The 54,465-nt window shown below is 65.1% G+C and carries 58 protein-coding genes, 1 tRNA gene and 2 pseudogenes (2 of these 61 cut by a window edge); 49 read left to right on the top strand and 12 right to left on the bottom strand.

What is annotated here, in order from left to right; all coding sequences use genetic code 11:
- The 3 genes from accC to aroQ form a co-directional block, all read right to left on the bottom strand.
- Nucleotides 1-1,118: the 5' portion of an acetyl-CoA carboxylase biotin carboxylase subunit gene (gene accC / locus VF617_RS14040; RefSeq protein WP_331015511.1), read on the bottom strand. It extends 244 nt beyond the left edge of the window; the window shows 1,118 of its 1,362 coding nt (coding positions 1-1,118); the start codon lies at nt 1,116-1,118; its stop codon lies beyond the left edge, outside the window.
- Nucleotides 1,119-1,242: 124 nt separating this feature from the next.
- Nucleotides 1,243-1,725: an acetyl-CoA carboxylase biotin carboxyl carrier protein gene (accB, locus tag VF617_RS14035; protein ID WP_331015510.1), complete on the bottom strand. Its 483-nt coding sequence runs from the start codon at nt 1,723-1,725 to the stop codon at nt 1,243-1,245.
- 33 nt (nt 1,726-1,758) lie between these two features.
- Complete coding sequence (aroQ, locus tag VF617_RS14030; protein WP_331015509.1) at nt 1,759-2,193, bottom strand: type II 3-dehydroquinate dehydratase; 435 nt, start codon at nt 2,191-2,193, stop codon at nt 1,759-1,761.
- Nucleotides 2,194-2,275: 82 nt separating this feature from the next.
- Here aroQ and thiS point away from each other — a divergent pair.
- The 3 genes and pseudogenes from thiS to VF617_RS14015 form a co-directional block, all read left to right on the top strand.
- Nucleotides 2,276-2,491 (top strand): annotated as a pseudogene (gene thiS / locus VF617_RS14025) (sulfur carrier protein ThiS); the annotation flags it as partial.
- 147 nt (nt 2,492-2,638) lie between these two features.
- A pseudogene (locus VF617_RS14020) lies at nt 2,639-3,409 on the top strand (thiazole synthase); the annotation flags it as partial.
- A gap of 102 nt (nt 3,410-3,511) precedes the next feature.
- Nucleotides 3,512-3,688, top strand: coding sequence for a hypothetical protein (locus VF617_RS14015; RefSeq protein ID WP_331015508.1), 177 nt, complete (start codon nt 3,512-3,514; stop codon nt 3,686-3,688).
- Nucleotides 3,689-3,732: 44 nt separating this feature from the next.
- Here VF617_RS14015 and VF617_RS14010 read toward each other — a convergent pair whose 3' ends face one another.
- A complete protein-coding gene (locus VF617_RS14010) occupies nt 3,733-4,287 on the bottom strand; it encodes a class I SAM-dependent methyltransferase (RefSeq protein WP_331015507.1) in 555 nt (184 codons plus the stop codon).
- Nucleotides 4,288-4,375: 88 nt separating this feature from the next.
- On the opposite strand from VF617_RS14010, the gene VF617_RS14005 reads away from it, so the two are divergent.
- Both VF617_RS14005 and VF617_RS14000 read left to right on the top strand, forming a co-directional pair.
- Nucleotides 4,376-4,546 carry a CsbD family protein gene (locus VF617_RS14005; protein WP_331015506.1) on the top strand — a complete coding sequence of 57 codons (171 nt, stop codon included), beginning with the start codon at nt 4,376-4,378 and terminating at the stop codon, nt 4,544-4,546.
- A gap of 235 nt (nt 4,547-4,781) precedes the next feature.
- The gene (locus VF617_RS14000) at nt 4,782-5,096 is read left to right on the top strand and encodes a helix-turn-helix domain-containing protein (RefSeq protein WP_331015505.1); all 315 of its coding nucleotides are present in this window, start codon (nt 4,782-4,784) and stop codon (nt 5,094-5,096) included.
- 4 nt (nt 5,097-5,100) lie between these two features.
- On the opposite strand, the gene VF617_RS13995 is transcribed toward VF617_RS14000, so the two are convergent.
- Both VF617_RS13995 and VF617_RS13990 read right to left on the bottom strand, forming a co-directional pair.
- Nucleotides 5,101-5,604 (bottom strand): N-acetyltransferase, encoded by a 504-nt coding sequence (locus VF617_RS13995; RefSeq protein ID WP_331015504.1) that lies wholly within the window; start codon nt 5,602-5,604, stop codon nt 5,101-5,103.
- A 20-nt stretch (nt 5,605-5,624) separates the two neighbouring features.
- Nucleotides 5,625-7,298 (bottom strand): thiamine pyrophosphate-binding protein, encoded by a 1,674-nt coding sequence (locus VF617_RS13990; RefSeq protein ID WP_331015503.1) that lies wholly within the window; start codon nt 7,296-7,298, stop codon nt 5,625-5,627.
- Nucleotides 7,299-7,468: 170 nt separating this feature from the next.
- Here VF617_RS13990 and VF617_RS13985 point away from each other — a divergent pair, with 170 nt between their 5' ends.
- From VF617_RS13985 to nadC, 25 genes are all read left to right on the top strand, one after another.
- Complete coding sequence (locus VF617_RS13985) at nt 7,469-8,176, top strand: CoA transferase subunit A (protein ID WP_331015502.1); 708 nt, start codon at nt 7,469-7,471, stop codon at nt 8,174-8,176.
- On the top strand, nt 8,173-9,210 hold the full coding sequence (locus VF617_RS13980) for an HAD family acid phosphatase (protein ID WP_331015501.1): 1,038 nt from the start codon (nt 8,173-8,175) through the stop codon (nt 9,208-9,210). The genes VF617_RS13985 and VF617_RS13980 overlap by 4 nt, the downstream gene beginning before the upstream one ends.
- Nucleotides 9,207-9,638, top strand: coding sequence for a hypothetical protein (locus tag VF617_RS13975; RefSeq protein ID WP_331015500.1), 432 nt, complete (start codon nt 9,207-9,209; stop codon nt 9,636-9,638). The genes VF617_RS13980 and VF617_RS13975 overlap by 4 nt, the downstream gene beginning before the upstream one ends.
- Nucleotides 9,639-9,654: 16 nt before the next feature.
- Nucleotides 9,655-10,290, top strand: coding sequence for a 3-oxoacid CoA-transferase subunit B (locus VF617_RS13970; protein ID WP_331015499.1), 636 nt, complete (start codon nt 9,655-9,657; stop codon nt 10,288-10,290).
- A complete protein-coding gene (locus VF617_RS13965; protein ID WP_331015498.1) occupies nt 10,291-10,713 on the top strand; it encodes a nucleotidyltransferase substrate binding protein in 423 nt (140 codons plus the stop codon). It begins immediately after the preceding gene.
- A complete protein-coding gene (locus VF617_RS13960) occupies nt 10,706-11,050 on the top strand; it encodes a nucleotidyltransferase domain-containing protein (protein WP_331015497.1) in 345 nt (114 codons plus the stop codon). Before VF617_RS13965 ends, VF617_RS13960 begins: the two co-directional genes overlap by 8 nt.
- A complete protein-coding gene (locus tag VF617_RS13955; RefSeq protein WP_331015496.1) occupies nt 11,050-11,931 on the top strand; it encodes an alpha/beta hydrolase in 882 nt (293 codons plus the stop codon). Before VF617_RS13960 ends, VF617_RS13955 begins: the two co-directional genes overlap by 1 nt.
- A 31-nt stretch (nt 11,932-11,962) precedes the next feature.
- On the top strand, nt 11,963-12,649 hold the full coding sequence (locus tag VF617_RS13950; protein WP_331015495.1) for a ferritin-like domain-containing protein: 687 nt from the start codon (nt 11,963-11,965) through the stop codon (nt 12,647-12,649).
- Entirely contained in the window at nt 12,649-13,608 is a 960-nt protein-coding gene (locus tag VF617_RS13945) for an NAD(P)-dependent oxidoreductase (protein WP_331015494.1), read from the top strand. The genes VF617_RS13950 and VF617_RS13945 overlap by 1 nt, the downstream gene beginning before the upstream one ends.
- Nucleotides 13,609-13,657: 49 nt before the next feature.
- The gene (locus VF617_RS13940) at nt 13,658-14,497 is read left to right on the top strand and encodes a c-type cytochrome (RefSeq protein WP_331015493.1); all 840 of its coding nucleotides are present in this window, start codon (nt 13,658-13,660) and stop codon (nt 14,495-14,497) included.
- 66 nt (nt 14,498-14,563) lie between these two features.
- Complete coding sequence (leuC, locus tag VF617_RS13935; RefSeq protein ID WP_331015492.1) at nt 14,564-16,006, top strand: 3-isopropylmalate dehydratase large subunit; 1,443 nt, start codon at nt 14,564-14,566, stop codon at nt 16,004-16,006.
- Nucleotides 16,007-16,162: 156 nt separating this feature from the next.
- Entirely contained in the window at nt 16,163-16,792 is a 630-nt protein-coding gene (gene leuD, locus VF617_RS13930) for a 3-isopropylmalate dehydratase small subunit (RefSeq protein WP_331015491.1), read from the top strand.
- Nucleotides 16,755-17,750 carry an NADPH:quinone oxidoreductase family protein gene (locus VF617_RS13925; RefSeq protein ID WP_331015490.1) on the top strand — a complete coding sequence of 332 codons (996 nt, stop codon included), beginning with the start codon at nt 16,755-16,757 and terminating at the stop codon, nt 17,748-17,750. The genes leuD and VF617_RS13925 overlap by 38 nt, the downstream gene beginning before the upstream one ends.
- An 81-nt stretch (nt 17,751-17,831) precedes the next feature.
- On the top strand, nt 17,832-18,155 hold the full coding sequence (locus VF617_RS13920) for a DUF1476 domain-containing protein (protein WP_331015489.1): 324 nt from the start codon (nt 17,832-17,834) through the stop codon (nt 18,153-18,155).
- 1 nt (nt 18,156) lies between these two features.
- Nucleotides 18,157-18,396: a BolA family transcriptional regulator gene (locus tag VF617_RS13915; RefSeq protein ID WP_331015488.1), complete on the top strand. Its 240-nt coding sequence runs from the start codon at nt 18,157-18,159 to the stop codon at nt 18,394-18,396.
- Nucleotides 18,397-18,400: 4 nt separating this feature from the next.
- Nucleotides 18,401-18,730, top strand: a complete 330-nt coding sequence (gene grxD, locus VF617_RS13910; RefSeq protein ID WP_331015487.1) for a Grx4 family monothiol glutaredoxin — start codon at nt 18,401-18,403, stop codon at nt 18,728-18,730.
- Nucleotides 18,731-18,780: 50 nt separating this feature from the next.
- Nucleotides 18,781-19,815: a hypothetical protein gene (locus VF617_RS13905; RefSeq protein WP_331015486.1), complete on the top strand. Its 1,035-nt coding sequence runs from the start codon at nt 18,781-18,783 to the stop codon at nt 19,813-19,815.
- Between the two features lie 324 nt (nt 19,816-20,139).
- Nucleotides 20,140-20,508: a BlaI/MecI/CopY family transcriptional regulator gene (locus VF617_RS13900; RefSeq protein ID WP_331015485.1), complete on the top strand. Its 369-nt coding sequence runs from the start codon at nt 20,140-20,142 to the stop codon at nt 20,506-20,508.
- The gene (locus tag VF617_RS13895) at nt 20,505-22,100 is read left to right on the top strand and encodes a M56 family metallopeptidase (protein WP_331015484.1); all 1,596 of its coding nucleotides are present in this window, start codon (nt 20,505-20,507) and stop codon (nt 22,098-22,100) included. Before VF617_RS13900 ends, VF617_RS13895 begins: the two co-directional genes overlap by 4 nt.
- 131 nt (nt 22,101-22,231) lie before the next feature.
- Nucleotides 22,232-23,089: an MBL fold metallo-hydrolase gene (locus VF617_RS13890; protein WP_331015546.1), complete on the top strand. Its 858-nt coding sequence runs from the start codon at nt 22,232-22,234 to the stop codon at nt 23,087-23,089.
- Nucleotides 23,071-23,766 carry a DUF4230 domain-containing protein gene (locus VF617_RS13885; RefSeq protein ID WP_331015483.1) on the top strand — a complete coding sequence of 232 codons (696 nt, stop codon included), beginning with the start codon at nt 23,071-23,073 and terminating at the stop codon, nt 23,764-23,766. The genes VF617_RS13890 and VF617_RS13885 overlap by 19 nt, the downstream gene beginning before the upstream one ends.
- Before the next feature lie 56 nt (nt 23,767-23,822).
- Complete coding sequence (locus VF617_RS13880; protein WP_331015482.1) at nt 23,823-24,098, top strand: hypothetical protein; 276 nt, start codon at nt 23,823-23,825, stop codon at nt 24,096-24,098.
- The gene (locus tag VF617_RS13875) at nt 24,098-24,595 is read left to right on the top strand and encodes a hypothetical protein (RefSeq protein WP_331015481.1); all 498 of its coding nucleotides are present in this window, start codon (nt 24,098-24,100) and stop codon (nt 24,593-24,595) included. The genes VF617_RS13880 and VF617_RS13875 overlap by 1 nt, the downstream gene beginning before the upstream one ends.
- 31 nt (nt 24,596-24,626) lie before the next feature.
- Nucleotides 24,627-25,655 carry a quinolinate synthase NadA gene (gene nadA / locus VF617_RS13870; RefSeq protein WP_331015545.1) on the top strand — a complete coding sequence of 343 codons (1,029 nt, stop codon included), beginning with the start codon at nt 24,627-24,629 and terminating at the stop codon, nt 25,653-25,655.
- Between the two features lie 705 nt (nt 25,656-26,360).
- Complete coding sequence (nadC, locus tag VF617_RS13865; RefSeq protein WP_331015480.1) at nt 26,361-27,212, top strand: carboxylating nicotinate-nucleotide diphosphorylase; 852 nt, start codon at nt 26,361-26,363, stop codon at nt 27,210-27,212.
- A 188-nt stretch (nt 27,213-27,400) separates the two neighbouring features.
- Here nadC and VF617_RS13860 read toward each other — a convergent pair whose 3' ends face one another.
- From VF617_RS13860 to VF617_RS13850, 3 genes are all read right to left on the bottom strand, one after another.
- Nucleotides 27,401-27,805: a DUF4112 domain-containing protein gene (locus VF617_RS13860; RefSeq protein ID WP_331015479.1), complete on the bottom strand. Its 405-nt coding sequence runs from the start codon at nt 27,803-27,805 to the stop codon at nt 27,401-27,403.
- Between the two features lie 21 nt (nt 27,806-27,826).
- On the bottom strand, nt 27,827-29,269 hold the full coding sequence (locus VF617_RS13855; RefSeq protein WP_331015478.1) for an ABC transporter substrate-binding protein: 1,443 nt from the start codon (nt 29,267-29,269) through the stop codon (nt 27,827-27,829).
- A gap of 62 nt (nt 29,270-29,331) precedes the next feature.
- Nucleotides 29,332-29,832: a helix-turn-helix domain-containing protein gene (locus VF617_RS13850; protein WP_331015477.1), complete on the bottom strand. Its 501-nt coding sequence runs from the start codon at nt 29,830-29,832 to the stop codon at nt 29,332-29,334.
- A 68-nt stretch (nt 29,833-29,900) separates the two neighbouring features.
- Between VF617_RS13850 and VF617_RS13845 the strand changes: the two genes are divergently transcribed.
- The gene (locus tag VF617_RS13845) at nt 29,901-30,995 is read left to right on the top strand and encodes a branched-chain amino acid aminotransferase (protein ID WP_331015476.1); all 1,095 of its coding nucleotides are present in this window, start codon (nt 29,901-29,903) and stop codon (nt 30,993-30,995) included.
- Between the two features lie 46 nt (nt 30,996-31,041).
- Nucleotides 31,042-31,116: transfer RNA gene (locus tag VF617_RS13840), tRNA-Gln, on the top strand.
- 128 nt (nt 31,117-31,244) lie between these two features.
- On the opposite strand, the gene VF617_RS13835 is transcribed toward VF617_RS13840, so the two are convergent.
- Nucleotides 31,245-33,269, bottom strand: a complete 2,025-nt coding sequence (locus tag VF617_RS13835; RefSeq protein WP_331015475.1) for a TonB-dependent receptor plug domain-containing protein — start codon at nt 33,267-33,269, stop codon at nt 31,245-31,247.
- 85 nt (nt 33,270-33,354) lie between these two features.
- Here VF617_RS13835 and VF617_RS13830 point away from each other — a divergent pair, with 85 nt between their 5' ends.
- The 4 genes from VF617_RS13830 (at nt 33,355) to VF617_RS13815 (ending at nt 38,507) form a co-directional block, all read left to right on the top strand.
- Nucleotides 33,355-33,669: a PepSY domain-containing protein gene (locus tag VF617_RS13830; protein WP_331015474.1), complete on the top strand. Its 315-nt coding sequence runs from the start codon at nt 33,355-33,357 to the stop codon at nt 33,667-33,669.
- Nucleotides 33,670-33,687: 18 nt separating this feature from the next.
- Nucleotides 33,688-34,353, top strand: coding sequence for a response regulator transcription factor (locus tag VF617_RS13825; RefSeq protein ID WP_331015473.1), 666 nt, complete (start codon nt 33,688-33,690; stop codon nt 34,351-34,353).
- Entirely contained in the window at nt 34,350-35,693 is a 1,344-nt protein-coding gene (locus VF617_RS13820; protein ID WP_331015472.1) for a sensor histidine kinase, read from the top strand. Before VF617_RS13825 ends, VF617_RS13820 begins: the two co-directional genes overlap by 4 nt.
- A 186-nt stretch (nt 35,694-35,879) precedes the next feature.
- A complete protein-coding gene (locus VF617_RS13815) occupies nt 35,880-38,507 on the top strand; it encodes a TonB-dependent receptor (protein WP_331015471.1) in 2,628 nt (875 codons plus the stop codon).
- Nucleotides 38,508-38,596: 89 nt separating this feature from the next.
- Here the strand turns inward: VF617_RS13815 and iolG are convergent, their stop codons facing one another.
- The gene (gene iolG / locus VF617_RS13810) at nt 38,597-39,583 is read right to left on the bottom strand and encodes an inositol 2-dehydrogenase (RefSeq protein ID WP_331015470.1); all 987 of its coding nucleotides are present in this window, start codon (nt 39,581-39,583) and stop codon (nt 38,597-38,599) included.
- 121 nt (nt 39,584-39,704) lie between these two features.
- Between iolG and VF617_RS13805 the strand changes: the two genes are divergently transcribed.
- From VF617_RS13805 to VF617_RS13750, 12 genes are all read left to right on the top strand, one after another.
- Nucleotides 39,705-40,574, top strand: a complete 870-nt coding sequence (locus VF617_RS13805) for a MurR/RpiR family transcriptional regulator (RefSeq protein WP_331015469.1) — start codon at nt 39,705-39,707, stop codon at nt 40,572-40,574.
- A gap of 109 nt (nt 40,575-40,683) precedes the next feature.
- On the top strand, nt 40,684-42,627 hold the full coding sequence (locus tag VF617_RS13800) for a bifunctional 5-dehydro-2-deoxygluconokinase/5-dehydro-2-deoxyphosphogluconate aldolase (protein WP_331015544.1): 1,944 nt from the start codon (nt 40,684-40,686) through the stop codon (nt 42,625-42,627).
- A complete protein-coding gene (gene iolD / locus VF617_RS13795; protein ID WP_331015468.1) occupies nt 42,627-44,462 on the top strand; it encodes a 3D-(3,5/4)-trihydroxycyclohexane-1,2-dione acylhydrolase (decyclizing) in 1,836 nt (611 codons plus the stop codon). Before VF617_RS13800 ends, iolD begins: the two co-directional genes overlap by 1 nt.
- Entirely contained in the window at nt 44,459-45,352 is an 894-nt protein-coding gene (iolE, locus tag VF617_RS13790; protein ID WP_331015467.1) for a myo-inosose-2 dehydratase, read from the top strand. Before iolD ends, iolE begins: the two co-directional genes overlap by 4 nt.
- Nucleotides 45,352-46,140 (top strand): 5-deoxy-glucuronate isomerase, encoded by a 789-nt coding sequence (gene iolB, locus VF617_RS13785; RefSeq protein ID WP_331015466.1) that lies wholly within the window; start codon nt 45,352-45,354, stop codon nt 46,138-46,140. Before iolE ends, iolB begins: the two co-directional genes overlap by 1 nt.
- Nucleotides 46,141-46,150: 10 nt before the next feature.
- Nucleotides 46,151-47,659, top strand: a complete 1,509-nt coding sequence (locus VF617_RS13780) for a CoA-acylating methylmalonate-semialdehyde dehydrogenase (RefSeq protein WP_331015465.1) — start codon at nt 46,151-46,153, stop codon at nt 47,657-47,659.
- 54 nt (nt 47,660-47,713) lie between these two features.
- Nucleotides 47,714-49,066 (top strand): MFS transporter, encoded by a 1,353-nt coding sequence (locus tag VF617_RS13775; RefSeq protein WP_331015464.1) that lies wholly within the window; start codon nt 47,714-47,716, stop codon nt 49,064-49,066.
- Nucleotides 49,067-49,076: 10 nt separating this feature from the next.
- The gene (locus VF617_RS13770) at nt 49,077-50,486 is read left to right on the top strand and encodes an alkaline phosphatase D family protein (protein WP_331015463.1); all 1,410 of its coding nucleotides are present in this window, start codon (nt 49,077-49,079) and stop codon (nt 50,484-50,486) included.
- A complete protein-coding gene (locus VF617_RS13765) occupies nt 50,486-50,686 on the top strand; it encodes a hypothetical protein (protein ID WP_331015462.1) in 201 nt (66 codons plus the stop codon). Before VF617_RS13770 ends, VF617_RS13765 begins: the two co-directional genes overlap by 1 nt.
- Nucleotides 50,683-51,801, top strand: a complete 1,119-nt coding sequence (locus tag VF617_RS13760; RefSeq protein ID WP_331015461.1) for a Gfo/Idh/MocA family oxidoreductase — start codon at nt 50,683-50,685, stop codon at nt 51,799-51,801. Before VF617_RS13765 ends, VF617_RS13760 begins: the two co-directional genes overlap by 4 nt.
- Nucleotides 51,798-51,944, top strand: a complete 147-nt coding sequence (locus VF617_RS13755; RefSeq protein ID WP_331015460.1) for a hypothetical protein — start codon at nt 51,798-51,800, stop codon at nt 51,942-51,944. The genes VF617_RS13760 and VF617_RS13755 overlap by 4 nt, the downstream gene beginning before the upstream one ends.
- Nucleotides 51,905-52,378 carry a triose-phosphate isomerase gene (locus tag VF617_RS13750; RefSeq protein WP_331015459.1) on the top strand — a complete coding sequence of 158 codons (474 nt, stop codon included), beginning with the start codon at nt 51,905-51,907 and terminating at the stop codon, nt 52,376-52,378. The genes VF617_RS13755 and VF617_RS13750 overlap by 40 nt, the downstream gene beginning before the upstream one ends.
- A gap of 9 nt (nt 52,379-52,387) precedes the next feature.
- Here VF617_RS13750 and VF617_RS13745 read toward each other — a convergent pair whose 3' ends face one another.
- A complete protein-coding gene (locus VF617_RS13745) occupies nt 52,388-53,173 on the bottom strand; it encodes an inositol monophosphatase family protein (protein ID WP_331015458.1) in 786 nt (261 codons plus the stop codon).
- A 141-nt stretch (nt 53,174-53,314) separates the two neighbouring features.
- On the opposite strand from VF617_RS13745, the gene VF617_RS13740 reads away from it, so the two are divergent.
- Nucleotides 53,315-54,465, top strand: partial view of a phytase gene (locus VF617_RS13740; RefSeq protein ID WP_331015457.1) — the 5' portion only. Its footprint extends 829 nt past the window's final position; the window shows 1,151 of its 1,980 coding nt (coding positions 1-1,151); it begins with the start codon at nt 53,315-53,317; its stop codon lies off the right edge, out of view.

The raw sequence follows: 54,465 nt of genomic DNA, 5'->3' as shown, positions 1-54,465 counted from the left end.
TAGAGCCCGCTATCGACACGGACGTTCATCCCGCCGGGCGCGTGATAGCCCTTCACCAGGCCGGGGGAGGGGGCGAAGGTGCGCGGGTCTTCCGCGTTGATGCGGCATTCGATCGCGTGGCCACGGAACTGGATATCTTCCTGCCGCAGCGTCAGGCCATGGCCCTCGGCGATGCGGATCTGCTCACGGACCAGGTCGAGGCCGGTGATCGCCTCGGTCACCGGATGCTCGACCTGCAGCCGGGTGTTCATTTCTATGAAGTAGAATTCGCCGTCTTCCCACAGGAATTCGATCGTGCCCGCGCCGCGATAGCCCATATCGGCCATCGCCCTGGCGCAGATGCCGCCCATGCGCGCGCGATCCTCGGCGCCGAGCACGGGGGAGGGGGCTTCCTCGAGCACTTTCTGGTGGCGGCGCTGGAGCGAACAGTCGCGCTCGCCCAGGTGGATCGCATTGCCTTCGCCGTCGCCGAACACCTGGAATTCGATGTGGCGCGGATTGCCGAGATATTTTTCGAGATAGACGGTGGCGTCGCCGAACGCAGCCTTCGCCTCGCTGCCTGCCTGCTGCATCTGGGTTTCGAGCTCGGCGGGGTCGCTCACGACCTTCATGCCTCTCCCGCCCCCGCCAGACGCCGCCTTGATGATCACCGGATAGCCGGCCTTCTCGGCGATGGCCTTGGCTTCGTCCAGGTCGCTGATCGCGCCATCGGAGCCGGGAACCAGCGGGAGGCCGAGCGCGCCCGCGGTGCGCTTGGCCTCGATCTTGTCGCCCATGGTGCGGATATGCTCGGGCTTTGGCCCCACGAAGATGATGCCGTGCGCTTCGATGATCTCGGCGAACTGCGCGTTTTCGGAGAGAAACCCGTATCCCGGGTGGATCGCGTCGGCCCCCGAGATTTCCGCCGCGGAGATGATGCGCGAAACATTAAGGTAGCTCTCCGCCGCGCTCGGCGGCCCGATGCAGATGGCTTCGTCGGCCAGGCGCACGTGCATCGCGTCGCTGTCCGCCGTCGAATGCACCGCAACGGTCTTGATGCCCATTTCATGGCATGCGCGATGGATTCTGAGCGCGATCTCTCCACGATTGGCGATCAGCAGCTTCTCGATCTTCTTCATTTCTTGTTCCTAGGCCGCACTGGCCCGCTCCCCCACCCGGCCACCCCCCACCCGGCCACCCAACGGCAGTGTATTCTATGGGTGGCCGGGTGGGGGAGCGGGCCGGTGCGGCTCAACAAAGATCTTACTCGACCACGACGAGGGGCTGGTCGAATTCGACCGGCTGGCCGTTCTCCACGAGAATCGCCTTCACCGTGCCGCCGGCCGGCGCGTGGATCGGGTTCATCACCTTCATCGCTTCGATGATCACCAGCGTGTCCCCAGCCGCGACCTTGTCGCCGACCGCGACGAAGTTCTTCACGTCCGGATTGGCGGCGAGATAGACCGTGCCGACCATCGGCGACTTGACTGCATTGGCGGCAGGCGCGGGCGGGGCCTCAGCGGCCGGTGCGGGCGCCGCTGGAGCCGGCGCGGCGGGGGCGGCGGCCATCGGCGCGGCATGCACCATCTGCGGGGCGGCCTGGATGGTGCGGGCGACACGCACCTTGCGATCGCCGTCTTCTACTTCGATCTCCGTAAGGTTGGTATCGTCGAGCACGGCGGCGAGCTGGCGCACCAGGTCGATATCGACGTGCATCGCTCCCGACTTGTCGTTCTTTTCGGCCATTTGACTCTTCTTCCGATGAAAGCGCGGGCTGTGTCAGATGCGCGCGGCGGCTTCAAGCGCAAGCATGTACGATAGCGCGCCGAACCCGGCGATAGTGCCCCGAGCGGCCCGACCCACATAGCTCGCGTGGCGGAATTGCTCGCGGGCATGCGGATTGGAGAGATGGACTTCGATCACGGGCGTCCTGATCGCCTTGATCGTGTCGTAAAGCGCGGCGGAAGTGTGGGTGAATGCCGCGGCGTTGAGCAGGATCGCCTTTGCCCCCTGCGCCTGCGCCTCGTGCATCCAGTCGACAAGATGGCCCTCATGGTTGGATTGGCGCATTTCGATGGCCAGTCCCAGCTCCCGGGCGCGGTCCTCTAGCTGCCCGGCGATATCGTCCAGCGTGTCCGCGCCGTAAATCTCGGGCTCGCGCGTCCCCAGCATATTGAGATTGGGGCCGTTCAAAACGAATATCGTATCGGCCAAAGCCAAGCCTTTCGGTTGCGGGCGGGTAGCGCGCCTTCCTATATGAGCCCGCGCCCCCGATCAAATCGCTCAAGGAACTCGCATGCACACCGACGGCACCGTCTCGATCACCGTCAATGGCGAGCACAAGCGCGTCACCGCTGGGCTGACCATCGCGGGGCTGGCCGAGGAACTGGGGCTGGTGCCCGCCAAGCTGGCGGTGGAGCGCAATCTGGAAGTGGTGCCGCGCTCGACGCTCGATCAGGTCATGGTCGAGGACGGGGACGAACTCGAGATCGTGCATTTCGTTGGTGGTGGATGAAGCATTGTTCTCCTGCGAAAGCAGGAGCCCAGGATTATTCGCGGGCCTCTGATTGTTTGGCTCTGGGTTCCTGCTTTCGCAGGAAAACACAGAAAAAAATGCGGGACGAACTTTATGAATGCAGTCACCCCATCGCCAATAACTGCCGAAGACACCTGGACCGTGGCGGGAAAGACCTTTCGCTCGCGGCTGATCGTCGGCACGGGCAAGTACAAGGATTTCGCGCAGAACGCGGCGGCGGTCGAGGCGAGCGGCGCGGAGATCGTCACGGTGGCGGTGCGCCGCGTCAACGTCAGCGATCCCAACGCACCGATGCTGACCGACTATATCGATCCGAAGAAGATCACCTACCTTCCCAACACCGCCGGCTGCTTCGACGCCGAGAGCGCGATCCGCACGTTGCGGCTGGCGCGCGAGGCGGGCGGCTGGGAGCTGGTGAAGCTCGAAGTGCTCGGCGAGGCGCGCACGCTTTATCCCGACATGGTCGAGACGCTGCGCGCGACCGAGATCCTGGCCAATGAAGGCTTCAAGCCGATGGTCTATTGCGTGGACGATCCGATCGCCGCGAAGCGCCTGGAGGAAGTCGGCGCCGTCGCGATCATGCCGCTGGGCGCGCCGATCGGCTCGGGCCTGGGCATCCAGAACCGCGTCACGATCCGCCTGATCGTGGAGGGTGCGAAAGTGCCCGTACTCGTGGACGCCGGCGTAGGCTCGGCGAGCGACGCGGCGGTGGCGATGGAGCTGGGCTGTGACGGCGTCCTGATGAACACTGCTATCGCCGAAGCTAGGGACCCTGTGATGATGGCCGCCGCGATGAAGGCTGCGGTGGAGGCGGGGCGCCTGAGCTATCGTGCCGGGCGGATGGGCAAGCGGATGTATGCCGATCCGTCCAGCCCGCTGGCGGGCCTGATCTAGCGCCGGCTCGGTCTGGTTAACGGCTGATTCATCGATATCTGTGATGTGGATCAGCGAGCGCTTCGGGCGATCGCGCTATGGTCCGTGCGAAGGATGATTCGCATGAGCTATTACCGGCTATATTTCCGTAATCGCAAGGGCGGCTTCCTGCGGGTCGAGGAGCTTTACGCCGCTAGCGACGATCAGGCATTGGGCCAGGCCCAGTCGTTAGCAAAGGGCCATGATTTCGAAATCTGGCAGCAACGCCGGAGGGTGGGCGTGGTAAGCGCCGCGGCCTGACCGCCCGTCAGAGCTTTCGCACCAGCCAAACGCTCCGCCCGCCGTCAATTGATCATCGGGCGAGACGCGATTTCCAGCAGCCTCAATTCCTCGAACAATGCGCGATATTCGAAGGGCGCGAGGCTGGCATGGTAGATATCCTCGCCAAACTGGCTGCCGATGGCTTCGCCGCGCGCGGGGCCGGTGTTGAACAGGAATGCCCCGCCCGGCTCCAGCCAGTTCGCGGCCCGCCCCATCATCGCCGCCTGATCGTCGTGCGGCAGGTGGAACAGGCTGTCCCAGGCCAGCACGCCCGGGAATTGCCCCTCCACTGCTACCGCGCGCATATCGGCCTTGAGCCAGCGATGCCGGCCGAAACGGGTTCGGGCGAGGCCGATCATCGCCCCGGAGATATCCACTCCGGTCAGCGCATGGCCGGTATCGATCAGATAGCGGCCGATCGGCTCTCCCGCGCCACAGCCCAGATCGAGGATATGGCCACCCTTGGGCACGGCGAGCAGGAGCCGATCCAGCCAGCCCTTTTCCACGAACTGCTTGCGCCGCGCGAGGTCGAAGGCGTGCGCATGCCGCTCATAATGCTCGGCGATCCTGTCGGGCATTGGAACCCCCGCCGGGCGCGGACCGTTTGATATAACCTAAGCTAACCTCCGGCGCCCTCAGCGCCGGTTCCCTGCCAGGAGCGAAATCATGGGTGAACTGACCGATAAGATCAAGGGCAACGTCGACGAGATGGCCGGCAAGCTCAAGCAGAACAGCCCCGATCCGGAGACCCGCGATGAAGGCGCCGCGCAGGAGATCAAGGGCAAGGGCGAGCAGTTCGCCGGCAAGGTGAAGGGCGCTCTGGGCGACGACATCTGATTGTGGCGGCGCCGGCCCGCCCCATCCGTCCATACCATAGAGTATAATGCCGTCGGGGTGAGCGGTTGCCCGTGGCCAGCACCGGCAAAGGAGCCAGAAAAAGGCCGTTTCGCATTGGCGAAGCGGCTTTTTCTCGCCCTGCCGCGCGAGTCCACCGCGACGCCGCACCCTATTTGACTCCGCGCTCCCGGAAGCGGAGACCGCTGGCACACCGACTCCAGTCCGGGGGGACTCCATGTTTCATGCCCAGCTTGCCTATTCCGACGATGCCGTCCTGCCATTCGGCAAGGACGAGATCGCGGAAATCGACCTGGGCAAGCTCGGGCCGACGCTGAAGCGCGCGCGTGAGGCGCGGCGGCTGACGCTCGAGGATGTCGCCGCGACTACCCGGATCAGCCTGCGCTACCTGACCGCCATCGAGAATTCGCGCTTCGATGCCTTTGCCGGCGCAGTCTATGCGATCGGCTTTGCCCGCGCTTATGCCCGGATGGTCGGCATGTCCGAAAGCTGGGCGGCGGAGACGCTGCGCGCCGAAGCGGGATGGCACTGAGGCATCAGTCCAGCCGCAGGGCCAACACTACATCGTCATAATCGATCGTGCCCACGCGGAACTTGCGCGTGGCGATGGGCTCGAAACCCAGGTGCCGGTAAAAGCCGATCGCGCGTGTGTTGGCGTGAAAGACGCCAAGCGTAAGACGCTCGAAACCCGCCGCTCGGGCATGCGACATCGCTTGTTCGAGCAATGCGCGGCCCAGCCCCGCGCCGTGCATGCGCGACAGCAGGTAGATGCGCTTCAATTCGAGGTCGCCGGGCAGGGCGTCCGGCAGATCGGGCGTGGCGACCAGCGCGTAGCCCAGCGGTGCGCGGCCGGTTTCCGCCTCGCCCAGCCATGCCGCGCCTCCACCGCCCAGACAGGAAACGAAGCTGGCGGCCGAGAGCACGGTGCCGCAATGGCGCGCGATCGCGTCACCATCCAGGATGCCCGCAAAGGTATCGAGGAATGCCGCTCCGGCGATCAGCGCCAATCGTTCCGCATCGTCCACACCGGCGCTACGCATTGTCCAGCCCGCACCTTCGCTCATCGCTCGCGGATCGCCGTCACGGTGGTGCCCGGCGTGATGAACTCCACGTCCGTCTTGAGGTGCAGCAGCCGCACGCCGCTCTGCGCCAATGCGCGATCCAGCGCGGGCGCGAATTCCCGGGTAGCCTCCACGGTCTCCGCCCAGCAGCCATATGCCCGGGCGAGCGCGGCGAAATCGGGGTTCCGCAGCGAGGTGCCCGAGAGGCGCGCGGGATATTCGCGCTCCTGGTGCATACGGATGGTGCCATAGGCGCCGTTGTCGATCACAAGGACGATTATGTCGGCATCGTGCTGGACGGCGGTGGCGAGTTCCTGGCCGTTCATCATAAAATCGCCGTCGCCCGCGAGTGCGACGACATGCCGGTCGGGCGCGCGCAGCTTGGCTGCAACCGCGGCGGGGACTCCATATCCCATCGCGCCGGCGGTGGGGGCGAGTTGCGAGGGCTGCGCGCCATAATGCCAGTAGCGATGCCACCACGAGGAGAAATTCCCCGCGCCGTTGCAGATGATCGCATCAGGAATCCGCTCGCGCATTGCCGCCACGCATTGGCCCAGATCGAGCGAGACGCTTTCGCGTGGGCGCGGGGTGGACCATTCGAGCCATTCGGCATGGGCTTCGGCGCCCGCTTCCGATCCCATTTTAATCGGCCCATCGGGCATGAGTTCGGTTACCGCGTGCCGGAAACTGCTCGTAAACTCGCCCATATTCGCGCAAGCCTTCCAGTCCGCGACGTACACGCTGCCAATTTCATTGGGATCGGGATGGACGTGGATAAGCCTCTGCCCCGGATGATCGGGCGTTATCAGCGTGTAGCCATCGGTGGTTGCCTCGCCGAGCCGTGCTCCAACGACTAGAACAAGATCGGCATCTTTGACGCGTTGGACCAACTTCGGATTAGGGCCGTAACCGAGGTTGCCTGCCCACACCTTGGAGCCATTTGGGAACGCGTCCTGGCGGCGGAACGCGCAGGCGACTGGCAATCCAAGTTTTTCAGCTGCTGAGGCAAAATTTCGACCGCACAGGGGAGACCAGCCCGCCCCGCCGACGATTGCGATCGGGTTCTGCGAGAGCGCCACCATCTCGGCGATCTCCACGCTCCATGCTGTCGAAATCGATTGTGAGATAGGGGACCCAAGCTCAGGGCGATCCACTGCCTCGACCATATCGCACAGCATATCCTCGGGCAGCGCGATCACCACCGGGCCCGGACGGCCCGACATCGCCACGTTCCACGCCCGCGCGATATATTCGGGAATGCGCCGCGCATCCTCGATCCGCGTCGCCCATTTGGCGATGGGCGCGAAGAAAGCGGGGAAATCGACTTCCTGGAAGCCCTCGCGGTCGCGCATGCCACGGGCGACATCGCCGATGAACAGCAGCATGGGCTGCGAATCCTGCATCGCGACATGCACCCCGATGCTCGCATTGGTCGCGCCCGGCCCGCGCGTGACGAAGGCGACGCCCGGGCGCTGTGTCATCGCGCCGTCGGCACAAGCCATGAAGCCCACGCCGCCCTCCTGCCGGCACGTCACGAGATCGATCCGCGGCGTATCGTGCAGCGCGTCGAGCACCGCGAGAAAGCTCTCTCCCGGCACGTGGAAGATACGGTCGCAGCCCTGTGCGACCAGATTATCGACGAGGATCCGGCCCCCGGTTCGTTTCGCGGTCATTCGGTCCCTCTAGCCGCAATCTGGCGTACCGTCATTCCCGCGAAAGCTCGAAACATCGCCGGCAGCTTACGAGCAAGCCCCGCCCCGAGTTGAACACCCATTCAGGTTAGCTTGACCGCCCTGCGATCTCAGGACTATCGCCGCGCCAGGCTCAGGAGAGAATCGCGCCCATGAAAAAGCTCTATCCCAACGCCGAGGCAGCGCTGGAAGGGCTGCTGTTCGATGGCATGATGATCTGCGCGGGCGGCTTCGGCCTGTGCGGCATTCCCGAGCGGCTGATCGACTCGATCCAGACATCGGGCGTCAAGGACCTGACCATCGCATCGAACAATGCCGGTATCGACAATGAGGGCCTCGGCAAGCTGCTGCGCTCGCGCCAGGTGAAGAAGATGATCTCTTCCTACGTCGGCGAAAACAAGGAATTCGAGCGGCAGTATCTCAGCGGAGAGCTTGAGGTGGAATTCTGCCCCCAGGGAACGCTCGCCGAGCGCTGCCGTGCGGGCGGGGCGGGGATCCCCGGCTTCTACACCAAGACCGGCGTCGGCACCCAGGTGGCAGAGGGCAAGGAAGTCAAGAATTTCGACGGGCAGGATTATATCCTGGAACGCGGCATCCGCAGCGACCTCTCGATCATCAAGGGCTGGAAGGCCGATGAGAGCGGCAACCTCATCTTTCGCAAGACCGCGCGCAATTTCAACCAGCCGATGGCGACCGCTGGCAGGACCTGCGTCGCCGAGGTCGAGGAAGTGGTGCCGGTCGGCAGCCTCGACCCCGACGCGATCCACTTGCCCGGCATCTATGTGAAGCGAATGATCCTCGGCGCGCCCTATGACAAGAAAATCGAGTTCCGCACCGTGCGCGAGCGGGTGGCCGCATGACCATGCGGCGCGCGATCGTGGCGCTGATGGCCGGATCGGTGCTGCTGTCGGGCTGCGTCGTCGCGGCGCTGCCGGTGGTCGCCGCAGCGGGCATCGGCAAGAGGACCATCGACCGCCAGGACCGCAATAAGCGCAAGGCAAGGGCAGACGCCGCGGCGCCGAGGGCCCAGGCCAAATTGCCTTCTCCCGGCGGCGCCGCGGCGGCTGCGGCGCGCCCCGGCCCCGCCGCAGTGCCGCCCGAGATGCAATATCTCTACGGATCGGGCGAGGCGGCGGCGATCAGCCTGCAGGCCTATCGCGCGCTGTGGAATTTCCTGCGGATCGAGATCAGTTATCGACGCGACAAGACCAAGATCAGTTCGGTCGTGCTCTCCCCTGGGTCGACACTGGCGTCGCCTAAATTCGATACGTGCGGCAAGCGGCCGCTCGCGGTGGTGCTCGATGTCGATGAGACTTCGCTGCTCAATCTGGGTTTCGAGAGCTACAATGCGCGTCGCGGCGCGACCTATGATCCCACACGCTGGGCGCGCTGGGAAGAAACCGGTGCGGACAAGGTAGTCGCGGTTCCCGGCGCGGCCGATACGCTCGCGGCGGCGCGGAGCGAGGGCTTCGCGGTGATCTTCAATTCGAACCGTTCGGCTGCGACTGCGGGTCGGACTGCCGCGGCGCTGGAGGGTGCGGGGCTCGGTCCCGCAGTGCTCGGCGAGACCCTGTTCTTGCGGGGGGAGGGCGCCCCCAGCGGCAAGGACGAGCGGCGCTGGAGGATCGCGCAAAAATATTGCGTGGTCGCAATGGTCGGAGACCAGCTGGGCGACTTCACTGACCTGTTCAATCTGCCCGACAACAACGTGCTTGCCCGGCGCAACATGACCAGCGAGAGCCTGCTGGCTCCGCTCTGGGGCGCCGGCTGGTTCGTGCTGCCCAATCCAGTCTACGGATCGGCGCTGCACGGCGGGATCGACGATGTATTTCCGAAGCACAAGCAATGGGACGATCCGGACCCTGCCGCGCCAGCGCCGGCGCCGCAAAAGTGATCGTTCGCAATGGATGGCTACTGGCGGGCGGCGTGGCCAGCGCCTTTGCCTCGGCGGCGCATCTGGCCTGCATCCTGGGAGGCCCCGCCTGGTATCGGGCAATGGGCGCGCCCGAAGGCTACGCGCGCGCAGCCGGTCGTGGAATGTGGACGCCCGCGCTGGTCACGATCGGCATCGCGGCGTTGCTGGCGCTGTGGGCGGCCTATGCGGTGTCGGGCGCGGGCCTGATCGGTCGATTGCCATTGCTGCGGTACGGCCTGATCGCGATCGCCACCGTGTATTTGTTGCGCGGGCTGATCCTCTTCGCGCCATCGCTCCTGCGGCGGCCCGATCTTTCGGCAGGGTTTATCCTGTGGTCGTCGGTGATCGTGCTGGCGATCGGGCTGATCCACGCGGTGGGCCTGTGGCGCGGGTGGAATGATTTGTGACTGGAGACGAACGATAATGCCTTGGGACCGCAACCAGATGGCCGCCCGCGCGGCGCGGGAGCTGCAGGACGGCTTCTATGTGAACCTCGGCATCGGGATCCCCACCCTGGTGGCGAACCATATTCCGGAGGGCGTGGAGGTCACGCTTCAGAGCGAGAACGGGATGCTCGGCATCGGGCCCTTCCCGTATGACGATCAGGTCGACCCCGACCTGATCAATGCGGGCAAGCAGACGATCAGCGAACTTCCGAGTTCCGCCTATTTCGGATCGGAACAGAGCTTCGCGATGATCCGGGGCGGGCATATCGACCTCACCGTGCTCGGAGCGATGGAGATCAGCGAAACGGGCGACATCGCCAATTGGATGATCCCCGGCAAGATGATCAAGGGCATGGGCGGCGCGATGGATCTGGTCGCGGGGGTCAAGAAGATCATCGTGGTGATGGAGCATAATTCCAAGGCCGGGGATCCCAAGTTCATTCCGGAATGCACGCTGCCACTGACGGGCAAGAACGTAGTGGACATGATCATCACCGACCTGGCCGTGTTCCAGCGGCCCGATCACGACAGCCCGTTCGAGCTGATCGAAATCGCGCCGGGCGTGACGGCGGAAGAAGTGGCGGCGAAGACCACGGCGCGGTATACGGGATAGATGGACGCCACGCCCACGCCGCGTTGGGAATTTCGGCTGCGAAGCTTCACGAGTGAAGTAAGCTGGCTGACAGAGGCCGTGGAGTTGCGGGCCGCGCGCGGGCTCTCCGATCTAGAGAAGGCCGGCATGATCAAACGTTTCGAGATTGCGTGGGAACAGGGTTGGAAACTGCTGGCGGATGTACTGTTCGCCGAGCTTACGCCCCCCAATCCCGTGACTTCGGCATCAAGCATACGTGGAGCCTTTGCTGCGGGCATCATTGATGATGGCGATGCCTGGATGGCGGCGAGCAAGCTCCGCCATTCCCTCACGCATACCTATGATCAGGCCATTCGCGATGCGGGACTGGAGGCGATTGCCGAGCGCTTCCTACCGCTCTTCATCCAGCTTCGCGATTCCACCGCTGCGCGCTTGCATGCCTGAGCCATTGACGCCTCCGCAACGCGCGGCGCTGCTGACGGTCTTGTCGCACTTCGCCGACCGTATCGAGCGCGTGGATATCTATGGTTCGCGAGCGCAGGGCCTATTTCGGCCGGGGTCGGACGTCGATCTGATGCTAGCCGGACCCATCGACTGGGGGTTGTTGGCGCGGATCAAGGGCGCGCTGGATGAAAGCTATCTCAGCATTTTCGCCGATGTAGCGGCCTATGCGTTGCTTGAGGCTGGAGAGTTCCGTGATCAAGTGATCGCAACCGCAAAGCCGCTGTTCGAGCGCGCCGAGCTGCTCGCCGCCCGCGACGCCGCGTCGCGGGCTGCTTGATGCGGCGTTGGCTGATCCTTGCCGCGCTGGCGCTATTTGTGGGACTCGGAGCAGTGATCACATTCACTTCTCCACCGGCGCTGCTTTCGCTGCTCGATCGCGCGATGGGGGGCGGATCGGGCGCCAGCCGGCCTGGCAGCGCGATTGCGTTCGGCACGAAGGGCCAGACGCTGGACGTGTGGCGGCCCGCTGGGGAACCCACGGCGAATCGCCGGGTGGTGATCTTCTTTTACGGCGGCGGCTGGGTGAAGGGCGATCGGGCGGCCTATGCGTTCGCCGCGCGGGCGCTGGCGCGCGAGGGCTTCGTCGTAGTGGTGCCCGATTACCGCAAGGTGCCGGGCATCCGCTTTCCCGCCTTCCTCCAGGACGGTGCCGAGGCGGTTAAGTGGGTGCGCGACCATGTCGCCGGCTTCGGCGGTGATCCGGCGCGCGTAGCGCTGATGGGACATTCGGCGGGCGCCTACACCGTCGCGATGCTCGCGCTGGACAAGAAGTGGCTGGAAGCCGAGGGCGTCGATCCGGGGATCGTCAAGGCCGGCGTGGGCCTGTCGGGGCCGTACGACTTCTTCCCCTTCACGTCCAAGCGCTCCATCGACGCGATGCAGGGGGTCGCCGACCCCCAGATGACCCAGCCGCTTCATTTTGCCCGCAAGGACGCCCCGCCGCTGCTGCTGATCACTTCGACTGCCGACGTGACGGTGCGGCCGAAGAACGCGATCAACCTGCATGCCAGGCTGAAGGCGCTGGGCGGACCTGTGGAGATCAAGAACTATCCGGGCCTCACGCACGAAGAAGTCGTGATGGCGCTGTCCAGGCCCTTTCGCGGCAAGGGACCGACGCTTGCCGACAGCGTGAAATTCCTGAACGGGACGCTTCGTTGACGGGCGGTGGAGCGAAGCCTAGCCTTCGGGCATGTTGGTATCCGCCTTCCGCCGCCGATATCTCGACCTGCTCGGCTCGATCTACATCTATAACGAGCACCGGGGCTATACGAGCATAGACCGGGTGCTGGAGGCGGTGCGTGCCCGTGCCCCCGACGATCATCAACTCATCGCGGACATCGAGAAGCACCGCGCCGACGAGCGCAAGCATTATGTGATGTTCAAGCGCTGGTTCGAACTGCGCGGCCAGATGCCCCTCCTCGTCGACCGGACTTGCGGTCATATCGACCGATTCGTCGAGATCATTTTCCGCCGGACGATCGACCAGCTCGATACGGACAGGATCATCGCGGAGGACGATGAGTTCGAGAAATTGTGCCGCGTGATTTCGCTCACTGAGCAGCGCGGGCACAAGCAGGTCCTGGTCCTGCTCAAGCATCCGCTGGTGAAGCCCGACAAGGCGCTGATCAGGATCTTTCAGGTCATCGAGCGCGACGAGCCGAGCCACTGGGCGCCTTATGACGGTTGGCTCAAGGGGAACGGCAAGCGTGAGCCCAGATGGTGGGAGCGGGCGATCGACACCTTCATCCATTCGGAGCTGCTGTTCCTCAAGCTGCCGTTCCTGTTCCTCAATCCCTGGGTGAAGCGGCGCAGCGAATGGCAGGACGCGAACGAGTCGGTCGAGGCGAGGACGCCAGCGGTCCCCGTCGCGGCATAATGCGCGTACTGCTGACCGGAAGCTCGGGCTGGCTCGGCCGTTTCCTCGCGCCGATGCTGCGGGAACAGGGGCATGAAGTAATCGGCCTCGACGTGGCATCCGGCGCGGACACCGATGTGCTGGGCTCGGTCGCGGATCGGCCGCTGATCGACCGGGTGTTCGGCGAGCGCGGGATTGAGGGGGTGATTCACGCCGGCGCGCTCCACAAGCCCGATATCGCGCGCTACGGCCGGCAAGCGTTTATCGACGTCAACGTGACTGGAACGCTTAATCTGCTCGAAGCAGCGACAGCGGCGGTGCATGACCGTTTCGTCTTCACTTCGACCACGTCGCTGATGATCAGCCAGTCGATCCGCGACGAGGCTGGCGACGCAGCGGTATGGCTCGACGAAACGTCCGGACCCATCGAGCCGCGCAATATCTATGGCGCCACCAAGCTGGCCGCCGAGCATCTCTGCCGCCTGGCATGGGCCGAGCGGGGGCTGCCATGCATCGTGCTGCGCACCGCGCGCTTCTTTCCGGAGGACGACGACACGCATCGCACCCTATCGGGCGAGAATTTGAAGGCCAATGAGATGCTACACCGCCGCCTGACGGTGGAGGATGCGGCGCGTGCACACATCGCGGCGCTGGAGCGCGCCCCGGTGATCGGGTTCGGTGTCTATATCATCTCGGCCCCCACGCCCTTTGGCCGCACAGAAGCGGCAGCGCTCAAGAATGATGCCGCCGCCGTCATCGCGCGGCATTTCCCCGATGCGCCCGAATTATATGCCTCGAAAGGCTGGGAACTCCCCCGTTCGATCGGCCGCGTCTATGATTCCGGGCTGGCCGAGCGCGAGCTCGGCTTCCGGTGCGAGACCGGATTTGCTGCGGTGCTCGATGCGCTGCGTGCTGGGCATGACCTGCCCTTCGCGCACGATCCGTGCTATATCTCGCCGAAGGAGGTTGGCGCGGCTTGATGCCCTGTGCGCCGTTCGTCGCGTATCGTTATCGAAACGGGGGTTTCAAATGCGGTGGATCGTTCGTGGATTGATCGGGCTTGCCGGCCTGATCGTGCTGGCGCTGGTTATCGTTTATGCGGGTTCGGAATGGGTGATGCGCAAGGGGCATGCGGTGCCTGAAGCGCAGATCGCCATTCCGACGGACCAGGCCTCGATCGCCGAAGGCGCGCGAATGGCGCGGATCGCCAGTTGCCGGGATTGCCATGGACCTAATGGCGAAGGGAGAATCCTGTTCGAAGTGCCGATGCTGGGCCGTGTGGCGCCGCCACCGCTCGCGCAAGTGGCCGCGGGCATGACCGATGCCGAGCTTGTCCAGGCGATCCGACAGGGTGTCCACAAGGACGGATCGACTCTGTTCATCATGCCGAGCCATGCCCTCGCACACCTCTCGGACGATGATACGGGAAGGATCGTGGCCTGGATCCGTACGCTGAAGCCACAGCCGAGCGATTCGAAGGCGACGACATCGTTCGGCCCGCTGGGCCGGGCGCTGGTCCTGGCGGGCATGTTGCCGGCCCAGGCGAATTCGGCGAAACTTTCCGAAGCCAAACGCCCGGCCGACACGGGCCGCTACTTCGTCGATGTTGCGTGCGCCGCCTGCCATAAATTGCAAGTCGATGCGGTGATGGAAGACGGATCGACCAAGGTCCCTGCCCTCGCGCCGATGGTCGCGGCCTACGATCCCGCCAAGCTCAAGACTTTGCTGCGCACGGGGGTCGGCTCCAAGCCCGATCACGGCGTGATGAGCGAAGTGGCGCGCGGAAGCTTCGCCTGGTTCACGGATCAGGAGATCGAAGCGATCCAGGCCTACCTGAAGGGCGAGGCTGCCAAGGCGCCACCGCAATAGCCCAGCTTCGCGACGCAAAATTGCGGGGCGGCTTGCAGGCGCGCACGATTCGATTAGAGCCGGCGCATGGCGAGCCGACCCCTCACCCTCTATGAAAAGATCTGGGCCGATCATGTGGTCGAGCGCCGCGATGACGGCACGTGCCTGATCTATATCGATCGGCACCTTGTCCACGAGGTGACCAGCCCTCAGGCATTTGCGGGGCTGCGCGCCGCTGGGCGGCCGGTGCGCCGGCCCGATCTGACGCTGGCAGTTCCCGACCATAATCTGCCCACCACCGCGCGCGTCGATGCTGCGGGAAACGCGCTGCCAATCGCCGATCCCGAAAGCGCCAACCAGCTTTCGACGCTTCGCAACAACGTTGCCGAGTTCGGCGTCCCCTATATCGATGCGCTCGATGCGCGCCAGGGGATCGTGCACGTGATCGGCCCCGAACAGGGCTTCACCTTGCCGGGGACCACGCTCGTCTGCGGCGACAGCCACACCTCGGCGCACGGCGCGCTGGGTGCGCTCGCATTCGGCATCGGCACCAGCGAAGTAGAGCATGTGCTGGCGACGCAGACATTGCTGCTCCAGCAATCGAAGACCATGGAAGTGCGCGTCGATGGCGCGCTCGGCTTCGGGGTTTCGCCCAAGGATGTCGTGCTCGCGATCATCGGCAAGATCGGCGCGGCCGGCGGCACGGGGCATGTGATCGAATTCACCGGCGAAGTGATCCGGGCAATGTCCGTCGAGGGGCGGCTGACCGTCTCCAACATGTCGATCGAGGGCGGCGCGCGCTCCGGGCTGATCGCGCCTGACGAGACGACCTTCGCCTATCTGAAGGGCCGGCCGATGGCGCCGACAGGCGAGGCATGGGAGAGGGCCGTGGCATATTGGCGGACGCTGCCCAGCGATGCCGCCGCGCGCTACGACCGCAGCGTCCAGCTTCATGCCAGCGATATCGCGCCCTCGCTCACCTGGGGCACCAGCCCGGAGGATGTGGTCCAGATCACCGGCACTATTCCCGATCCGGAGAGCTTCGCTGACCCGTCAAAGCGCGTCGCAGCGCAAAAGTCGCTCGATTATATGGGACTCACAGCGGGCACCGCGATGCAGGACATCCCTATCGAGCATGTCTTTATCGGCAGCTGCACCAACAGCCGGATCGAGGATCTGCGCGCCGCCGCGGCGGTGGTGAACGGCCGCCGGGTCTCGACAAGCGTGCGCCAGGCGCTGGTGGTTCCGGGCTCGGGCCTGGTCAAGCGCCAGGCCGAGGCGGAGGGGCTCGACCAGGTCTTTATTTCGGCCGGATTCGAGTGGCGTGAGCCCGGCTGCTCGATGTGTCTCGCGATGAACCCCGATAAAGTGCCCGCAGGCGAACGTTGTGCTTCCACCTCGAATCGAAATTTCGTAGGGAGGCAGGGTCCGGGCGCGCGGACGCACCTGCTATCCCCCGCAATGGCGGCGGCCGCGGCGGTGACGGGGCGCCTCACCGATGTCAGGGAGCTGATGTCGGCGGATGCGTGAGGGGGTGTCACATGAAGCGTGCGTTGATCGTACTTATTGCCGGAACGGTGCTCAGCGGCCTGGCCGCGGCGTATGCGGGCACGGTGCCCAGGCCGGACGGGCCCGCCGTCGTCCGCTGATTTTCCGGGCGGGCGCATTTCCGGAGTTTGCCCGCTGATGGAACCCGTTCGCCAGGTGGAAGGGCGCGCCTATCCATGGGGCGCCAAGAATATCGACACCGACATCATCATTCCCGCGCACTGGCTGAAAACCACTACGCGGGAGGGGTTGGGCAAGGGCGCATTCGAAACGGTGCGCGCGGAGCCCGGCAATGTCTTCGACGATCCGCTTTATGCCGGCAGCCCGGTGCTGATCGCGGGCGACAATTTCGGCTGCGGGTCCAGCCGCGAGCATGCCGCCTGGGCGCTGGCGGACATGGGTGTGAAGGCCGTGATCGCGCCCAGCTTCAGCGACATCTTTTCGGGCAACGCCTTCAAGAACGGCATCGTGCCGGTCGTGCTGTCGCAGGAAGCGGTCGATCGGCTGGTCGAAGTGGCCAGGACCGACGAAATCACGGTCGATCTGGAGACGATGACGGTCACCACGCCCTTCCAGGATCGCTTTCCGTTCGAACTCGATCCGTTCCGCCGCCAATGCCTGCTCGAAGGGCTGGACGAGATCGGCATGACGCTGGCAAGGGATACCGCGATTTCGAAATTCGAATCCGGTGCCGCCGAAGCACGGCCGTGGATAAAGGTGGGAGCGGGACATGAAGGCACTCTTGTCGAAAGCGACCGGCGGACCTGAAACGCTGAGCCTGGATGAACTGCCCGATCCCCGGGCCGGCACGGGGCAAGTCGTGGTCGCCGTGAAAGCGTGCGCGATCAACTATCCGGACGTTCTGATCATCGAGGACAAATACCAGTTCAAGCCGCAGCGCCCCTTCGCCCCGGGTGGCGAAATCGCGGGCGTGATCGAGAGCGTGGGAGAGGGCGTTTCGGGCTGGTCGGTGGGTGACCGCGTGATCGCCGTTACCGGGCATGGCGGGCTCGCCGAGAAGATCGCGATCGAAGCAGCGCGGCTGTTCCGCCTGCCCGAAGGCCGCAGCTTCGAGGACGGCGCCGCCCTGCTGCTCACTTACGCCACGACGATCCATGCGCTACTCGATCGCGGCAAGCTGACCCAGGGGCAGACCCTGCTGGTGCTCGGCGCGGCGGGCGGCGTCGGGCTCGCGGCGATCGAACTGGGCAAGGCATTCGGCGCACGCGTCGTCGCGGCGGTATCCTCCGAAGAAAAGGCGGAGGCCGCCAGGGCCGCCGGGGCGGATGCGACTTTGGTCTATGGCCCTGGCCCGTTCGACAAGGACGCCAGCAAGGCGCTGGCCGAGCAATTCAAGGCCGCGGTCGGCCCGAACGGCGCCGATGTGGTCTACGATCCCGTCGGCGGTGACTATGCCGAGCCCGCGCTGCGCTCGATCGCGTGGGAGGGCCGCTATCTGGTGGTGGGATTTCCCGCCGGCATTCCCCGGCTGCCGCTCAACCTGACCTTGCTCAAGAGCTGCGACGTCTGCGGGGTCTTCTGGGGCGCATTCGCCGCGCGCGATCCTAGGGCGAACCAGGCGCATGTCGAGCGGCTTTTCCGCTTATGGGGCGAAGGGCGGATCAATCCGCGCGTCACCGAAACCTTCGCGCTGGAAGACGGCGGCGCGGCGATCGCCAAGATGGGCGCGCGGCAGGTTATCGGAAAGGTCGTGGTCAGGATCTAATCCTGCGCACGCGTGGGAGGATCGGGTTGCCATGCCTGGGTCGCCCTCCTATCTCGGAGCGACGGCATCCAGGGGTAGATTATGACCACTTTCGACGACCGCGAGCGCGCATTCGAGGCTAAGTACGCGCGCGACGAGGACATGTTGTTCCGCGTCACTGCGCGGCGCAATCGTTTGGTCGGTCAATGGGCGGCCGCCAAGATGGCGCTGACGCCCGAGGAGACCGATGCCTATGCCAAGGCGGTCGTTCAGGCCGATTTCGAGGAATCGGGCGACGAAGACGTGATCCGCAAGGTGCTCGGCGATCTCCTCGCCGCCGGCATAGAGGTCGATGATGCCGATGTGCGCCGCGCGCTGGTCGAGCAGGCCGTCGAGGCGCGCCGCCAGCTCATGGAAGTCAAGTAACATGCCTATGGCCGCGTCCGAAATCGAGGAACTGATCCGCTCGGGTATCCCCGATGCCCGGATCGAGATCACCGATCTGGCGGGTGACGGCGATCATTATGCGGCGCGCGTTGTGGCGCCGATGTTTCGGGGCATGCCCCGGGTCCGCCAGCATCAGGCGGTGTATGCAGCGCTCGGCGGGCGGATGGGCGGCGTGCTTCACGCGCTCCAGCTAACCACCGAAGCGCCGGTAGAGGAGTAAGCAAGTGAGCGATGACGTACAGGCCCGGCTCAAGGAGCTGGTCGAGAGCAATGAGGTAGTGCTCTTCATGAAGGGCAGTCCGCTCTTCCCGCAATGCGGATTTTCCAGCCGCGCGGTGGCGATCCTCAATCACCTGAATACGGAATTTGAAAGCGTCGATGTCCTCCAGGACCAGGGCATCCGCCAGGGCATCAAGGCGTTCTCGGACTGGCCTACGATTCCCCAGCTTTACGTGAAGGGCGAGTTCGTCGGCGGATCGGACATCATGATGGAGATGTACGAAAGCGGCGAGCTGGCGGAGATGCTCGCCGACGAGGACGACGCCACCGCTTGAGCCCGCCGCGTTCGGCCCCTAGGCTGGGCCGGAGCAAAAGGGGAGCGGAAATGCGGCGAGTGCTTACGGCGGCGATGTTATGCGCGGGGCTTGCCACCGCATCCGGGTCGTGGGGCCAGACGCGCGAATTGTCACCCGCCCAACAATATCAGCTTTACAAGCCCTATGTCGAAACGGCGGTGCGCATTTCGTACATCACGAGCGTCGATAATCATTGCAAGGGAATGAGCGCGATGGGGCGCACTGCGCTCTCCGCCTCGCTCGACTATGTTCACTCCATCATCCCCATGGAAGTGCTCTCCGCCGCATATCAGTTATCCCGCGCCGAAGCCCAGGCGCTCGGCGCCGCCGATTGCGCCGCTGAGCAGCCCGTGCAGGCTATCAAGATCGGACGGGCGATGGGGGCGGCGGATGCACTGGTGTGGCTGCTCCGCGCGCATGCGGCCTCGGAGATTATCAACACCGAACCTTGGGCGAAGGACCTGCACAAGCTCGGCCGCTTTCGACCCGAACTCCAGGCAATGGCCGCTCCGGCACGCTCCAACCCCGCTATCGCCAAGGATGCCGCGACGGCGGCGCGCGCGGTACTGGTCCGCCTCTGCTTCGATGCTCGGCGGTCCGATTGCCCCACTAGCGAGAAGCCCCAGGCGCACGAGGCCGCTTCGTGGCTCAAGAGCGCGGCCAGGGTCGCCGTCTATGTCGGCGACTTCTATTATTCAGGCGGTGGGCCGGGCACGGCGATCCCCTGGCTGCCTGAAAAGGCCGATCGCTGGCCCGAAGTGTACGGCGTGCTGTTCAAGTCCACCGCCACGGCGGCACAATGGAATGGGCGCGGACGAGTCGAATGTCGCGGCCTTCGCTACGTTGTTGTTCCCGCAGGAGCCGAGTCGGGAGGCAGGACGAACGGCATACTCTATGCGCTTCGCGAGAGTGGATATGGGGAAGTTGGCGGCGTTGCGCTGAAGAGTGGTCCCGAGCTTGCGATCGACATGAAAGACGTGTCGTACACTTCGCCGTCTCGCCGCGATTTTCTGGGCCGCGACGAATCGCGCTTCCGCCTGTGCGCCTATCCGGGAGTTAAGTGATTTCGCTGGGGAGCCCCGGGGCGGGTGGGCCGACGCGAGACCGGTAAAAAGCTGGTCGACCCACCCTGAATGAAGCGACGAACGCTCGGGGTATCTTATCTGCTGCAGTGACTGTGCCAGTTTGACGGCGCGACGGTTTTTCAAGCGTTTATGTGGTTAACGCGCTGTATCATCACCTCCCGATTGTAAGCCTGTCCGACAGTTTCGACACCGTTCCGGTCCGCGTGGCGCCAACGGTTGCGCGGACTCGTTCAGCCAGCGTTCAGCCACTTGACTACAGACGTAATCGAGAGGATTACATAAGTAGTCAGGAAAGAGGGACCGATGACCGAACGCATCAGCGATGCCGAGCATGCCGTGATGGAAGTGCTGTGGAGCAAGTCGCCGCTCACTGCGCAGGAAGTCGTCGAGCGCGTGCCTACCGAGCGCGGCTGGAGCGCCAATACGGTCAAGACCCTGCTCGGGCGGCTGCTCGCCAAATCCATCATCGGGCATGAGGAGGAGGGGCGGCGCTACCGCTACCGGCCTCTCGTCGCACGCGACGATTATGTTGCCGGGGAATCGCGCAAGCTGATGGACCGCCTGTTCGGCGGCAAGCTCACGCCGCTGGTCGCCCACCTCGCCGAGCGCGATGCGATCACCGATCAGGACATCGCCGAGATCGAGGCGCTGCTGAAGGACCTCAAGTCGTGAGCGCCGCCTGGCTGACCGGCTGGGTCCTGGAAACCATCGTCGCCAGCACGCTGCTGATGCTGCTGGTGCTCGCGATCCGCGCGCCGGTACGCAAAACATTCGGGCCGTATATCGCCTATGCGCTGTGGCTGTTGCCGCTGCTGCGCATCCTGATGCCGCCGCTGCCGGGCGATTGGACCTTGACGCGCCTGCTTGCCCCATTCGCGCGCCAAGCTGCCGAAGCGCCGGGCGTGGCGGTCGGGATCATGAACCCGGATACGATCTCCCCGGAGATGGCTCAGGCCGCGATACTGGCCAATGTGGAATTGGCCGGGCACCAGGCCAGCGTCGCGCTGGTGCCGCCGACCCTGGTGTCGCAGGGGATGAACGCCGGGGCGACCGTACTTGCCCTGTGGGTGGCGGGGGCGCTGATCTTCCTTGCCTACCATCTGATCTCGCACAGGCGCTATTGCCGTAACTTGCTTCGCCGCGCGCGGATCGACCGCACCGTGGCAGACGGCAAGGTGCGCGTGATCGAGACCGATGCCGCGCATGGCCCGCTCGCTTTCGGCGTTTTCCGCAAATATGTCGCCTTTCCGCGCGATTTCTCGGAGCGCTATGATGAGCAGGAGCGCGATCTGGCACTTGCGCACGAGCTTGGCCACCATATCCGCGGCGATCTGATCGCGAACTGGGTCGCGCTGGTTGTCCTAGCCGCCCACTGGTTCAATCCGGTCGCCTGGAAGGCCTTTCGCGCCTTTCGCGCCGATCAGGAAATGGCCTGCGACGCCCTCGTGCTTGCGGGCCGCGCACAGGCGCTGCGCCACGCTTATGGGCGCGCGATCGTCAAGTCGGCGCATGGGGGCGCGGTCTCGGCGGCATGTCATCTGCACACGATAAACGAAGTCAAAGGGAGGTTACGCATGCTTTCGAAGAACAATAAATTGTCGCCTGCGCGCATCGCGACGGGACTGGTGGGCATTAGCGCCATCAGCCTCGCGGCGCTCGGGCTCACTGCCTCGGGAACCCAGGCGGCCGAGGAGATCAGAAACAAGGTCGAGGCCGTCACCGGCGTGGCTCTGCGCCAGGATGCACCGGCACCGCTCGCCCGGCTCGAGGCTCCCGAAAAGCCGGAGAAACCCGAACGGCCAGAAAAGCCGGAGCGCCCCGAGAAGGTCGAAAAGCGCGTCTACACCAGCGAGGATAATAAGGACGGCAAGCGCATCACGAAGTTCGTGATCGTCCACGCCGACGGCACCCGCAGCGAGACCGAGATGCCCGATGTCAACAAGATCCTGGCCGAGATGCCAGAGATCCATAACCGCAACTGCGGCGGCAAGGACGGCGAACCCACCGTCGAGCACCGCGCCGATGGCGGCAAGAAGATCATGATCGTCTGCACTGATCGCATCGAGCGGTTGACTGCCGACGCCACTCGCATGGCGATGAGCCACAAGCAGTTCGGCATGCGCAGCGCGCTGATGGGCCTGCGCATGGCTCGCCGCTCGATCGAGGACGACAGCTCGCTGAAGCCCGACGAGCGGGCCAAGGCGCTCAAGGGCATCGATGAGGCAATCGCCGAAGTGAGCAAGGAATCGTCCGACAGGGACTGACAAGAGGGGGAGGGCATTCGCTAAGTGCCCCTTGCGAACGCCCTTCACGAAGGGGCCGGCCGATTCCTTCGCGGCCGGCCCCTTTACGTGTCGCTCTTGTGTTGACTGCCCGCAGCCGCCATCTCCCGTGGATGGACACCCACCCGACTGGCGTCGTGCTTGCGATCGATCCGCTGGTCACGCGGGTGCTGGCGCCCAATCCTTCACCCTTCACATATACCGGCACGCAGACCTATCTGGTCGGCACTACCAAGCTCGCGGTGATCGATCCCGGCCCCGATGAGCCTGCACATGTGGATGCCCTGCTCGCCGCGATAGCGGGGCGCCAGATCGCGGCGATCTGCTGCACCCATACGCACCGCGATCACAGCCCCGCCGCCGCTTTGCTCAAGGCCGCCACCGGCGCGCCGATCATCGGCTGCGCACCCCTCTCGCTGGCGGACGCGGGACCCCGTGCCGATGCGGCGTTCGACAGCGATTACGCGCCCGATCGGGTGCTCGGAGACGGCGAGAGCCTGAGCGGGCCGGACTGGACCCTCACCGCGATTGCGACGCCCGGCCACACTTCGAACCATATCTGCTTCGCATTGGCGGAGGCCGGGGCGCTGTTCACCGGCGATCACGTAATGGGCTGGTCCACCACGGTGGTCGCCCCGCCCGACGGCGACATGGCGGCCTATATGGCGAGCCTCGAGCGGCTGATGCACCGCGAGGACCGGATCTATTACCCCGCGCATGGGGAGCCCATCGAAAAGCCGCGTCGCTTCGTGCGCGGGCTGATCGGTCACCGAAAGCAGCGCGAGGGTCAGATATTGCGGCTGCTCAAGGCCGATGTCGGCGAGGTTCCCGCGATGGTCGAGCGCATGTATGCTGGGCTGGATCCGCGGCTGACCGGGGCAGCGGGACGCTCGGTGCTCGCGCATTTGATCGACTTGCGCGAGCGCGGCATTGTTGCCGAGGAGGGCGAGGCATGGAAGATCGCGGCGTGAAGAACGGATGCACTGCCGTGGTCGTCGCGCTGCTGGTGCTGCTCGTGGTCGTCGCGGGGGGCTTCTGGTTTCTCGGCGACACGATCAAGCGCCAGTTCATGGCGCCCAGCCCGGTGACGGTGGCCCAGGCCAGCCTGGAGGGACTGCGCGAGCAGAACCGGCTTTCCACGTTCGCCGCGCGCTATGTCGCGGTCGTCACGTCCAAGCAGTCGCGCATGGGCCTCAGCGCACAAAAGACGCTGATCATGCCGGGCATGGTCCGCTACGAAGTCGATCTTTCCAAGCTGGAGCAGCGAAATCTGAGCTGGAACGGCAACAAGCTGACGATCACGCTACCGCCTGTCGAAGCGATCGGCCCCGAAGTCGATATCAACAATATCCGCGAATATGGCGAAGGCGGCATCCTGATGTCGCTCACCAATATCGAGGATCAGCTGGACGATGCCAATCGCAAGGCGGGGCAGGTCGAGCTCGTGCGCCAGGCGCGGGAGGAGATGCCGATGCGGCTGGCGCGCGACGCCACTCGCCGCGCTGTCGAGCGCAGCTTCCTGATGCCGCTCAAGGCGGTCGGCGTGAACGCCACGGTCGAAGTTCTCTTCCCCGACGAAACCAGGGGCCCCCAGGAGCGCTGGGACGAGTCCCGCCGGCCCGCGGATGTGATCGCCAACCGCTACTGACGTTGAGCCTTGGAAAAGCTGCGCTATTTTGCGGCTTCTTGGGGGGAGCCGAAGATATGGCGACGCTTGCCGAACCGCTGCCCGGATGGGGGCGTGACGACCGGTTTTTCCTGACCATGGCGGTGGCGATTGCCATCACGATTGGTCACCGGCTTTTCGCTGCACCTCGCGATGGGCCGCTCCAGCTTCGGCGCGCCGCTGCTGATCCACGTGCATGCTCTGGTCTTTTTCGGCTGGGTGGCGTTGTACCTGCTCCAGACATCTTCGTTTATCGCGGCGTGATGGGGCTACACCGCACGCTCGGCTGGATCGGCGCGGGCTGGATGTCGTGATGGTAGCCGTCGGCATTGCGACCACGGTGGCGATGGTCCGCCGGGGAGCCGCGCCGTTTTTCTTCGAACCCGGCTATTTCCTGGTGATGAATTACCTGGCGGTGCTGGGTTTCGCGGGTCTGACCACGGCGGCGATCCTCCTCAGGCGACGCACAGATTGGCATCGGCGGCTGCATTTCTGCGGCATGGCGATGCTGACTGCGCCGGCTTTCGGGCGGCTGCTGCCCGCGCCTTTGATGATCCCCTATGCGAGCTGGGGCATTTTCGCTGCGACGATGATCTGGCCCGCGATTGCGATCGCCGCCGATCTTCGGCGCACCGGGCGCGTCCACCTCGGCTTGTGGTGGGGCGCCGGCACGATGGTGGTGCTCCAATGTGCGATGAGCGTGATTGCGTTCAGCAGCCTGGGCGTCGGGCTCTATGGCGCGGTGACGGCGGGATATCCCGGAGCCGCCGTGCCGCCCCTCGATTTTCCGCCGCCGCCTCCTATGCCTTGATCCGCAGGACCGTGGAGCCCATGTGAGCGCCATGGACGCACGCAACGGCATTGGCGGGAGCCTTTCGGGGCTGGACCTGAGGGCAGAGATCGATCGGCTGCGCAAGGAGCGCAACGCCGTCATCCTCGCGCATTATTACCAGAAGCCCGAATTGCAGGACATTGCGGACTTCGTCGGCGACAGCCTCGATCTCAGCCGCAAGGCCGCGGAGACCGACGCCGATGTCATCGCGTTTTGCGGCGTGCGTTTCATGGCCGAGACCGCAAAGGTATTGAGCCCCGAAAAGATCGTCGTGCTGCCCGACATGAACGCCGGGTGCAGCCTGGAAGACTCGTGCCCGCCCGAGCAATTCGCCGCCTTCCGCGCCGCGAACCCCGATCATATTGCGCTGACCTACATAAACTGTTCGGTCGAAGTGAAGGCGCTGAGCGACATCATCGTCACCAGTTCGTCCGCTGAGAAGATACTCAGCCAGATTCCGATGGAGCAGAAGATCATCTTCGGGCCCGACAAGAATCTGGGCGGATATCTCACGCGTACGTTGGGGCGCGACATGCTGCTCTGGCCGGGCGTGTGCATCGTCCACGAAGCGTTTTCGGAAACCGAGCTTTTGAAGCTCCAGGCGAAACATCCAGGCGCGCCGATCGCCGCGCACCCGGAATGCCCGCCACACATCCTGGACCATGCCGATTATGTCGGCTCCACTCGCGGCATCCTCGATTTCGCCAAGAGCTTCCCTGGGCAGACCCTGATCGTCGCTACCGAGCCGCACATCATCCACCAGATGGAAAAAGCGCTGCCGGAGAAGCAGTTCATCGGGGCGCCCGGCGCGGACGGCAACTGCAACTGCAACATCTGCCCCTATATGGCGCTCAACAACATGGAGAAGCTGTATCTGGCGCTCCGCGACCTGAGCCCGCGCATCGAGATCGAGGAAGGCCTGCGGCTCAAGGCGAGGAAGAGCCTCGACCGGATGCTGGAGATGGCGAGCGCGACCGTGGGCCAGGGCGATCTGGGGCCGGTTCCGGTGGTCGGTGGGAATCCGATGAAGGGGGACTAGAAGCCCTGTCCAGCGTGCTGGGGTCAGTCACCTTTGGGACCAGTGAGTTGCCGTAGCAATCGGTTAGGCGGCGATTCGGCGGATTCTGCTCGCTTTCACCCATCATCATGCGCACCGATCCGTCAGGCGACGTCTCGACGGGCACTTCAATGCAGTAGCGGCCTGCGCACTCTCGGCCACATTCTCCCATCAGGATCGAATAGTCGGGGTCGGACAAAGGTACCATTCCTCCCCGCCAAAGGCCGAATGGGTTGATTATAGCCCAGTGATTATAATCGTGCTTGTCGTGTGTGACGCGGACGATTGGGAAACTGCGAAAGCTCCCGATCCCTCCGTGGGCAAAAGAGTGCCTCGCGGTCACTGACTTTCCCATGCCGATGAAGATAAAACCTCCGAGGAAGGTTAGGATGCCTGAGAGCAGGTATCCTCTGAAGCGATCCATCGAGTCGCGATTGACTCGCACGATCAGTCTGCCGAGTCGCCAACCGATCATGGCGCCAACCCCAGCGCACAATATAAGCCACGCATTCGAAACAGGCGTCAACAACTGCGCCTTGGTAAACGCGTTCACCAACGCGGTGACCATGATTGCAAAGCCAGCGACAAGCTGAACGGTCTCCCAACCGGTAATTGGGGCGGGCCATGTCCTGAACGCCATTCACCCCTCCGGCTTGCGGTTCGCGCGCACTATGGCAAAAGCGCGCCATGCCCGAAACCCTGCAGCTACCTGGCTTCGATCTCGACGCCTTCGTCGGTTCCACCCTTGCCGAAGACCTGGGCAGCGCCGGCGACATCACCTCCGCCGCAGTCATCCCCGCCGATGCGGTGTTCGACGGCGTGATGGACAGCCGCGACGCGATTACCGTTGCCGGCCTGGCGATCGCCGAGGCGTTCTTCCGCGCGCTGGACCCGGATGTGACGATCGAACGGCTGGTGCGGGACGGCGACAGCGTGCCTGGTGGAACCGATCTGATGCGGTTGCGCGGCAAGGCCCGGGCGCTGCTTACCGCAGAGCGGTCGGCGCTCAATACCGTCCAGCATCTATCGGGAATCGCAACGCTCACGCGAACCTATGTGGATCAGATTACAGGTACTGGAGCAACCCTTCTGGATACTCGCAAGACCGTCCCCGGGCTTCGCGTCCTCGAAAAATACGCCACGCGGACGGGTGGCGCGACCAATCACCGGATGGGCCTGTGGGATGCGGCGATGATCAAGGACAATCATGTCGCTGTCTCCGGATCGGTGGGCGAGGCGGTGCGTCGCGCGGTGGCTGCGGGCATCGAGCGGATCATCGTCGAGGTCGATCGGATCGATCAGGTCGCGCCCGCGCTGGAAGCGGGGGCGACGCACCTGCTGCTCGACAATATGGCGCCGGAGATGCTCCGCGAGGCGGTGGCGCTGGTCAGCGGGCGCGTGCCGACTGAGGCTTCGGGCGGTGTCCGCCTCGATACGATCCGCGCGATTGCCGAAACCGGCGTGACCTATGTCAGCGTCGGCCGCCTCACCCAATCGGCGCCTGCCGCCGATATTGGGCTCGATTTCAAAACCGCTTGAAATGTAGGATTTTGCCTGCTTGGCTGCGCCGGGTCGGTTCTGCCGCCGCTCTTTGAAATCGCGGACAAGATCAGCGTGGAAAGCGGCGCGTTAGTATGACCCTAGTGACCTTACAATTTTCGGCAGGTATAGGCGGTATGCGCGAAACACGCTCTTCGCCTAACCTTCTACTAACCTTTCGCGCGCGATCAGTGCTGATCAATCACCGCGCTCGAAGGATGATGCTTGTCGAGATGCTTGCGGATTATCCGCAAATTGCGCGAGTTCGAGCGGAAGAGGAGATCGGGGATGGCGCCCACCCATGGGATGAGGCCGAGCGCCCAATCGACGCCGACATTGCCGAACATCCGCATTATCGCGGTTTTCGGCATGCCCAGATTGCGCGCTTCCCACGCCATGTAGAGGCCCATCACCGCGCCGATGCTGGTGCCGACGCCGGGGATCAGGTCGAGGATCACGTCGAGGCCGAATTTCTGGTTGGTGCCCGGAATCGTGAAGCCGCGCTCAAGCAGTTTTTCCATGCCCTCGATGCGACGGCGCACCGCTGCCGCGTCGGTGCCGAGTGGCAGGTCGCGGCCCAGTCCCGAACTCATTCGCGTCGCCTTGGCCACATTTCACCTCGATTCGTTGCGCAGGTGGTTCAACGGGTGCCACGCGCGACTGTTCCCCCGCCACGCCCGCAGCCGCATCGCCACGATAGACCATCGGAGCGGCTGAGCGATAGGGATATAACCGGCGTCGGCAGCCAGGGCGGCGTCGGCCTCGGCGATGCGGCGGGCACGGGCCGGCAGGTCCGGCGCTTCCCGCCCCGCTTCCACCAATGCGGCGGCCGCTTCCCCGCATCGGACGCATGCGGTGGCGACGAACCAGCGGCCGCTGTCATAGGGCGCGACTGCGTCGATCAGCCGCAGCTCGGCTTCGTCGCCCATGGCAACGCGCATCGGGTCCAGGCCGATCGCGCGCAGCGATTGCGCGAGATGCGCCCAGACCAGGGTGGCGCCCGGCCCGGCGGGCAGCGCGATGCGGATGGCGGTCGGCCCGCCATTGCTCCGCCGCCACGCCGTAACCCGCGCCCGGGCGCTGGCCCGGCGAGCCTCGGGCGCAAGCTGCGCCCATGGCGGCGTGGCTGGCAAAGCGGCCGAATCGAGCTGGGCGGGCAACAGTGTCTCGACCGGCCGCCATTCCGGATTTACCGCCTGGACCAGCGCCGTCCGGTCGATGGCCATGGCTATTGCCGCGCGGTTCGCCGGATCGGCCAGAAAGCCCTCGCGCCGCGTCACCGCCAGCCCGAATAGCCCCAGAGCAGGATCGGCGCGGATATTCGCCGGGGCGATCCCTGCCGCCGAGACCAACGGCCAATCGGCGAAGCTTCCGCCCAGGACGAGATCGGAATCCCCCGCCTTGAACCGCGCAAGCGCCAGTGCCGCGCGCTCGCCTCGCAGGCGGAGAGTTTCTTCCGGAGCGGGCGCCGCATCGTCCGCCGTGGGCACATCGCGCACGGGGCGCAGCAATACGCTCCTGCCCGTGGCGCTGATGCGAAACGGTCCGCTGCCCGCGCCGGATCGCACCACTGCGAGCTCCGGCTGGGCGAAAAGCTGAAGCAGGTCCGGGCGGGGGCGCTTGAGCCGCACTTCGATCACCTGGGGCGTCATTTCCACGATCTCGTCGATCACAACGAGGAATGGAGACAGCGCATTCCGGCTGCCCGGCGCGGCGGCGCGGCGAAGCGCCCGCACGACTTCGGCGGCGGTCACTGGCGCGCCGTCGCTCCAATGCGCCTCGCGCAGGCGAAAGATGAAGCTGCGCCCGTCGTCGATCACGATCCAGCGTTCGGCCAGCCCCGGCTCGATCTGTCCCGCGGCATCGAAGCGCACCAGCCCCTGGGCGGTCGCGCCGAGCAGCACGCGGGCGGGCATTTCAAGCGGGCCCGCACTTGGATCGTCGGCCTGCGCCGGACCGCCGATCGCGCTGACCAGCACCGGCGCATCATCCTTGCGCTGCCCGCTCCCGCCACAGGCCGCGAGCGCAAGCGCCAATAGGGGGACAAGACGGGACATCGCGGCGGGGTGTATGGCCGCCGTGCGGTGCTGCCAAGCCCCCGGGCCGAGGCGCAATTCGCCTATTTGCCCAGGGCGTCGATCCGTCCGCGCTCCTCGGCGGGTAAAAGCCCTTCGAGCACTGCCCAGAAGCCCCCGACGGCGCCCTGGCCGGCGCTGGAATAGGCGCCCGCAAGCTTGTCGCGCAGCGCTTCGAACATTTCGCCTTCCAGTTTCGCCCCCGCCGGGGTCAGGCGCAGCAGCCGCTGACGACGGTCGCGCTCGCCGGTGCGCGTCTCCACCAGCCCGCGCTCGGCCAGTTCGCCCAGCACGCGCCCCAGCGATTGCTTGGTGATGGCCAGCAGGGCAAGCAATTCGCTAACCGTCAGCTCGGGCTTGCGCGCGATGAAATAGAGCGCGCGATGATGCGCCCGGCCGAGCCCCTGGGCCGCCAGCCGCGCATCGATCGACCGGGTCAGGTTCGAATAGCCGAAATAGAGCAGCTCCACGCCGCGGCGAATCTCGGGCTCGCGCAGGAAGAGCGGCGAGGCCGTTGTCGGCGAGGGGGGAATTGGGGCAGCCATGTTGACCATGTTTGCCACCGCGCCTAACCCTTCGCAACCCAACAGCGAGCGCGAGCGGACGACGGCACATGGCAGATGCGACGATCCTGGATTTCGAATTCGAGGCGCATCCGAATCCGGTGTCCGATGCCGATCGCGCGGGCGTGCTGGCCGATCCGGGGTTCGGCAAGGCGCTGACCGATCACATGGTCGTGATCCAATATGCCGAGGGCCACGGCTGGCATAATGCGCGGGTTCAGCCGCATGCGCCTTTGCAGATCAATCCGGCCTGCGCAGTGCTGCATTACGCGCAGGAGATTTTCGAGGGCCTCAAGGCTTATCGGCTGCCGGACGGCGGCGCCGCGCTGTTCCGCCCCGAGGCGAATGCGGGGCGCTTCAACGAATCGGCGGTGCGCATGGCGATGCCGGAAATGCCCGAGGAACTGTTTCTCGAATCGCTCGGCCAGATGGTGCGCGCCGATCGCCACTGGATCCCGGAGGGCGAAGGCGGATCGCTCTATCTGCGCCCCTTCATGTTCGCCAGTGAGACGTTTCTCGGCGTCAGGCCCGCGTCGGAATTCACCTATCTCGTGATCGCCTCGCCCGCCGGCGCTTATTTCAAGGGCGCGGAATCGGTAACGCTCTGGGCATCCGAGCATTATACCCGCGCTGCCCCGGGCGGGACCGGGGCGGCCAAATGCGGGGGCAATTACGCATCGAGCCTGGTGGCCCAGGCGGAGGCGATCCGCGAGGGTTGCCATCAGGTCGTGTTTCTCGATGCGGTCGAGCGCCGCTGGGTCGAGGAGTTGGGAGGCATGAATATCATGTTCGTGTTCGAAGACGGCTCGATCCAGACGCCGCCGCTGGGGGGAACGATCCTTCCCGGCATCACTCGGGATTCGCTGCTCACGCTTGCCCGCGAAGCCGGGCTGACGGTGCGCGAGGAGCGCTACGGGATCGATCAGTGGAAGGCGGATGCCGAAAGCGGCCGGCTCCGCGAGGCCTTTGCCTGTGGAACCGCTGCGGTGGTCACGTCCATCGGCAAGGTCCGGGGTCGCGATTTCGAGTTCGGCATCGGCAATCAGGGCCCGGGCATGGTGGCGCAGAAGCTGAAGAGCGATCTGGTCGCGATCCAGCGCGGTCGCGCGCCCGATCCGCACGGCTGGGTAAAACGGTTGTTCTGAACCCCTTCCATCCCCGGCCCGCGAAGCTATAAGCCCCGCTTCCCGTTGGGGCGTCGCCAAGTGGTAAGGCAGCGGCTTTTGATGCCGCCATTCGCAGGTTCGAATCCTGCCGCCCCAGCCAGGAACTCCGGCTAAGTGCTGTCCGATGCCTGAGCGGCCCTGAAAAGCATGACCATTCCTATGTTAGCCGACTATGCCTGTGCGCAATTGATTTTCCACTATGCAACATAATCGAAAACATATGTTCCACTACTTGCCGCCGAGATCCTTGCGAATCAGCACGCCGAACAAGGCTTGTGTCGAAAGCAGCCGGGTTTCGGAATAGCGCAGTAGCTGCGCGGAACGCGCGCCCGCATAGATAAAGCGGTCGCGGCGCACGTCACGACCGGTGATGTTCTCGGCGAAGGCGCGAAGCGTCCAGTGCGCGGCTGGATGGACCTCGGCGAAGGCCGATACGCGCGCGCCGATATGGCTGCGGCGGACTTCATTGAAGCGGTATTCGGTCTCGGTCTCGGCGAGGATCATGTCGGCGCCCCAGCGGAAGCCGATGGCAGGGCGATCCTGCGTGAAATGCACTTCGCCGTCGATCGGCTGCTCGCCCGAGATCGACCGGCGCAGCCTGGTGGTAGGATCGATCACCGAAGTCCAGCGATAGCCTGCATCGAGCTTGAGCAGCCCGCCGGCGATTCCGAGCCGATTGAGCGGCAGGCTGAGGCTCGCTTCGATCTTCGCTTTGGCTGCGGTGCCGATATTGCCCGGGGCATCGAAAGCGAAGCCCGGGCCGAACACGCCGATGCGATCGACGGTATGCGAGATCCATTCGCGCCGGGCGGTCAGCACCAGCGCGCCTTCGTTCCAGAAGCGTCGCTCCCAGGCGAGCGTGGCGGTCCAGACGCGCTGGGGTTCCAGATCGGCGTTGCCCGCGGTGGTCGTACCGGAGGTGAGCGAAGTCGAGCTGACGAAATCGCCGAAATCGAGCTGCGAAGCGTCGCGCTCGATCCGTGCGCGCCATTGGGTTCGCGCGCCAGCCGACCAGTTGAACGCCAGGCGCGGCTTGGCGAAGACGAAGGACTTGGCCAGGTTCGAATCCCCGGTCTGGACAAGCCGCGAGGTTTCCACGCGCAGGCCGGCTTCGACCGATAGCGTGTGCGATGGATGCCAAATGGCGCTCGCAAACCCTTCAGCGCGGCGCTCGGCGACACGAACGTTCGCCGCGGGGAGCGCGACCGCGACATTGTTCACCGCGAGCGCCGAGTGGCTGTCGAGATAATTGTATGCGGCCTCTGCCCCGCCCTCGAAGCTTAATGCCTCGGAGCGCTGCCAGCGGAGCAATGCGCGCACGATGCTCTCGCCACCGCGTGCATCGGCCGCGACCTCCTCGACATCGCTGCCGTCGTCGGAACGCTCGCTGGCGTCGTCCAAGCTGAAGCGCTGGAGCCCGGACAGCTCGAGCGACCATTGCCTGCCCAACCGGCGAGACCAGGCGAGGCCGATCTCGGCATTGTCCTTGGTCTCCAGCTCGAGAACCTCTTCGAGCCCCGGGGACGGCGCGAGGAACAGAAGATCGGTGTCGGCACGCTCGCTGTCGCGCTTTAGCGAGACGGTTAGCTGGAGGCGGCCGCCAGCCAGCGGTTGCTCATGCCCTGCCGAGAACTCGCCGCCACGGAACCCGTCACGCTCGTCATAGAGCGCGCGCTCGCGCAGCGATCCGTCGGGGTTGATGCGGGTGCGCGGGCCGCGGCCCTTTTCGTCATCGACGCTCTGATACAGATAGAAGGATCCCTCAGTCTGCGCATCCCCGCGCCGGCGCGAGATATTGGCGCGAACCGAGGGCGCGGTGCGGCCATCGCCATAATAAGAGAAGCTCGCCTCGGCCTGGGCGCGTACCGCCGTCTCGCGCCGCCGCACGACATTGGCGAGGAGGGGCGCGCCCTGCATGTCCACGCCATTCGCACCGCCGCGGATCAGCTCGATGCGCAGCACGGCGGCGGCGGGGATGCGTTTGAGGATCGCATCGAGCGTGTCGCCCTTGGCTGCCGAACGACGGCCGTCTATCAGCACGTTTCCGCCCGATCCGGCGAGGCCTCGCACTTCCGAATCGCCCGCGTCGAAAGCGAATCCGGGGATGCGCAGCACCATGTCATACGCCGTGGCGGGCTGCGCCTCGGCGAAGAAGCTTGCCGGAAAGACGAGCAAGTCCGACCTTGCGGTCTGCGCGGCGGCAGGCGTGGCGAGCAGCGCGGCGAACGCCAGCAAAGGGGTGGAGCGGATCATGCCGCCGCATTAAGCTGAACGAACTGACAGGAAACCGACGGGGGCCGTCAGCCTTTTGTCAGCGGCAACGGTGCAGGGGATGGCGATGAAAGCATTTCTTACCCTGTTCTCTGCCGCCGCGCTGATCGCTTCGCCTGCGCTCGCCCAGGACAAGAAGGCCAGGGACCGCGCCGATCAGAAGGCTGCGAGCGAAGCGATGGCGCGCGGGGAGATCCTGCCGATCGTGCGCGTGCTCGATATCGCAACCAGGCTCGTGCCGGGCGACGTGCTCAAGGTGAAGCTCGAGCGCGAGCCGTTCGGCTTCAAATATGAAGTGAAGATCCTTGCGAAGAACGGCCGGGTGCGGGAAGTCGAGCTGGACGCCCGCAGCGGCAAGCTGCTCCAGATCGAGGACGACTGACTTGGGTACAGGCCCCTGATGCGCGCGCTGGTGGTGGAGGACGATCCCGTCGTGGCGGGCGAGCTGGTCCGGGCACTCGGCGGCGCGGGCTTTGCCGTGGATCACGCATCCGACGGGCAACAGGCCTGGTTTCACGGCGATGTCGAGGACTATGACGTCGCGGTGGTCGATCTCGGCCTGCCGCGGCTCGACGGGCTCTCGGTGATCCGACGCTGGCGTGAGGCTGGGCGGCGCTTTCCGATCCTGATCCTCTCCGCACGCAGCGACTGGACCGACAAGGTGACAGGAATCGAGGCGGGCGCGGACGACTATCTGGCCAAGCCCTGGGAAATGGGCGAGCTGGTGGCGCGCGTGCGCGGGCTGGTGCGCCGCGCGGCGGGACGCGTTTCTTCGACGCTGCAGGCCGGCGATGTAACGATCGACACGCATCGGATGACCGCGACGCTCAACGGCGCGCCGGTGCGGCTGTCCCCGCTGGAATTCCGGCTTATCGACTATCTTGCGCATAATCCCGAGCGGGCGGTGTCCGCGGGCGAACTGGCCGAGCATCTATATGGCGCGGCAAATATGAGTGACGCCAATGCCATTGAGGCGCTTGTCGCGCGTCTGCGGCGCAAGCTGGGAGCAGAGACGATCCAGACGCGCCGCGGCTTCGGCTATCTGCTGGCGGCGTCCGCGACATGATCCGCAATTCGCTGCGCCTTCGGCTGCTCGTCGGCGCGGCGGTAGCGATAGCGGTGGCGCTGGCGATCGCCTGGGGGGCGATGGGATGGGTATTCGACCGCCATATCGAACGGCGCGTGCAGGCTGAGCTGACTACACAGGCAGTGCCGCTCCTCGCTGGGCTGAGTGCGGCGGGAGGCGTTCCCGCGCTCGACGAGGAGCCGGCGGACCCGCGTTTCGGCGTGCCGGCGAGTGGGCTCTATTGGCAGGTATACGCTACGAAAGGACAGTTGCGCTCGCGCTCGCTGTGGGATTCGCGGCTTCCAGCGGCGATGAACCCGCCGACCGATGATTGGGGCGCCCGCCAGGCGGCTGGCCCGTTTGGTCAGCAACTTCTGCTGGTCGAGCGCAAGGTTCGGCTCGAGCCGGGCCAGCCGCACGTGACGATCCAGCTGGCTTACGATCTCGCGCGGCTGGCGCCGGCGCAGCGCGAGTTCGGGCGGGAAATGGCGCTTTTTCTCGTGATCCTGTGGGTGGTGCTTGCGATCGCGGCCTGGGTGCAGGTGACACTGGGGCTGCGGCCCCTTGCCAGTGTCGAGGGCGAGGTGCGGCGGCTTCGGCGCGACGCCTCCGCGCGGCTTGCGGGTACGTATCCGCGTGAGCTGCGGCCGCTGACCGAGGCGATCGATGCGCTTGCCGGTGCGCGCGAGGCGGATGTCACACGTGCGCGCCGCCGCGCCGCCGATCTGGCGCACGGACTCAAGACGCCGCTTGCTGCGCTGGCCGCGCAGAGCGCGCGCGCGAGAGAGGCTGGCGCGGACGCGGCGGCCGACGGGCTCGACACGGCCATCGCGGCGGTTCGCGGCGCTGTGGACGGCGAACTGGCCCGCACGCGAATCGGCTTGGTTCAGAATGAGGGGCGGGCGACGCCCGCGCTTCCGCTCGCCGAACGGCTGGTGCAAGTGATCGAAGCTACCGAGGCAGGCGAACGCATCGCCTTTTCGGTGGAGGGATCGGCGGAGGCGATGCTGCCCTTTGCCGGGGACGATGCCGCCGAACTGCTGGGTCCGTTGCTGGAAAACGCCGCGCGGCATGCGCACAGGCGCGTCGTGGTGACGGTCCGCGCCGACGCGGGGGAAACCCTGGTATCCGTGAGTGACGACGGACCCGGCCTTGACGCCGCGCGCCATGGCGACGCGGTGTTGCGCGGCGCGCGACTCGATTTGGCAGGTGACGGCCACGGGCTCGGCCTGGCGATCGCGCGCGAGCTTGCCGAGGCCAGCGGCGGCATGCTGGAACTACGCCCCGGGCCGCTCGGCGGCCTCGAAGTCCGGTTGAGCTGGTCTCCGCAATCTTCCTAACGCTCACCTGTCCGCCAATTGTCATGAACCGGGGCTAGGCCCCGGCCGGATCGAAGGCGGGCGCCGTTCCAATGTGCAAGATAAATTCTATTCCTGTTGCAATATGGAATTTTTGTTCGTAATAGAGTCTCAGTTGGAAAGACTGGGGCAGGTGAATCTGCATCTGGCGAGCTTGGGGAGGATTGTATGAATAAGGTTGGTCGCAGGTTTGGCCGTACGCTGATCGGGGTAAGCGCCGCTGCGCTCGCAATAGCGATTGCCACGCCGGCCTTCGCACAGGATGCCGGCACTGGGCCGAACGTGCAGCAGGAAGATCAGACTGATGGGGCCATCGTCGTCACCGGCCAGCGCGCATCGGACCGCGCATCGCTGCTCAAGAAGCGCGATGCCGATACCACCAGCGAAGTCGTCTCGGCAAACGATGTCGGGAAGCTGCCCGACCAGAACGTCGCCGAAGCGGTCCGCCGCCTGAGTGGCGTCTCGGTCGCGACCGACAAGGGCGAAGGCCGCTACCTCATCATCCGTGGCATCGAGCCGAACCTCGCGAACGTCACGCTCAACGGCCAGACGGCTTCGGCGCCCGAGCCGGAGAACCGCAACGTCAAGCTCGACGATATTCCCTCCGCGCTGATCGGATCGGTCACCGTCATCAAGACATTGACCCCCGATCTCGACGCCAACGCAATCGCCGGCCAGGTCGACATCGACACCGTCTCGGCATTCGACAAGAAGGCGCTGTTCGCCAGCGCCCGCGGCATCCGCGCCTTGTACGAAGACACCGACCGGACCGGTCGTGAAGGCGATATCGCGCTCGGCGGCACTTTCGGCGCCAACCGCCAGTTTGGTCTGGTGGTCGCAGCAAACTATTCCAAGCGCCCCTCTTATTCGGAGGACGTGCTGTCGGGCGGCCGCCAAACCGTGGGCGGCGTCGACCTGCCGATCGAGCTCGATCAGCGCATCTACGATCCCGCGATCCGCACTCGCAAGGGCGCGGTAGCGAACTTCGATTTCCGCCCTTCGGACGACGTGAAGCTGTTCGCGCGCTTCATGTATTCGCAGTTCGGCGACAAGGAGACGCGCAACCGCTTTCGCTTCTTCTTCCCGACGACTGCGGCTGGCTATACCGGCCTGACCGCCGCCGGCGGCACGATCACCAACACCACGGCGCGCCGCCTGTTGCGCAGCCGCCAGGAGGTCACCGATACCAAGACCTATTCGGCCGGCGGCGAGTTCAACCTCGGCGGCGTGGGGATCGAGGCCGAATACACGCATGCCAAGTCTAACAAGAAGGATCCGATCCGCGACGAGGTCGAATATCGTTCCTTCACCGCGGCGGGAACGTACGGCGCGACCTTCACGACCGGGGACGGACTGCTCAGCAACTTCACTGCCAACGCAGTGGCGCTCAATCCGGCCAATTACCGGCTGAACAACTACAAACAGGTTTCGCGCCTGGCCGGCGAGACGCTCGACCAGTTCCGCGTCGATGTGAAGATTCCGTTCGACGGGCTTGGCGATGGCAGCTCCTTCAAGATCGGCGGCAAATATCTCAACCGCGACCGCTTCCAGGATCAAACCGGCCGCACGTTCAACACGACGGGCGCCGCGGCCACCCGGACGCTTGCATCCGATCTCGACCAGACGATCCCGACCACGTTCGACGGCACGCTGACCTTAGGGCCGACGATCAACATGGACTCGGTCCAGTCCTATGTCTTCGCAAACAACACCAATACCGGGCTGTTCACGGTCAACGCCGACCAGGTCTCGCAATCCAAGACCAACGATTACCAGGTCAAAGAAAAGGTGATCGCCGGCTATGTGATGGCGATCATCAAATCGGGCGGCCTGACGGTCATCCCCGGCGTCCGCGTCGAAAAGACCGACGGGAATACCTCGGCGGTGATCTACCGTCTGGGGGTGACCACGCTGGCGAGCAACTTCGACTCGTTCGGTCACTATGAATATACCGACTGGTTCCCGGGTATTAACGCCAAGTACGAGTTCAGTCGCAACCTGCAGGCGCGCGCCGCGATCACCACGGCGATCGGACGTCCGCCGTTCGTCAACCTCGCGCCGACGGTGTCGGTCGAAGGCGGACCAGCCGGCGCGACCGTTACGCTCGGCAATCCCAATTTGAAGCCGCAACGCGCCTTCAACCTGGACGCCGGCCTCGAATATTACTTCCCCGGCGAAGGCGGCATTTCGGTCTCGGCTTTCTACAAGCGCATCAAGAACCCGATCTTCGCCACCACCGCGCTCGGCCAGGCGGGCACGTTCGGCGGGATCGCGGTGACCAATTCGACGGTCAACTCGTTCGGCAACGGCACCGAAGCCGAAGTGCACGGCGTCGAGTTCGCGATCCAGAAGCCCTTCACCTTCCTGCCTTCGCCGCTCGACGGCTTCGGCGTGAACGCGAACCTGACACTGTCGGGCTCGGACCTGAAGGTGCCCGGGCGCACGATCAAGACGCCGCTGGTGGGGCAGGCCGGCACGATCGCCAGCGGGCAGCTTTACTACGAAAAGTACGGCATCTCGGCACGCGTCGCGGTCTCGTATCGTGCAGGCTATCTCGACACCGATGGCGGGCTCAACTCCGCCGACCCGACCGGTCTTTCGGATGGCTATTTCGGCAAGATCACCACGATCGATGCCCGCATCGGCTATCGCCCGGTAAAGTATGTCGAGTTGTTCGTCGAAGGCACCAACCTGACCGATGCGCAGGACTATTATTACTTCTCGACCGAATCGCGCTTCCGCGAAGCCGAGAAGTACGGCCGCTCGATGCGTGTCGGTCTGTCACTTACCTACTGATACCAAAAGGGCCGGGGTTTGCGCCCCGGCCCGAAACTTCCCTCCCGAATGCCTCCTTGGGGAGCCGGTCACCCGGCTCCCCATTTTTGTCAGAGGCGGACCAGCGTTCCGCTTGCGGCCGATTGCGCGGCGGCTTCGGCGAGCGCCAGGGCCGCGACGCCGTCGCGATAGCCGATCAACGGCTCGACCTTGCCTTCGACGATGTCAGCGAAGTGATCGGCCTCGCGGGCATAGGCGACGGCGTAGCGGTCGAGGAAGAAATTCTGCAGCCTGTCTCCGGTCGAGCCAGCCTCGCCCCAGGTCTCGACCGTGGTCTCAAGCTGGTTCTGGGCGCGGATCATGCCCTTCGATCCGAACGCCTCGATTCGCTGGTCATAGCCATAGCCGCTGCGGCGGCTGGAGGAGATGACGCAGAGCCTGCCGGAGGCGGTGCGGAGAATCGTCTTGGCGGTATCCGCATCGTCGGCCTCGCCGATTGCCGGGTCGATCAGCACTGAACTCGACGCAAAGACCTGCGTGACTTCTTCGCCCAGCAGCCAGCGCGCCATGTCGAAATCGTGGATCACCATGTCCTTGAAGATACCGCCTGATACCTTGACGTACTCGACCGGCGGCGGGGCGGGATCGTGGCTGATGATGTGCAGGGTCTCGAGGCTACCGACTTCGCCGGCCGCCAGCCGGGCCTGCAGGCTCGCGAAATTGGTGTCGAAGCGGCGGTTGAAGGCGAGGAACAGCTTCGCGCCCAATGCATCGAATTTCGCCGAGGCGGCGCTCGCTTTGGCCAGGTTCTGATCAAGCGGTTTCTCGCAGAATACCGCCTTGCCGGCTTCCGCCGCGCGCAGGCTGTATTCGAGGTGCGTGTCGGTCGAGCTGGCGACGATCACGCCCCTGATCGCGGGGTCGTCGAGCGCGTCGTCGAGCGTCGAAACCCGGGCGTCGTAGCTCGCCGCAAGCGATGCCGCGGCATCGGCAAAGGGATCGACGATGCGCGATAGGCGCAGGCGCGGATTGGCGGCGGCATTGGCGGCGTGGATCTTGCCGATCCTTCCGGCGCCGATCAGAGCGATGTCGTGCATTCTATCCTCTCTAGAAATGGAACGAATGTTCTCTAACCCATGCAATGGACAAGCGCGATAGTTGCGTTCCAAAAATCGAACAGATATTCCGCTTTTCATGACCGGGGAGGAATTTCAGATAATGTCCGACGCTTCGACTGCTCCCGCAACCGCCGAACAGCTCCGCGCCGAGATCGTGCGGCGCTACGAGACGCTAAGCAAGCGGCTGAAGCAGATCGCACGCTATATCCTCGACGAGCCTAACGATATCGCCTTGGAGACCCTGGCGGTGATCGCGGCCCGCTGCGGCGTGCAGCCCTCGGCGATCGTTCGCTTCGCTAAGAGCTTTGGCTTCGAGGGGGCGAGCCAGATGCAGCGGCTGTTCCGCGACGGGCTGCTCAACAACAATGCCGCATTGGGCTATTCGGAGCGCGTCCGCCAGCTCGGCGAGACCGCGAACAACAATGGCACCGATCCGGCGGGCCTGCTTGCCGAATTCGTCGAGGGCAACACGCTGGCACTGCAGAATCTGATGCAAACGGTGAGCGGCGCCGAGATGAAAGCAGCGGTCGATGTGATCGCGGCGGCGGAGACGGTCTATGTCGTAGGCTTCCGGCGCTCGTTCCCTGTCGCGTCCTACATCGCCTATTCGCTGCTCCAGGCGGGCAAGCGCACGATCTTCATTGACGGCGTCGCGGGCCTTGCGATGCAGCAGGTGCAAGCGATGCGCGACAAGGATCTGCTGATCGCGATCAGCTACCAGCCTTATTCGGAGGAGAGCGTCGCCATCGTCGAGGCGGTGCGCGCGCAGGGGCATGACGTGCTGGCGATCAGCGACAGCCTCGTCAGCCCGGTTGCCAAGCCGGCCCAGCATGTGCTGCAGGTCCGCGAATCAGAAGTGCGCAAGTTCCGCTCGCTCTCGGCATCGATGTGCCTGGCGCAGGCGCTGGTCATCAACTTTGCATTCGAAGCGAGCCGCAAGCCCGCGAAACGGCGAGCGAAGTCGGGTTAGCCCCACAAAAACATATGTTCCAACTGCAGAATATTCTGAAACAGATGTTGCAAATAGAACGTGGTTGGAATAGGCGTTACAGACCACGGAGAGGCGGTCTGAATTGAAAATGGCTGAGGGCATGGGGGCATCAGGTGGCGAGCGCCGCCTCGATCTGATCACGCTGGGGCGGTCGGCGATCGATCTCTACGGCGAGCAGATCGGCGGCCGCCTGGAGGACATGGCGAGCTTCGCCAAATATATCGGCGGCAGCCCGACCAACACCGCGATCGGCGCATCGCGGCTGGGGCTGAGCGCCGGGCTGCTGACACGCGTCGGCGGCGACCATTTCGGACGCTTCATTCGAGAGGAATTGCAGCGCGAGGGCGTCGAGACTGCGGGCGTGAAGACCGATCCGGACCGGCTGACCGCGCTCGCGATCCTCGGCATCCGCGATCCTGACACCTTTCCCTTGATCTTCTACCGCGAGAATTGCGCCGACATGGCGCTGGTCGCCGACGATGTGGACCCGGCGCTCGTGGCGCGGGCCGGCGCCTTGCTGGTCAACGGCACGCATCTGTCGCAACCGGGCGTGTTCGCCGCGAGCATGAAGGCCGCCACGCTGATGAAGGCGCAGGGCGGGCGCGTGGTCTTCGACATCGATTATCGTCCGGTGCTTTGGGGCCTCGCCCAAAAGGCTAATGGTGAGGACCGCTTCGTGGCGAGCGCGGCGGTGACCGCCGAGCTGCAGAAGGTGCTTCCTTTGTGCGACCTGATCGTCGGCACCGAGGAAGAGGTCCATATCCTGGGCGGAACCACCGATACGGTCGCGGCGCTGCGCGCGATCCGCGCGAACAGCGATGCGCTTTTGGTGTGCAAGCGCGGGCCCAAGGGCTGCGTGGCGTTTCCGGGCAATGTGCCCGATGATCTCGACGCGGGCATTGTCGGCCGCGGCTTCGCGATCGAAGTGTTCAACGTGCTGGGGGCAGGGGACGCCTTCATGGCCGGCTTCCTGCGCGGCTGGCTGCGCGGCATGCCGATCGACAAATGTTGCGAAATCGCCAATGCATGCGGCGCGATCGTCGTTTCGCGCCACGGCTGCGCACCGGCAATGGCATCGTGGGAGGAGCTTCAGGTGTTCCTGCGCGGCACCTGGCCGCATCGCTTGCGCGAAAGCGCCGAACTCGAACAATTGCACTGGTCGACCAGCCGGCACGGCGTGCATGACGAACTGACCGTGCTCGCGATCGACCATCGCAGCCAGTTCGACGATCTGATCGCCGATCTCGGCACCGGCGACGCCGAGCAGGTCGCGCACTTCAAGAATCTCGCATTGAAGGCAGTGCAGCGCCTCGCCAAGGGTGATCCGCGCTATGGAATGCTGCTCGATGGGCGTTTCGGCGCGCGCGCGCTCGAAGCGGCTGCGGATACGCCCTATTGGATCGGCCGCCCGATCGAGTTGCCCGGCTCGCGCCCGATCGAGTTCGAAGGATCGCCCGATGTCGCGGCGACGCTCCGCGAATGGCCGATCAACCATGTCGTCAAGTGCCTGGTCTTCTATCACCCGGACGACGATGCCGAGATGATCGCGCGGCAGGACCGGCAGATCCTCCGCTTGTTCGACGCATGCCGCGCGACGCGCCACGAATTCCTGCTCGAGATCATTGCATCGAAGCACGGTGCGGTGGACAGCGGCACGATCGCGCGGGTGATCGATCATGTCTACGCGCTGGGCGTCTATCCGGACTGGTGGAAGCTCGAGCCCGCGGAGGACAGCGCCACCTGGCGCGCGATCGAGGCGGCGATCCTCCGCCACGATCCCTTGTGCCGCGGCATCGTGTTATTGGGACTTTCGGCGCCGCAGGACGAGCTGCTCGCCGGCATAACCGCCGCCGCGCGCTTCGATCTGGTCAAGGGCTTCGCCGTCGGGCGCACGATCTTCCACGAGGTCGCGGGGCGCTGGCTTTCGGGCGAGATGGACGACAATGGAGCCGTGGACGCGCTGGCGGAGAATTTGCGCGTATTGGCGGATGCGTGGCGCGCGGCGCGCCATGTGAGGGAAGTGGCAGCCTGATGAGCAAGACGGTGCGCCTTACCATGGCGCAGGCGCTTACCCGGTATCTCGCGGCGCAGTCGGTGAAGATCGGCGGTGCGACGGTGCCGTATTTCGGGGGCGTCTGGGCAATCTTCGGGCACGGCAATGTGGCGGGCATGGGCGAGGCGCTGGCCGGCATGACCGGCGAGCTGCCGACCTACCGCGCCCATAACGAACAGGGCATGGCGCACGCCGCCATCGCCTTCGCCAAGCAATCGCGACGGCAGCGGGCAATGGCCTGTACCTCGTCCATCGGGCCGGGCGCGACCAACATGGTGACCGCGGCGGCGCTGGCGCATGTCAACCGGCTGCCGGTGCTGTTCCTGCCGGGCGACGTCTATGCGACGCGGCGGCCCGATCCGGTGCTCCAGCAGATCGAGGACTTCGCCGACGCGACGGTCTCGGCCAATGACTGTTTCAAGCCGGTGTCCCGCTATTTCGACCGGATCACGCGGCCGGAGCAGATCCTCGATGCGCTGCCGCGCGCGATGGCGGCGCTGACCGATCCCGCCGCTTGCGGGCCAGTGACGCTCTGCCTCTGCCAGGATGTGCAGGCGGAGGCGTTCGACTATCCGGACAGCTTCTTCGCAGCGAAAACCTGGAGCCAGCGCCGCGTGCGGCCCGACAAGGGCGAACTGGCCGCGCTGGCCGAGGCGATCAGGCACGCGAAGGCGCCGCTGATCGTGGCAGGCGGCGGCGTGATGTATTCGCGTGCCGAAGGCGCACTTGCCGCCCTGGCTGCGCGGACCGGCATTCCGGTCGCGGAAACGCAGGCGGGGAAGGGCGCGCTCGCCTGGGATCATCCCCAGGCCCTGGGTTCGATCGGGGTGACCGGGACGAGTGCGGCGAACGCGGCAGCGGAGGCGGCGGACCTGGTGATCGGCCTGGGTACGCGGCTTCAGGATTTCACGACCGGCTCGCGCACCTTGTTCGCGGGCAAGCGACTCTTCCAGGTAAATGTTGCGCAGCATGATGCGGGCAAACACGCGGCGGAGCCGGTGCTGGGCGATGCGCGCGCAGTGCTCGAAGAGCTGGGCGACGCGCTGGGCGACTGGGGCGTTTCGAGCGACTGGCGCGACGCAAATGCTGCGGCGGTCGGCGCGTGGAACGCGGTCTGGGATGCGGCGACGGCAGCAGGCAATGCGGTCCCCTCGGACGCGCAGGTGATCGGCGCGGTCTGGCGCCAGGCGGGCGAGGACGCGACGGTCGTTTGCGCGGCCGGCGGGCTGCCCGGCGAGCTGCACAAGCTGTGGCGCAGCCACCGGCCCGGCGGCTATCATGTCGAATACGGCTTTTCGTGCATGGGCTATGAAGTCGCGGGCGGGCTGGGGGTCAAGATGGCCGAGCCCGAGCGGGACGTTTACGTCATGGTCGGCGATGGCAGCTATCTGATGCTCAATTCGGAGCTTGCCACGTCGGCGATGCTCGGCCGGAAGATCACCGTGATCCTGCTCGACAACCGCGGCTATGGCTGCATCAACCGGCTCCAGCAGGGCACCGGCGGGCGGCCCTTCAACAACCTGCTTGCCGACAGCGCGCATGAAGCGCTGCCCGAGATCGACTTTGCCGCGCACGCCCGTAGCCTGGGAGCGGCAGCCGAGAAGGTCAGCGGCATCGGTGAACTCGAAGCGGCTCTGGTCCGCGCAAAGGCATCGCCCAAGAGTTACGTCGTCGTGATCGACACCGATCCCATGATCACCACCGAGGCCGGCGGCCATTGGTGGGACGTGGCGGTGCCCGAGATTTCACCCCGCGCCGAAGTTCAGGCCGCGCGCCGCGAATATGAAGATCGAATCTCCGGAGACAGAAAATGACGATCCGCTGGGGCGTGAGCCCGATCGCATGGTGCAACGACGATATGCGCGAGCTGGGCGGCGACACGACGCTCGACGAGCTGCTGGCCGACGTGAAGGAGATCGGCTTTGACGGCGTGGAGCTTGGCAACAAATTCCCGCGCGACCCCGAAACGCTGGCCCCGATCATGCGCGGCTATGGCCTCGATATCGTCGGCGGCTGGTATTCTTCGAACCTCTTGAAGCATGACGCCGACGCCGAGATCGCGGCGCTGGGCAATCACTTGGCTTTGCTCGATTACATGGACTCGTCGGTGTTCATCCTCGCCGAGACTTCCAACGCCGTGCATTGCGACCGCTATGGCAGCCGGCTCGACCAGCATCCGATCCTCGCACCCGGCGACTGGAGGCAGTTCGGCGAGCGCCTGAACACCGTTGCGCGCTACATCAACGATCGCGGGCTTCGCTTCGCGTACCACCATCACTTGGGCACGGTCGTCGAGACCAAAGACGAGCTGGAGCGCTTCTTCGACGCTACCCAGGATCATGTCGGGCTGGTGCTCGATACCGGCCACGCGCTGTTTGGTGACATTGAGCCGATCGACGTGATCAAGGCGCGGCCCGAGCGCGTGACGCACGTCCACTGCAAGGACATCCGCCAGGCGAAATATGACGAGTTCCGCGCCAACGGGACGAGCTTCCTCAACGGTGTGGTCGGCGGCATGTTCACCGCGCCTGGGGACGGGGATTACGACTATGCTCCGTTCATGCGAGCACTGGCCGATATGGACTATTCCGGCTGGATCGTGATCGAGGCGGAGCAGGATCCGGCGATCGCCAATCCCCGCGAATACAGCCAGCTTGGGCTCGATACGCTCAAGGCGCTCGCCAAGCAGGCCGAGCTCGCCTGATGTCGCTGCTCGTCCGCTCACATGCCGCCGATGCCGACGGAACCGTGCTGGAAGTCACTCCGGAGAGCGCGGGCTGGGAGTATGTCGGGTTTCGTGTGGTCCGGCTGGCTACGGGCAAGGGCTATTCGCATCGTGAAGCTGGCCGTGAGGCTTGCCTGGTGGTCCTTTCGGGCACGGTTACAGTCGAAGCCGGTGAGCGCTTCGAAGGGCTGGGTGGCCGCAAGTCGGTGTTCGAAGGCGCGGCGACTTCGGTCTATCTGCCCGCTGATACCGATTATACCATAACCGCGTCGAGCGACGCCGAAGTCGCGATCTGCACCGCCCCCGGGACCGGCAAGGGCCGCGTCCGCGTGATCCGCTCCGACAAGGTCGAGATCCGCGGAAAGGGCAGCAATACGCGGCACGTCCGCAACATCCTCTCGGACACGGACGAGGCCGAGAGCCTGCTCGTGGTCGAGGTGATCACGCCGGGCGGCAATTGGTCGAGCTACCCGCCGCACAAGCATGACCGCGACGCATACCCTGAGGAGACCTTCCTCGAGGAAACCTATTATCACCGCCTCTCGCCGCCGCAGGGCTTCGCGTTCCAGCGGGTCTATACCGACGAGCGCGACATCGACGAGACGATGGCGGTGGAGGATGGCGACGTGGTGATGGTGCCGCGCGGCTATCATCCGGTCGGCGCCCCGCATGGCTACGACCTATATTACCTCAACGTGATGGCCGGACCCCGCCGTAACTGGGTGTTCCGCAACGACCCCGCGCACGACTGGATCGTGCGTCAGTAAGGAAGACGAAGTGAGACAGATCGAGCAGTTCATCGCCGGGGGCGCAGCAGGCTCCGCGGGCGGCAGCGTTTCTGAGCGCTTCGGTGACGTGTTCAACCCGAGCACGGGGCAAATCCAGGCGCGGGTGGGCTTCTCGACGGTCGCCGACCTCGACCGGGCGGTGACGAAGGCACAGGCTGCGCAGCCCGCCTGGGCGGCGACCAACCCCCAGCGCCGCGCGCGCGTGATGTTCAATTTCAAGACGCTGCTCGAAGCTAATATGCAAGACCTGGCCGAGCTGCTGGCGAGCGAGCATGGCAAGGTCGTCGCGGACGCCAAGGGCGACATCCAGCGCGGGCTCGAAGTGATCGAGTTCTCGTGTGGCGTGCCGCACGCGCTGAAGGGCGAATACACCACGGGCGCTGGCCCCGGCATCGACGTCTATTCGATGCGCCAGGCCCTGGGCGTGGTGGCGGGCATCACGCCCTTCAACTTCCCGGCGATGATCCCGATGTGGATGTTCGGGCCGGCAATCGCATGCGGCAATGCCTTCATCCTCAAGCCTTCCGAGCGCGATCCTTCAGTGCCGGTGCGGCTGGCGGAGCTGATGCTGGAGGCGGGGCTGCCCGAGGGCATCCTGCAGGTGCTGCACGGCGACAAGGAAATGGTCGATGCGATCCTCGACCATCCCGCCATCGCGGCGGTCAGTTTCGTGGGTTCGTCCGACATCGCGCATTACGTCTACCGCCGCGGTGTGGATGCGGGGAAGCGCGTCCAGGCGATGGGCGGGGCCAAGAACCACGGCATCGTCATGCCCGATGCCGATCTCGACCAGGTGGTGGACGATATCTGCGGCGCGGCGTTTGGTTCGGCGGGCGAGCGCTGCATGGCGCTGCCGGTCGTGGTGCCGGTGGGCGACAAGACCGCCGATGCATTGCGTGAAAAATTGATCCCCGCCATCGCCGCGCTACGCGTAGGCGTCAGCACTGATAGCGACGCGCATTACGGGCCGGTGGTGAACGCCGCGCACAAGCAGCGCGTCGAGAACTGGATCCAGACCGGGGTGGACGAAGGCGCAGAGCTCGTCGTCGATGGCCGCGGCTTCAAGCTCCAGGGGCATGAGGAAGGCTTCTTCATCGGGCCGTCGCTGTTCGACCGAGTCACGACCGACATGGAAAGCTACAAGGAGGAGATTTTCGGCCCGGTCCTCCAGATCGTCCGCGCGCCTGATTTCGAGACCGCGCTGCGGCTTCCCAGCGAGCACCAGTACGGCAACGGCGTCGCGATCTTCACCCGCAACGGCCACGCCGCGCGCGAGTTCGCCGCGCGGGTGAATGTCGGCATGGTCGGCATCAACGTGCCGATCCCGGTGCCGGTGGCGTACCATTCGTTCGGCGGCTGGAAGCGCTCGGGCTTCGGCGATCACAATCAATACGGCATGGAGGGCGTCCGTTTCTGGACCAAGATGAAGACGATCACCCAGCGTTGGCCGGACGGCGGCGCGGGGGACAGCGCCTTCATCATCCCGACCATGGGGTGACACGCGTCGCTACGTAACATGCTCGCAAGACGCAAAGCGTCAGGGAGAGGCAAGATGCTCAAGGCTTTCGCGACGGGACCGGACCTTCCGCTACGCACCGATATCGACGTGGACTCGGTGTACCGCCGGCACCGCATGAGCATCATCATCGCGATCACGGCGGGCTATGCGGTCAGCTATATGTGCCGGCTTGCGATCAATGTGGTGAAGAAGCCGCTGATCGACGGCGGGATCTTCACGCCCGAGGACCTCGGCAATATCGGCTCGGCGCTGTTCTACTCCTACGCTGCCGGCAAGCTGATCAACGGTTTCGTCGCGGACCACGCCAATGTGCGCAGGTTCATGGCGATCGGGCTGGTGATGTCGGCGCTCTGCAACATCGTGATGGGCTTCTCGACCACCGTGGCGGTGGCGACGATCGTCTGGGGCCTCAACGGCTGGTTCCAGAGCTATGGCGCGCCGGCCTCTGTGGTGGCGCTCGCCAGCTGGTTCTCGAACAAGGAACGCGGGCGCTATTACGGCATCTGGTCCACGGCCCATTCGATAGGGGAAGGGCTTACCTTCCTGGTGACTGCCTCGCTGGTGGCGACGCTTGGCTGGCATTGGGGCTTTTGGGGGCCGGGGATCGCAACGATGGTTGCCGCCGTCGCCACCTATTTCGCGATGGCTGACCGCCCGCGCACGATGGGGCTTCCGGCGGTCGCCGACTGGAAGGGCGACCGCTACGAACCGACCGACGCGGAGGCAGCGGCACTTGCTGCGAAGCCGCCCAAGGGTGTTTTCGTGACTCAGCTCGGCATCACCAAGATTCCGGCGGTGTGGATCGTCGCGGTCTCGAGCGCGCTGGTTTATGTCACGCGCTATGCGATCAACAGCTGGGGCATCCTCTATCTCCAGGAAGTCCGCGGCTATTCGCTGGTGCAGGCGGGCTCGATGCTGACGATCAGCACGCTGGCGGGAATAGCCGGCGCGGTGGCGTTCGGCTTCATCTCCGACAAGTTCTTCGCGGCAAGACGTCCCCCGGCCAATCTGCTCTTCGGCATAATCGAGATCATCGGGCTGGTGCTGCTTTTCTACGGCCCTACGGGCGTGCTCTGGACGAGCCTTTCGATGCTGCTGTTCGGGCTGGGCATGACCGGCCTCGTCACCTCGGTCGGCGGACTGTTCGCGATCGACATCTGCCCCAAGCGTGTCGCGGGCGCGGCGCTCGGGATGGTCGGGGTGTTCAGCTATATCGGCGCGGGCATCCAGGAGAATATCTCCGGAAAGCTGATCACCGCAGGCATGACCAAAGTGAACGGGGTGAATCACTACGACTTCAGTACCGTCATCCTGTTCTGGATCGGCGCGTCAGTGGTGTCGCTGTTGCTCGCTTCCACCCTCTGGAACACGCGCTTGCGCGACTGAAGGAAATCCCATGAACCGTCGTAAATTCCTGTGGGGCGCAAGCACCCTGACGCTACTCGCTGGCCTGCCAGCCCGCGTACTGGCGGCAATCGCGCCGGGCTATCCGCGACTGCTTGAGGGGCCCATGATCGGGGCTTCGACAACCAGCGGTTTCACGGTGTGGAGCCGGGCGAGCGGCACGTTCGGCGTCGCGGTCGAATATGCCAGCGACCGGACGTTCAGCGATGCGAAGACCACGCCGATCACCCAGGCGAGCGAAGCCGACGATCATGTGACCCAGATTCCCATCGGGGGCCTGAAGCCCGACACGACCTATTATTATCGGATCAAGACTGATGGAATCGCCGACCGCAATCAGCCGATCCCGTTCAAGACGCGCACCGCGCCGGCGGGCAAGCGCCCGATCCGCATCGCCTTCGGATCCTGCGCGCGGGTGCAGATCGATCAGCACCAGCCGGTATGGGACGCGATCGCCGCGATGGAGCCCGACCTGTTCCTGTGGCTCGGCGACAATATCTATGCCGACAGCGACGCCGAGGCTGCGTTCACCGACAATTATGCACGCCAGCGCGCCGTTTCCAGCCTCCAGCCGCTGCTCCGCTCCGTGCCGCAATTGGCGACATGGGACGATCACGATTTCGGCTATAACGATTCGGACGGCGCCAATCCGGTCAAGCCGATGACGCTCAAGCTGTTCAAGCGCTGGTGGGCTAATCCATCGGCTGGGACGGCCGATACGCCGGGCACCTTCTTCCGCCACAGCTTTGGCCCGATTGACATCTTCATGCTCGACGGACGCTATCACCGCGACAGCCCGAACGCACCCGACGGTCCTGCCAAGACCATGCTGGGCGCTGGGCAGAAAGCCTGGCTCAAGCGCGAGCTCAAGGCGTCGAAGGCAGTGTTCAAGCTGCTCGTCTCGGGCACCGGCTGGTCTAAAGCCGAACGGCCAGGCGATAGCTGGGCGATGTATCTCGACGAGCGCAACGAACTGCTCGACTTCATCCGCGACAACGAGGTCTCCGGCTGCCTCGGCATTTCGGGCGACGTGCATATGGGCGAGGCCAATTGCGTGCCGTGGAGCGAGAAGGGCGGCTACGACTTCTACGATCTGGTCAGCTCGGGGCTCGCGCAATTGCTCAGCCCCAAGTTCATCGATCAGGCCCCCGAAGTGCGTCTGCGCGCGCCTTGGGTTGGCAGCGCCAATTTCGGCGTGCTCGATTTCAGCTTCGCGCCCGAGCCCAAGGTCGAGATGACCGTGCACAACGTGATCGGCTCGCCGGTCTGGGACCCCGTCGTCGTGAAGGGCGCCGATCTGGTGAACGGCCGGTCGAGCTGGAAGACGGCGATCGATCCCAAGGAAATGAAGCGCCGGGACCGCGTGGGGGCCGGGGGCAGTTACTATGGAGTGGAGAAATAATGCGTTTCGAAATGGTCGCGATTCCGCCCGAGGAGTTTGAGGCGATGAAGGCGCGGCTGCCCAAGGCGACCTCCGAAGGATTGTTCGACACCTACCGGATCAGCCAGAACACCTGGTATAAATTGCGCGACGGGCTGCCCGTGAAGCGCAAGACGATCGAGCAGCTGCGCGCGCGCTACGCGCAAGTCGCCGGAGAATGAGCAAGCGTCCGCTCCGGGTCGCGCTGATCGGCTCGGGCTTTATGGGCCGCGCGCATGCGATGGCGTTCGCGGCGGTGGGGCGGACCTTCGACCTCGCGGTAGAGCCCGTGCTCGAGATCCAGGCGGACCGCGATGCGGAGACCGCCGCCAAGGCGGCGGCGCAATTCGGCTTTGCGCGCTCGACCGGCGATTGGCGCGAGGCAGTGGCCGATCCCGCAGTCGATCTGGTCGCGATCGCCACGCCCAATCTGCTCCACGCCCCCATCGCGCTCGCGGCACTGGCGGCGGGCAAGCCGGTCTATTGCGAGAAGCCGCTTGCCGCGACGCTGGCCGAGTCGCAGGCGATGGCGGATGCCGCTACGGCCTCGGGTCTGCCGACCGCGGTGGGCTTCACCTATCTTTACAATCCGATGATTGCCGTCGCGCGCGACCTGATCTCCTCGGGCGAGATCGGCGAAGTCACTGCATTTCGCGGCATCCACGCCGAGGACTTCATGGCCTCGGCCGTTGCACCCTTCAACTGGCGCTGCGAGCCCGAGCAGGCGGGCGGAGCGCTCGCCGATATCGGCAGCCACATCATCGCGATGGCGCGGCATCTGCTCGGCGAGATCGCCGAGGTTTCGGGCACGCTCCACACTGCGCACCCGATGCGCCGCACCCCCGACGGGGTCGAGCGGGTGGTGCGCGTCGACGACCAGATGGACGCGCTCGTCCGCTTTGCCAACGGCGCCACCGGAACGCTCTCGGCCAGCTGGATCGCGACTGGGCGCAAGATGGGGCTGGGCTTCGAAGTGAGCGGCACAAAGGGATCGATCGTCTTCAGCCAGGAGCGCTTCAACGAGCTCCAGCTGTATCGCGCTGGGCCGGGAATCAACAATGGCTTCACCACGATTATGGCAGGGCCCGGGCACGGCGCCTATGGCGGCTTCTGCCCGGCGCCGGGGCACCAGATCGGCTATAACGACCTGAAGACGATCGAAGTGAAGGCGGTGATCGACGCGGTGCTCGGCGACTCGTCCAACGCCAAGGATTTCGCCGACGCGCTGCGTGTCGAGCAGGCCGCGGACGCCATCCGTACTTCGCACCGCGAGGCACGCTGGGTCGCGCTTGCGTGACGCGCCGCCGCCTGCTCGCGGGTAATTGGAAGATGAACGGCAGCCGTGGCGCGCTGCGCGAGGTGGTGGCGATCGACGCGGGTACGGCGGAGCTCAATGGGTATTGCTGGGGCACAGCGAATGCCGCCGCGATGCGCGGCTGAGCCACGCGGATATCGCATGCAAGGCTGCCGCGGCTGTGCCGCTGCTCCAGGTGATGGTATGCGTGGGCGAAGCGTGGCGGGGCGCTTCACAAAACGAGATCGCCAAGCAGCTTCGCGCCTCGCTACGCGATGACCTGGATCCCGCCCGCCTCTCGGTCGCCTACGAACCGGTCTGGGCGATCGGCACCGGAGATACGCCGCTTCCGGCGGAGATCGACGCGATGCATCGCCGGCTGCGAGATGTGCTGACGGCGCGTTTCGGCGGTGCCGGCGAGCAGGTCCGCATTCTGTATGGCGGATCGGTCAGCGCAGGGAATGCACGCGAGATCATCGCGCTCAGCCATGTCGATGGGTTGCTGGTCGGCGGGGCTAGCCTTGCCGCGACGACCTTTCTGCCAATAGCCGAAGCAATGGCCGAGGCCGCGATCGCCTGAGGCGCCCGCTCAGATTCGCGCAAGCGCTTCGAGCACGTCCTTCTGGATCGTCGGCGTGACGGCGAGCACCGTGCCGCCCATCAGGTCTAGCTCACCGCCCAAGGTATTGGTGACGAGTCCGCCGGCCTCGCGGACGATGACGACGCCCGCGGCCATATCCCAGGCGCTGACGCTCTGCTCCCAATAGGCATCGTGCCGCCCGCATGCCACCCAAGCCATATCGATCGCGCCCGCGCCCAGGCGGCGGATGCCCGTCACGCGTTCGGTGAGGCGCTGCATCTCCGCATGGAATTGGCCGTGACCGGGCTTGGTCGCGAAGGGGATGCCGACGCCCAGCACTGATTCGCCCAGCGTCGCGCGCGAGGATATCCGGATGAGCTTGTCGTTGAGCCACGCGCCCTGGCCCAGCTCCGCCCAAAACAATTCGTCCAGCAGGGGTACGAAGGTGACGCCAGCGATCGGCACGCCATCGCGCGCCAGGCCCATATTGACCGCGAACAGCGGCGATCCGGTAAGGAAATTGGTTGTCCCGTCGAGCGGATCGACGATCCACACATGCGAAGGATCGCTGCCCGGTTGGAGCCCCCCTTCTTCGCCGAGAAAGCCGTAGGTCGGCGCATAGGCCATCAGCGCGGCCTTGATCGTCTCCTCGGCGCGGACATCGGCCTCGCTGAACATGTCGGCGACGCCGGCCTTGTTCTGGATGGTTAGCGAAGCGATCCGGCCCTGGTCTTCGACCAGTCCTTCACCGGCTTGGCGGGCGGCGGCGATCATCGCCGATATCAGGGGAGACATGGTCATTCCTCATGAATATACATTCCGAACACACGTCAAATGGAAAATATTTTCTGGTTCGATTGCGTTTGTGGGCTAAATGTCAGGTTCGCGCGGCTAACAGCAAGGCCAGACAGCGAGCGGACCGATGGGGAGAGTGATATGACGAAGCGACTGCGGATTTCTTTGGCAGCGAGCCTGCTGTGCGGAGCCGCGCCCTGCGCCTATGCCCAGACCGCGCCGGTGCCAAGCGTTCCCGCCAACGCCGAGACCGCGGCGACGCTGGGATCGGGCGCGGACGGCGCGGTGCTGATCGGAGGGGCTGCCGGCAATTTCATCCTGGCGGGCGCCGAATCGGGCGGCATCGACGTGTTCGACATGAGCGGCAAGCGGCTCGCTTCGCACGCGGTGGGCAATATCCGCGCACTCGACAAGCGCGGCGATCTGGTGGTTGCGCTCGATGGCCCGAAGAACCTGCCGGTGCTGTTCCGCGCCAGTGCGGGCGGCGCGCTCACTCCCCTCGCATTGAGCGGCGTGACGCCGCAGATGACGGTCGCCGGCCTCTGCCTCGCGCGCAGCCACCGCGACGATACGCTCTATTTGTTCCTGCTCGGCGACGGAGGGGCTATCGAGCAATGGTCGCTATATGATGGCGCATCGCGCGGGATGGAGGCGCGGCTCGCACGCCGCATGGCGCTGGGATCGGAAACTGGATATTGCGCGGCCGACGACCGGGGATCGGTCTATGTCTCGCAGGAGGCCGTCGGCGTCTGGCGCTTCGCGGTCGAGCCTGAGGCCGAAATCAAGCCCGAGATCGTCGATATCGTCCGCCTCGGCCACATCACCGAGGAAGCCAAGGGCGTCGCGATCGCCGAAGACGGCCGGCTAGTGGTCTCCGACGCTTCGGCCAACCGGCTCAATTTCTACGATCCGCAGGCTGATCATGCCTATCTCGGATCGCTCGCTATTGGCGGCGGCGCGATCGACGGGGTCGAGGGTGCGGGTAGCCTCACCGTTGCGGGCGGCATGCTGATTGCCGCGGACGACGACAATGCGCCGCAAAACGCCAATTTCAAGATCGTGCCCTGGGCGGCTTTGCTCGATGCCGCGAAGCTGCCGGCCCGCGCCGCGCCGCCCGCCCCGCCGCGCATGCCGATCGTGCTGCCCTCGGCCGAGACCGCGCCCGTCGAGACCGGCGGCGACGCGGCAGACGATCCCGCAATCTGGATCGATGCGAAGGACCCGTCGCGCAGCGTGATCATTGCCACGCAGAAGCAATCGGGCCTTTATGTCTATGATCTCTCGGGCAAGGT

The organism is Sphingomonas sp. (genome assembly GCF_036388215.1).
Taxonomy (GTDB): Bacteria; Pseudomonadota; Alphaproteobacteria; order Sphingomonadales; family Sphingomonadaceae; genus Sphingomonas.
This window is presented reverse-complemented; position numbering and strand designations above follow the sequence as displayed.

What these genes read in the sequence shown, in the direction of transcription:
- iolG (WP_331015470.1), bottom strand. Translation starts at nt 39,583, where the DNA reads ATGCACGACATCGCTCTGATCGGCGCCGGAAGGATCGGCAAGATCCAC.
- VF617_RS13775 (WP_331015464.1), top strand. Translation starts at nt 47,714, where the DNA reads ATGCTCAAGGCTTTCGCGACGGGACCGGACCTTCCGCTACGCACCGAT.
- VF617_RS13980 (WP_331015501.1), top strand. Translation starts at nt 8,173, where the DNA reads ATGACCATGCGGCGCGCGATCGTGGCGCTGATGGCCGGATCGGTGCTG.
- leuC (WP_331015492.1), top strand. Translation starts at nt 14,564, where the DNA reads ATGGCGAGCCGACCCCTCACCCTCTATGAAAAGATCTGGGCCGATCAT.
- VF617_RS13860 (WP_331015479.1), bottom strand. Translation starts at nt 27,805, where the DNA reads ATGAGTTCGGGACTGGGCCGCGACCTGCCACTCGGCACCGACGCGGCA.
- VF617_RS14005 (WP_331015506.1), top strand. Translation starts at nt 4,376, where the DNA reads ATGGGTGAACTGACCGATAAGATCAAGGGCAACGTCGACGAGATGGCC.
- VF617_RS13875 (WP_331015481.1), top strand. Translation starts at nt 24,098, where the DNA reads ATGGTAGCCGTCGGCATTGCGACCACGGTGGCGATGGTCCGCCGGGGA.
- VF617_RS13945 (WP_331015494.1), top strand. Translation starts at nt 12,649, where the DNA reads ATGCGCGTACTGCTGACCGGAAGCTCGGGCTGGCTCGGCCGTTTCCTC.
- nadC (WP_331015480.1), top strand. Translation starts at nt 26,361, where the DNA reads ATGCCCGAAACCCTGCAGCTACCTGGCTTCGATCTCGACGCCTTCGTC.
- VF617_RS14015 (WP_331015508.1), top strand. Translation starts at nt 3,512, where the DNA reads ATGAGCTATTACCGGCTATATTTCCGTAATCGCAAGGGCGGCTTCCTG.
- iolE (WP_331015467.1), top strand. Translation starts at nt 44,459, where the DNA reads ATGACGATCCGCTGGGGCGTGAGCCCGATCGCATGGTGCAACGACGAT.
- VF617_RS13745 (WP_331015458.1), bottom strand. Translation starts at nt 53,173, where the DNA reads ATGTCTCCCCTGATATCGGCGATGATCGCCGCCGCCCGCCAAGCCGGT.
- VF617_RS13990 (WP_331015503.1), bottom strand. Translation starts at nt 7,298, where the DNA reads ATGACCGCGAAACGAACCGGGGGCCGGATCCTCGTCGATAATCTGGTC.
- iolB (WP_331015466.1), top strand. Translation starts at nt 45,352, where the DNA reads ATGTCGCTGCTCGTCCGCTCACATGCCGCCGATGCCGACGGAACCGTG.
- VF617_RS13885 (WP_331015483.1), top strand. Translation starts at nt 23,071, where the DNA reads ATGGAAGATCGCGGCGTGAAGAACGGATGCACTGCCGTGGTCGTCGCG.
- VF617_RS13770 (WP_331015463.1), top strand. Translation starts at nt 49,077, where the DNA reads ATGAACCGTCGTAAATTCCTGTGGGGCGCAAGCACCCTGACGCTACTC.
- VF617_RS14000 (WP_331015505.1), top strand. Translation starts at nt 4,782, where the DNA reads ATGTTTCATGCCCAGCTTGCCTATTCCGACGATGCCGTCCTGCCATTC.
- VF617_RS13760 (WP_331015461.1), top strand. Translation starts at nt 50,683, where the DNA reads ATGAGCAAGCGTCCGCTCCGGGTCGCGCTGATCGGCTCGGGCTTTATG.
- nadA (WP_331015545.1), top strand. Translation starts at nt 24,627, where the DNA reads ATGGACGCACGCAACGGCATTGGCGGGAGCCTTTCGGGGCTGGACCTG.
- VF617_RS14010 (WP_331015507.1), bottom strand. Translation starts at nt 4,287, where the DNA reads ATGCCCGACAGGATCGCCGAGCATTATGAGCGGCATGCGCACGCCTTC.
- VF617_RS13995 (WP_331015504.1), bottom strand. Translation starts at nt 5,604, where the DNA reads ATGCGTAGCGCCGGTGTGGACGATGCGGAACGATTGGCGCTGATCGCC.
- VF617_RS13805 (WP_331015469.1), top strand. Translation starts at nt 39,705, where the DNA reads ATGTCCGACGCTTCGACTGCTCCCGCAACCGCCGAACAGCTCCGCGCC.
- iolD (WP_331015468.1), top strand. Translation starts at nt 42,627, where the DNA reads ATGAGCAAGACGGTGCGCCTTACCATGGCGCAGGCGCTTACCCGGTAT.
- VF617_RS13955 (WP_331015496.1), top strand. Translation starts at nt 11,050, where the DNA reads ATGCGGCGTTGGCTGATCCTTGCCGCGCTGGCGCTATTTGTGGGACTC.
- VF617_RS13830 (WP_331015474.1), top strand. Translation starts at nt 33,355, where the DNA reads ATGAAAGCATTTCTTACCCTGTTCTCTGCCGCCGCGCTGATCGCTTCG.
- VF617_RS13835 (WP_331015475.1), bottom strand. Translation starts at nt 33,269, where the DNA reads ATGATCCGCTCCACCCCTTTGCTGGCGTTCGCCGCGCTGCTCGCCACG.
- VF617_RS13985 (WP_331015502.1), top strand. Translation starts at nt 7,469, where the DNA reads ATGAAAAAGCTCTATCCCAACGCCGAGGCAGCGCTGGAAGGGCTGCTG.
- VF617_RS13800 (WP_331015544.1), top strand. Translation starts at nt 40,684, where the DNA reads ATGGCTGAGGGCATGGGGGCATCAGGTGGCGAGCGCCGCCTCGATCTG.
- accB (WP_331015510.1), bottom strand. Translation starts at nt 1,725, where the DNA reads ATGGCCGAAAAGAACGACAAGTCGGGAGCGATGCACGTCGATATCGAC.
- VF617_RS13820 (WP_331015472.1), top strand. Translation starts at nt 34,350, where the DNA reads ATGATCCGCAATTCGCTGCGCCTTCGGCTGCTCGTCGGCGCGGCGGTA.
- VF617_RS13940 (WP_331015493.1), top strand. Translation starts at nt 13,658, where the DNA reads ATGCGGTGGATCGTTCGTGGATTGATCGGGCTTGCCGGCCTGATCGTG.
- VF617_RS13905 (WP_331015486.1), top strand. Translation starts at nt 18,781, where the DNA reads ATGCGGCGAGTGCTTACGGCGGCGATGTTATGCGCGGGGCTTGCCACC.
- VF617_RS13825 (WP_331015473.1), top strand. Translation starts at nt 33,688, where the DNA reads ATGCGCGCGCTGGTGGTGGAGGACGATCCCGTCGTGGCGGGCGAGCTG.
- VF617_RS13900 (WP_331015485.1), top strand. Translation starts at nt 20,140, where the DNA reads ATGACCGAACGCATCAGCGATGCCGAGCATGCCGTGATGGAAGTGCTG.
- leuD (WP_331015491.1), top strand. Translation starts at nt 16,163, where the DNA reads ATGGAACCCGTTCGCCAGGTGGAAGGGCGCGCCTATCCATGGGGCGCC.
- VF617_RS13915 (WP_331015488.1), top strand. Translation starts at nt 18,157, where the DNA reads ATGCCTATGGCCGCGTCCGAAATCGAGGAACTGATCCGCTCGGGTATC.
- VF617_RS13815 (WP_331015471.1), top strand. Translation starts at nt 35,880, where the DNA reads ATGAATAAGGTTGGTCGCAGGTTTGGCCGTACGCTGATCGGGGTAAGC.
- VF617_RS13880 (WP_331015482.1), top strand. Translation starts at nt 23,823, where the DNA reads ATGGCGACGCTTGCCGAACCGCTGCCCGGATGGGGGCGTGACGACCGG.
- VF617_RS13970 (WP_331015499.1), top strand. Translation starts at nt 9,655, where the DNA reads ATGCCTTGGGACCGCAACCAGATGGCCGCCCGCGCGGCGCGGGAGCTG.
- VF617_RS13925 (WP_331015490.1), top strand. Translation starts at nt 16,755, where the DNA reads ATGAAGGCACTCTTGTCGAAAGCGACCGGCGGACCTGAAACGCTGAGC.
- VF617_RS13765 (WP_331015462.1), top strand. Translation starts at nt 50,486, where the DNA reads ATGCGTTTCGAAATGGTCGCGATTCCGCCCGAGGAGTTTGAGGCGATG.
- VF617_RS13920 (WP_331015489.1), top strand. Translation starts at nt 17,832, where the DNA reads ATGACCACTTTCGACGACCGCGAGCGCGCATTCGAGGCTAAGTACGCG.
- VF617_RS13950 (WP_331015495.1), top strand. Translation starts at nt 11,963, where the DNA reads ATGTTGGTATCCGCCTTCCGCCGCCGATATCTCGACCTGCTCGGCTCG.
- VF617_RS13845 (WP_331015476.1), top strand. Translation starts at nt 29,901, where the DNA reads ATGGCAGATGCGACGATCCTGGATTTCGAATTCGAGGCGCATCCGAAT.
- VF617_RS13850 (WP_331015477.1), bottom strand. Translation starts at nt 29,832, where the DNA reads ATGGCTGCCCCAATTCCCCCCTCGCCGACAACGGCCTCGCCGCTCTTC.
- VF617_RS13855 (WP_331015478.1), bottom strand. Translation starts at nt 29,269, where the DNA reads ATGTCCCGTCTTGTCCCCCTATTGGCGCTTGCGCTCGCGGCCTGTGGC.
- VF617_RS13960 (WP_331015497.1), top strand. Translation starts at nt 10,706, where the DNA reads ATGCCTGAGCCATTGACGCCTCCGCAACGCGCGGCGCTGCTGACGGTC.
- VF617_RS13965 (WP_331015498.1), top strand. Translation starts at nt 10,291, where the DNA reads ATGGACGCCACGCCCACGCCGCGTTGGGAATTTCGGCTGCGAAGCTTC.
- VF617_RS13890 (WP_331015546.1), top strand. Translation starts at nt 22,232, where the DNA reads ATGGACACCCACCCGACTGGCGTCGTGCTTGCGATCGATCCGCTGGTC.